Origin of the sequence: Affinundibacterium macrobrachii (assembly GCF_014652415.1) — a bacterium.
Classification (GTDB): Bacteria; Pseudomonadota; Gammaproteobacteria; order Burkholderiales; family Burkholderiaceae_D; genus Undibacterium; species Undibacterium macrobrachii.
Genome location: NZ_BMYT01000002.1, coordinates 57,672 through 115,342 on the forward strand (window position 1 = coordinate 57,672; position 57,671 = coordinate 115,342).

Consider the following 57,671-nt stretch of genomic DNA (forward strand, 5'->3'; position numbering starts at 1 on the left):
GTGGATCACCCAATTCCCGATAGCGACGATCAAACCACTTTCTTCCGCAATGGGAATAAATTTAGCTGGGCTCACTTCCCCCATGTCTTTGTCGTACCAGCGAATTAAAGCTTCAGCACCAAAGACTTGATTAGTCTCTAGGCAAAGCAAGGGTTGGTAGTGCAAGCGAAATTCTTGATGCTCTAAGGCCTGTCGCATTGCATGATCAATCTTCATACGCGACAGCAAACCGATATTCATTTGACGCTGATAGAAACGAAAATCCGACCGACCGCGCTCCTTCACGTAATACATCGCGCTATCAGCGTTCTTAATCAAATCTTCGATTTTGCTACCATCAGCAGGATACAGCGCGATACCAATACTACAGGTCACACTAAATTGAATGCCATCCAAACTAAATGGCGCGGCTAAATCAGCTAACACTCTACGGGCACAAATCTCCGCGCCACTTGCATTTGCTTGATGTAGTAGCAGGACAAATTCGTCACCACCCAAACGTGCTGCGGTATCAACCTGGCGCAGACAATTTTTTAAACGCTCGGTCACTTCAATCAAGACGCGATCACCAAAGGGATGACCTAAGGAATCATTGATCTGCTTGAAATTATCAAGGTCAAGAAACAGCAGCGCAAACTCACCATTAGATCGACTGGCATGCGTAATCGATTGATTGATGCGCTCTTCCAGCAAGAGTCGATTTGGCAAACCCGTTAAGGCATCTGAAAACGCTAACTCTTCTATCTTTTGTTTTGCGTTATAGCTTTCTGTACGATCCTTAAAAAAGCCTATCGTGTGCAACACTCTGCCGTGCTCATCATGTACACGCACCAAAGAAATCATGCATAAATAGGCATGTCCATCTTTACGTCGATTCCAAATCTCACCTTCCCAAAATCCATGCAGATCTAATTCGCGTTGCAAAGTTTTGATTAACTCTGCATTACTTTGATTCTGTAAAAACTGTTCGATACGCAAGCCCATCATATCGCTCTCAGCAAATTGCGTGAGACGTTCGAAACTTGGATTGATGGTGATAATTTTTTGATCTTGATCGGTAATAAAAATCGCGTCGGTGCTGGCTTCAAACACTTTTGAGGCCAGTTGAATCCGTGCTTGATCTGCCAATCGTTGCGAAATATCGCGGAAAGAATAAACGCGCCCTATCGGTCTACCACGTGCGTATTGCGGCAGCGTCACGCGCTCCAATACTTTGCCGGAATGCAGCACCAACACATCACTTGACTCCAACAAAGGCGAACGGCGAATGATCGCTAAGCGTTCATTGTAATGACTTGCATCAACGATGCATTGATCCATCCACGCGTAAACCGCGGCGTCAGCTCTTTGCGTCAATAACTCCTCGGGCAAATTCCATAACTTAGCAAATAAGTGGTTGTAACTGCGTATGCCGCCATCGAGGTCAGTCACCAAAATCCCATCGGCAGTTGACTCTAAGGTCGCACGTAACTCGGCAATCAGTTTTTCAAGTTCGGTTTCGACATGACGCTGATCGGTATGATCACGAATCGCCACCACATACAGTGCCGTTTCAATATCTAAATGCACCAAACTCACGCGTCGTACTACATGCACGATGCTGTCATCCGAACGTTTTAATAAAGTTTCGGAATAAATATTGTTTGATAAACCGGCCGCCACATCTTCCCAAAAAAACACATCTTCTGGCGACGAAGCTAACTCAACAACAGGCGCACCAATTAGGCTATTCGCTGGCGCGCCCAGTAATTTATGCGCCGACCGATTCGCTGCAATAATATGTAACTGCAAGGGATCAACTAGCAATACGCCTTCAATCATGCCTTCGATCAAGGCTTCCCATTGACGTTGCATCATGACAATGGTCCCTTCATATGATTCGCAAGCGAAAGCGGATCAGTTGCACGTTCAAAGAAATAGCACAAGCGTTTGCGTGGCGATAAATAATCGTAGGCGGCTTTCGGCAGTTGTATCGGCTTTAAACTACGGCGAATGCCTATGCTGGTTTCATGTTCCAGATTAATCACCAAGGCTTCTTCGGGTGGGATAGATGGATCGTGAATAATGACCTTAGGCTTAATTGGTCGTTCAGAATTGACCGAGACTACCAAGGCATAGCGTTCATCACTTAGCTGGACAACCGAACCAGGCGGATAAATGCCCATCATTTTGATAAAGGCCGTCAAGGTTTGCGTATCTGACTGGGTTTTACTCTTGGTAAATAATTGGGACAAGGCTTCATGCGGCGTAATCGCATGTGCTACGTTGATTGGATTACATAAATTATCAAAACGATTGACTAAAGAAATGATGCGGCTCAAGACCGTCATCTTTTCTCCTGAAATATGTCCTGGGTAGCCACTACCATCCGCATATTCGTGATGTTGTGCAATCAGTAGCATTGCGTGTGAGGACAATTGTAATTTGCGCGCAATATTCACTCCATGCGCCACATGGCTTTGATAAAGCTGACGTTCAGCCGCACTACTATGTTCATCTAACCAGCGCAAACGATCTGGCAATTCCATCTTGCCGACATCGTGTAATAAAGCACCGATGCCTAGCTCCAACATATCCTCTTTCGACAATTCCAAAACTTTGCCCAAGAGTAGCGAAATCAATGTCACATTCACGCTATGCAAGGCAGTTTTTTCTCCGGCTTTTTCCGATAACAAACGAATTGCCGATTCTTCCTCGTTGAGAATGCCTTCCAGCATACCTTGCACTAACTTGGTTGCCGATTCGCGCGCTAGTTGTGGTTGTGCGTGCACAATTTCGGTTAAGTGTTTGAATTCTTGCGTGGCATGTCCAAATTGTTTCTCGGCTTGCAGCAGACTCGCTTGTTGCTGATGCAATAATGCACGGCGCTGTTTAAGCGCTAACTCTTCGGCTGATTCCTGCGGCTGGCTTGCATCTTGCGAACTTGGTTTGGCTGAAGACACTTCTGCATTTGCTTTGTTTAGATGGCTCTTCTCCGGCGCGTAGCGAATTTTTTGCAATCCCAACTCGCGCAGTTTTTGTATTTGCTCTTGCGTGCGTACTTCAAAACTATTCACTGGAAACGGATGTTCCATCCATCCCATATCAAGATAGATGTACATGCCAATCTGCAAATCAGCTGGACTAACAAATTGAGGATGAGCTTCGGTCATTGCGCGCACACTGGGAGAGTGAGTTGTGAAATAAGAAAAGTTTCCTTAAATCAATTTTTTAAGTATAACTTAAAATAGTAAAAATACTCCATTGCACCAAATTAAGCTGTGAAATTTATGCAATTTCATAAATTAGCGTTGTATTCATATCGGTGAATTCCGTCTTTTTTTGCCTCATTTGGCAGTTGTCTGATTTCCAATCGCAACTCGCCCTAAAATGAAGTCTGTTCACTATTTTCAAGAATGAAGGTTATTCCCCATGTTACTTGCTGTACTCACCGACTTACATGCGAACCGCGAGGCAGTCGAAGCCTGCCTAGCCCATGCCAAAGAACGCGCTGCAGATCAATATGCTTTTCTCGGTGATTTAGTTGGATATGGCGCTGATCCAGGCTGGGTCATTGATACCATCATGGCGTATGTAAATCGCGGGGCGTATGTCTTGATGGGCAATCATGATCTTGGCGTATTACAAGACGACCGCAAGGATATGAATCCAACTGCTCGCTTTGTTGTCGAATGGACGCGTCAAAACCTAAATGAAGTACAAACCAATTTTATTCGTGAATTGCCGATGCAATTCGAGCTTGATCAATGCTTATTTGTACATGCCAATGCGTGGGCGCCGGAGCGCTGGGAATATGTCGATGGCGCGATGGAAGCTGCAAGGAGTATGCGCGCTACCAATGCACAAATCACCTTTTGCGGCCACGTTCATACTCCTAGCTTGTATCACATGAACCATGCAGGAAAAGTCGCTACGTTTACTCCGAGTCCTGATGTCAGTGTGCCTTTGAGCAAATTGCGTCGTTGGCTTGCGCAACCAGGCTCAGTCGGGCAACCGCGCGATGGCAATCCTGCTGCATGTTACGCACTATTTGATACACAACAATTAGAGCTAACTTTTTTTCGCGTACCTTACGATACAGAGACCGCATCGCAAAAAGTATTGGCAGCAGGCTTGCCTGCCAGTTTAGCCCATCGTTTAATACACGGAGCTTAGAACCATGTCCGCAGATATGCCGCCAAAAGACCTCAGCCAAATGACTGATAGCGCAGTGCTGGAGAATAAGCCACCAGTCGCAAAAAAACTCAGTCGCTTACAAGCGGGCATGATCGTCGATGATTACCAGCTTGAAGAGAAACTTCACACCGGTGGCATGGCGGCGCTATGGCGCATTACGGATTTGCGACAACGGCATATCAATCCCGATGGCAGCTTTCCGGCATTAATCATGAAAGTGCCGCTGATGTTTAGTATTGATGATCCAACTGCAATCGTCGCCTTTGAAGTAGAGCAAATGATTATGCCGAAACTCAAAGGTCGGCATGTCCCTAAGTATTTCGCTGCGGGTGATTTTGATACCCAACCCTTTATCGTGATGGAGCAGATCGGCGGCGTCTCCTTGCGTGCTCGCTTTGATGCTTCACCACTGCCGATTGATGAAGTGGTCAACGTCGGTATCAAAGTTGCGACCGCTTTACAAGATCTACATCGGCAACACGTGATTCATCTTGATCTAAAACCGTCAAATATTATGTTTCGCTCAGATGGTGAAGCGGTACTGATTGATTATGGTTTATCACGCCACGACAAATTACCTGATTTGCTTGGTGAAGAATTTCGTTTGCCTATGGGAACTGGCCCTTACATCGCACCGGAACAAGTGCTTGGTATACGCAACGAGCCACGTAGCGATCAATTTTCTTTGGGAGTCTTGCTGTATCACCTAGCCACTGGCGAACGCCCCTATGGCCACCCGACTTCGGTGTCGGGTTTGAAGAAGCGCTTATATCGTGATCCGATTCCTCCACGTAGTCACAATCCTGCGATCCCTGATTGGCTACAAGAGATTATTCTGCGTTGCTTAGAAGTTGATCCGAAAGCGCGCTTTGATACTGCCGCGCAGTTAGCTTTGATGCTGCAAAATCCAGAGCAATTACGCTTGACCGCACGCGCTGAAAAAAATAATCAAGACGGTTTCATGTCGGTTTTAAAACGGCGTTTTCAAGCGGCGGGGGTTGAACCATTTGCCCAATACAGCGTGTCGGATCAGTTATCACAAGCACCGATCATTATGGTCGCCTTGCATCTGAGTGAGAGCAACACAGAACTGGCGGATGATATTCGTATGATCACACGCCGCTTATTACAAACCGAACCAGGTGCCCGGCTCGCTTGTGTGACGATACGCAAAACTAGTCGCATCGGCCTTGACGATGGCATGGTGCAAGATGGACAAAATGTTCACGTTAAACAGTTAGTAGAACTTAAACATTGGGCACGTCCGTTGCAGGTGCGCAACGATAAAATTACCTTTCATGTATTGGAAGCACACGATCCTGCCGCTGCGATTATCGACTACGCGCATAATAATAATGTCGATCAGATTATTATTGGTTCGCGTGGTAGTTCGACTATCCGTCGTTATCTCGGTAGCGTGTCAGCACAGGTTGTCGCTGAAGCCGAATGTACGGTAACGGTGGTCAAGCAAAGGCGTGAATAGATTTTCCTTTTCTCTTGTTGGAAGATAATGCATGTCTTGTTTCGCGTACTTTAAGCCTAGCTTGTATCGATTTTCGAGGTGTCTGCGTCTTCGCTTTTGTTCTCACATTCTGAGCAGTTTTCTGATCTGTAGCTTGTTTGCGGCGAATATCAGTACGCAGGCGCATGCCTTGTATCCTGAAGCTACTGAAAACACCGACGCAGCAGCCTCCGACAAGGCCAAATCTCCTTCCCACAATTGGAATAATTTGGCGGACATGGTGTTCCGCCATTTCACCACCCAGCAAGGTTTGCCACAATCCAGTGCCACCGTCTTAGCGCAAGATGGTGAAGGTTTTATTTGGGTGGGTACACAAGGCGGTTTAGCGCGTTGGGATGGCTATCGCTTTCGTAATTATTTACCGATCCCGAATGATCCAACTAGCTTGCCCGACAATTACGTATTGTCGCTATTTAAAGACCAACAGAATCGTTTATGGATAGGCACCAATGGTGGTGGCGTCGCACGTTACGATGCTCAGACAGATAGCTTTGTCAGAATCCCTGTTGGCGTCAATGGTAGTAGTCATGTCACTGTCAATGCGATTGCCGGTGATCGTGATGGTGGCTTATGGTTCGCCAGCCGTGGTGGGCTTGATTATTTTCACCCCGACACTGGTGCGGTCCAACATTATCGGCATGATCCGAATAATCCGAATAGTTTGCCTAGCGATTTCACCCGCGCTGTGTTGGTCGATCAACAAGGGATTGTTTGGGTAGGCACCAGCAAAGGCTTGGTTAAATTTGATGTCACAAACCAACGCTTCACCCGCATACGCTTACCCGTCGATGACAGCAAAGTACAAAGGATCATCAGTTTAGGGTCGAGCAAAGACGGCAAACTTTGGATAGGTTCATTTGATTCTGGCGCATTCTATTTGGATACCAAGGACAATGCGGTCACACCAACAGTAAAAGCCGTGATGGTAAAAAAACTCGGCAGCAGCAATTTAGTCGGTGGCTCAGAAAATGTGCATACGATTCGCCAAGTCGCCGATGATGAAGTGTGGATTGGCACCTATGGCAAAGGCATACTCACCGTCAATCTGCACAGTTTAGAAACGAAATGGATACGACACGAACCAACGCGCCAAAGTAGTTTGGCAGACAACGCCGTCTGGTCGATCATACAAGATCAATCGGGTTTAATTTGGATAGGCAGCCAACGCGGCATGAGCATGCATGATCCATCCTCTAATGCCTTCATCAGTATTTATGGTGGAGAAAACCATCACCACGGGTTAGCAGGATTAGACTTTTTCTCGATCACTGGCTTTAATAATGGCGATATCTGGGTCGGCTCACAAAATAATGGCGTCGGCATTTTGAAAGCAGGTAGCGACGAGTTCGTTGCGATCGAAGCCGACGATAGCAAGCCACAAACCGCCTTGCCGCAAAGCGCGATCTTTATCACTTATGCGACCAAAGACGGACAAATTTTTATCGGCACCGATAAAGGTCTGTATCAAACCATCAACGGCAGCCGCACCGTTAAGCATTTAAAGCTAAGTCCGCGCAATCCCGTGATGCGTGTCGCTACGATGTTACAACTTGGCGATCAATTATTGATTGGTGGACCAGAAGGCTTATGGCAAAAAGACTTAACTCAGCAGAAACTTGACCAAGCCACACAACCAGCATGGGCGGCGCCAATCGCGACCAAATTTGTCACCGATATTCAACAAGCGCCTGATGGTCGGATTTGGATCGCCACCTTACAAGACGGTTTATATCGCTATGACCCGCGCGACAATGCCTTACTCAATTTAGCTCCTGAATACGGCAATAAACTGAGCCTCGCCCACAGAAATGTTTCCAGTATTTTGTTTGATTCGCGCGGATGGTTATGGGTAGCAATGCAAGGTGGCGGACTTGATTTATTACGCACGCCGACTGCCAATCCACCATTCACATTTGAACATTTCAGCAAACAACAGAAATTACCGAACGAACTAGTGAATAAAGTGCTGGAAGACAAGCAAGGCAACATCTGGGCAAGTACCGATGAAGGCTTTGCCAAAATTGATCCGAAGACGCTGCACGTTAAGCCCTTTGTTGAATCCGATGGCGTCGCCATCACCGGCTATTGGAGTAATTCTGGTGGTCGAGCCAAAGATGGTGAACTCATCTTTGGCGGCGTCGGTGGTTTAACCGTGGTACGTCCAGAGTTAGTCAAGGATTACATCTATCGTCCACCCGTTGTGGTCACCAATATTCAACTTGGCGGCAAAACGATCGCGGCAAATCAGGCGGGATTCCATAGTAGCAAAGGAAAAAAATTAATCGTGCAAGCCGAAGCAAATAGCTTCGTCGTTGAATTTGCCGCCCTCGATTTCTCCGCACCAGAGCGCAATCGCTACGCTTATCGCCTAGAAGGGTACGATAAAAGCTGGATAGAAACCGATTACACGCGCCGCCTTGCCGCTTATACCAATCTGCCGCCGGGCAATTATCGTCTGTTATTGCGCGGCTCTAATCGTCACGGTGAATGGAGCGAAGAACAATTAAGTTTATCGATCAAAGTCTTACCTGCGTGGTTTCAAACTTGGTGGGCATATAGCCTGTATTTGCTGTTACTTGCCTGCCTAATTTTTGGTGTCGTCCGCTGGCGTTTATGGCGTTTAAACAAAGCCAACAAAACATTAGAACAATTGGTACAAGAACGCACCCGCGAACTTGAACAGTCACGCAAAATGTTAGAGGAACAAAGCCTGACGGATCACTTAACCGGCTTGCGCAATCGACGCTATTTAAGTCTGTATATTGGTGAAGATATCGCACGCGTTCATCGTAGCTACCAAGCCTTACCGAATCAAGATGTGCATCGCGCTGCCTTGAATATCGACATCATTTTTATGATGGTCGATATCGACCACTTCAAATCAGTGAACGACGAGTTTGGTCATGCTGCTGGTGACCGCGTTCTGATTCAAACCACAGAAATCCTACGCGAAGCAGTGCGAGAAGCAGACACTATCATTCGTTGGGGCGGTGAAGAATTTTTGATCGTTGTTCGAAATACGAATTATCTTGAAGCAGAAGTATTAGCAGAACGCATCCGCACCCGCATCGCCGAACACACGTTTACGTTAGGTGACGGTAAAACACTGCACCGCACTTGCTCAATCGGGCTTACCACCTATCCGTTTATTCCAAGCGCAGTCGATCTATTCACTTGGGAACAGGTTGTGGATATTGCTGACCAATGTTTATATGCAGCCAAACATGGTGGCCGCAATGCGTGGATAGGATTGTTCTTGTTGAGCGATAACAAAACCATCACAAGTGAACATGCGTCTGGCTTCACTAGCTTGAATGTCGAACAACAAATCGCGCAAGGACAAATCGTCGTAAAAACCTCGCTGCCTGCAGATACCAAACTCGATTGGTCACACGGACGCGGCAAATAATTCGCCTCACGTCTTCCTCAAAAACTCAGATCGCACCAATTAGACGGTAAGCAGGTAAAATAAGCCGCTTGCTGAAACCAGTGGCACTTAGCAACCAACTTAGCAACCAAAAAAGAAATCCAACGAATGATGTTGTGGCGGATGAATTTCTAATGACGACTCGCGCTTTACGGTCGCCAATTAGTCAGTAACCCCACAGCAAATTTGCAGAAAAACCATTAGGAGAATCATGAAAAATATTTTATTACCAAGCGCAATTGCGCTCAGTTTGGCGCTCGCATTCCCAATTCACAGTGCCCATGCTGCCAACACCAAAAAAGCAAGTGCAGTAGCATCGCATGTAGCAAAAGTTGAAGAAGCGCCATTACGTGCACACTTGGCACTCTTGTCATCGGATAGTTTTGAAGGACGTGGTACCGGTCAACGCGGTGGCGATTTAACGGTGCAATACTTAGAGAGCCAATCAATGGCACTCGGTTTGAAGCCAGCAAATGGCAATAGCTATCGTCAGTTAGTCAAAATCGCTGGCGTAAAAGCGCTGCCAGAACAAAGCTCTGTGCAACTGGTCGCTGGTGACAAAGCCTTGGCGATTGAGTTTGGTAAAGACTGGGTATGGGCTCCAGGCGATGCCAAACCAGAACATCAATTTGATACCGAACTCGTATTTGTTGGCTATGGCATCTCTGCCCCAGAAGAAAAATGGGATGACTACAAAGGTCAAGACGTCAAAGGCAAAATTTTGGTGATGATGGTCAACGATCCACAGCCAACTGCTGAAGACAGTAAACGCTTCGGCGGCAAAGCGCTAACTTACTATGGCCGCTGGACTTACAAATATGAAGAAGCAGTACGTCGTGGCGCGGCTGGTGTTTTATTAATTCACACCGATGCATCGGCAAGCTATGGTTGGTCGGTCGTACAAAATGGCGGCACTGCAGAAAAGTTCCAGTTACAAGGTGCGGCTTTGGGTAGCAGCATTCAAGGCTGGATTAGCAACCAAACAGCGCAACAATTATTTGCGGGCGCAGGTCAAGATTTAGAAAAAATGCGCGCCGCAGCGGAACGTAGCGATTTCAAACCAGTGACTTTAGCGGCTAAATTGAAAGGCACGGCAAAAGCCGACATTCGCACCGTCGATCAATACAATGTTGCCGCTGTCGTACCTGGTACTGATCCAAAATTAAAAGATGAAGTCGTGATTTACAGCGCGCACTGGGATCATCTCGGCAAGCAAGGTACAAGCGGCGATACCATCTACAACGGCGCAGTCGACAATGCATCCGGCACTGCGGGATTATTGGCAATGGCGAAAGCCGCGATGCAATCACCAGCGAAACGCAGTCAAATGTTCTTATGGGTAGCTGCAGAAGAGCAAGGCTTATTGGGCAGTGCTTTATATGCAGCACAACCCTTATGGCCTTTAGATAAAACCGCTGCCAATTTGAATTTAGACAGCTTGAACTTTATCGGCGAAACCCGCGACATCAGCACACGCGGCAGTGAACGCACCGAACTTGGCGCGATTGCAGAGAAAGTGGCTAAATCGATGCAATTGAGTATTTCACCAAGCGAACCAGATTTGGCTGGTGGTTATTTCCGCAGTGACCATTTCAGCTTTGCGAAAGCTGGCGTGCCAGCGTTTTCGATCGGTGGCGGTAAAGACTACATCAAAGATCCAGAAGGCGCTAAAGAAAAAGCTAAGGCTTATAGCAAACGCTACCATCAAGCAGCGGATGAATATGATCCAAGCTGGGATTTATCGGGTATGGTGCAACAAGCACAATTCACTTTGAACCTAGGTCGCGCTGTTGGTGATGCCGCCAAGATGCCCGCATGGAAAGCCGGCGATCCATTAGGTAAAGCACGCGCCAAGTAATTGCTAGCCATCAAAAAGCATGAGGCTTCGCCGCCTCATGCTTTCTTTTTTTATCCATCAAGCAGCAACAAATTAGTCGGCAAGAATGTTAGCAATTAGGTCGACAAATTAGTCGGCAAAAAAAGCAGGAAGTCTCATGTCAAGCACCAGCTCACGTCCTAGCGAACGTGTACTCTTACAACGCGTTAGAAATCAATTAATCGATTACTTAGAAATCGCCGCCTCATTCCAAGCGCAGCACGATTTTCAAGCGCAAGCACCACAAACCCACGTCGCCACAGAAGTACTAGAACAATGGGCAGACTGGGTTAGCCCGAATTGGCAACAAGAACTAAAAGCACCCACGTTTTCAGAAGCAGAAAGAAACGCCATCACGCAGTTTCAATTAATCTGGCAAGACACCGACAACAAACTCGTGCGCCCACTACCCGCGCTCGACTACATACAACTAGCACCAGCATGGCAGCAGTTAAGAGCGGCGGCAGAAGAATGCTTGCGCGTGTTTATGTTGCGTGGGAAGTTGTCGGATGTTGAGGAAGTTATCGAGTAAGTCGGTGCTGTACAAAGTGAAGCCCAAAACGGCTCCATACGGAAATCGGATATTACAAATACAATTTAAGCCACGCTGACCATTCCGGTAAAAACATAATTTGACAAGCACAACATTTTTTGACAGACTAGTTATCTAACTAGTTTGACTTATGGTGAAAATCATGCATACGTGGGCCGTACAAGATGCTAAAGCCAGATTTAGCGAATTTCTAGATGCCTGTCTTGCTGAAGGACCGCAAATGGTCACTAAGCGCGGCGCAGAGGCAGCGGTATTGGTACCAGTACAAGAATGGCGTCGATTACAATCCGCTGCCCGACCTTCGCTGAAACAGCTTTTACTTTCAGAATCTGCACGTGGTGAGTTGAATATTCCAGCGCGTGGCAACGCCAAGCGGCGAACTGTTGATTTAATGCGCTAACAACTATGTACTTATTAGATACCAATGTCGTTTCTGAATTGCGTAAGCCGCGACCACATGGCGCTGTGGTGGCTTGGCTAGAATCGGTGGACGACGCAAACTTATTCTTGTCTGCGGTGACGATTGGTGAAATTCAAGCTGGCATCGAATTAACCAGAGAACAGTCGCCCGACAAGGCAACAGAAATTCAGGAGTGGCTAGAACTGTTAGCGACAGCGTACAACGTCTTACCGATGGATGCGATCACGTTTCGTGATTGGGCGCGACTTATGCACAGAAAATCCAATACGCTGTATGAAGACGCGATGATTGCTGCGACTGCAAGAGTGAACAACTTGATTGTAGTAACGAGAAATGTCGCTGATTTTAAAACGCTTGGCGTTCAAGTTTTTAATCCATTCTCGAAGACCACAAGATAAAAACTAGCCACTCAAACTTGGTGCAACTCAATAATTTCGTATTACGTGAAATCAGGAATTCAACGCGAGACTTGTAAAGCATCCATAAAGAGTAAGATTCTCTGCAAACCAATGATTACAAGATCGGATTAGCATCCAAATGCATCGAACAAGTCTCGCTCTATTTTTTCAAATGACAGCGATCAAGGCTGCGATGCTGAGTCATTGTCTTTCTTCTTTTTCTTATTCGACATCGCTAAGAATACACAAAAGAAGGTAACCATTAAACCGATTGCTGCGGCGCCTAAGGCGATAAAAGTTGCATTCGACAAGTTGACATCTCCGTAGTTGTAAAAGTCTTGGTTCTACCCAGTCTTGCTGCGAAAGCGTAACAAACAAAGACCGATGTTGATGAAGGTATTGTTGATGAATATTTTGGTTTTATGATCAAGCTAGAAAAAAGCTAATTCATAAGGAACAATTCTTCCACAACTCTGATTGAGGAAGCAAGCCGAGTGAACCCGAAAGAGACCTAAGCGTGGTTGATAAGACATCACAATGTGGTATCAACACACAATGCAAAGGTCGATGCATTAATGCGCAATGGCGGCACACACAGCTACACCATCGACAAATCAAAACAGCTTAACGTGATGCTGTTATCTCATCGTTGATCAGCTTTCGAACCACGAGGATGAATAAAGCCACGACACCAGCGCCAAAGCAAATCCAATGTAAGGTCGACAGAGAAACAATACGCAACAAAGGATTGATATCGCTAAAAGGCGCAAACGGTGTGATATCCATATGCATGATGCTGTCGAACACGATATGCGAATAGGTGCCGATGATCGCACCGAAGGCAACTTGTTTAAGCTGCAAACCCTGCCACTCAAAAAGATTGGGCAACCAAAAGCGTCGCGCAAACGCACGACATCCAAGAAAGAGTAAGAGCGTCGCCAACGCAACCAAAGTCGCCCCGATATAAGTGTGAAAAAATTGATGCAAGCGATCATGACGCGTAATCATGAAATACAAAGGCTCAACATCGACCATCACGTTAGCCGCACAAAAAGCAAGAAAACTCACCTGCTTAGGTGCCATCGCGTGAATCACGGCGCCGGGACCGAAATGGAATGGTGTAAATGGCATAGAGCTTGTTGATGGGTTTGGAATTAGAGACCTGCCTAATAGTCAGAATGTTCTACGAATCCGATTTGGCGTCAACTATGAAATCAGAAGTACCATCAAAAATAAGTACTTCAATTTTTCGAATGTGAATCTAAACCGATACGTTGTAATACAAGTTCAAATGCGGAATAAATCTTTCGCTAGGTAGAAATTGGCAAGCACGCAACAATTTTATGAAGCTCAAATTAGTGTTAAAAACTACCTAAGAGACAACAATTCCTCGAATATTCAGATTACAGAAATACGTCATGTAAAGGCATGCCCCAATTTTTCACAAATTTATTTGTACAGTCGCAATGACCGGAGGGAGCGCCTTGACCATAGCATTTGGCATCGTAGGTGGTAATTGACTAGACATCTGGAATCAAACTACAAATATCGGCAACCAACTCAACAATATCACCGAGGCCTGAAATGTCCGAAGTTGGCGCGGGGTTCGATATAGATAACGTGCCCAAGCCCCCACTTGCTTTTAGCGGATCTGATTTATGAGGGAAGCCAAGATACGCAATAAGCTTGTCATACTCACCGCGATCGAGCCAAACACCAAAGCATTTTGAGCAAATATCGATCTCAACGCCTTTAAACAGAAGCGATATCATTTGACTTTCATCTTTCGGGCAAGCTACTTTAGCCTGTTGTTGTGCAGATTTCTTGATGCCTTTGGATTTTTCCTTATGTATCTCGAGAGCGGCTTTGGCGCGGACTTCACGGAAGAAATCACCGGGTACGAAAGTACCAGAACACGTCCCACATTGGTGAACGACATAATTGCCAATGGGTATTGGATTTAACGTCGATTGGTCAAGCGCGCAATACATTTGTGAGGACTAAAGTAATTTAATTTTCGTTTTGAAAAGATAACCGAACACCTAAAAAAAGACAATTTGTTTCAACTCGTTCGAAACCCGCACAGCGCTTAACTGAGTTTAGTTATACCTAATAAAAATCAGACTTAAGAAAATCAACAAATAGTGCAATTTCTTTCTTCATTTGGCAAACTCAAAAAATCAAAGAACCATCAACTATCCACTCACCCCAAACCCAAGCGCACTTCAACCCGAACACCACCTTCTGCCAAGTTCTGCAAACGCACCTCACCGCCATGCAAACTAATCACCTCGCGCACAAACGGCAATCCTAGTCCAGTGCTCTTTGCGGCATCCGCTCTAGGTAAGGAATAAAAGCGATCAAAAATTTTATCGATAGCATAGTCGGGAATGCCGCTGCCTTGGTCGTCGATGAATAAAGTGAAGTGTGTGTCATCGACTTGTTGATGCAAACGAATTGCCGCGCCATTTGGGCTAAACGCGATCGCGTTGTCGATGAGATTGCCGATTGCTTGGCGTAGCAAGAGTGGATCGCCTTGTATAGTTTGTGTTTGTGCTTGTACATCGAATTGTATGCGCAAATTTTTGCGGGCGATGGCGTCACTAAAATCGATTAGCACTTGGTCGAGTAAATCGACGATGTTGATGTTGGTGATTTGGCTGAGCCGCTGTTGCTTCTCGACTTTAATCAATTCTAGAAGTTTGTCGATCAGTTGTTTCTGGCGCTGGTTTTGCTCGATGATATTGTTGAGAAATTTGCTGCGTTCGGCTTCTGGCGGATCTTCACTGAGTAATTCTGCCGAGCCTTGAATGGCGGCAATCGGACTTTTGAGTTCGTGCGCTAGTGTGTGCATTAGGGTTTCTACATATTGTTTTCCTTCTAGCTTATGCCGCATGCTTTCTAGCGCGCGGCCGAGTTCGCCGATCTCGTTATTGCCGAGTTTTGGCAAGCTGACTTTATCATCGCGTTCTACTGCTTGTGCGTAATTGCGTAACTTTTGCAATGAGCGATTCAGCCACCATGAAATTCCTATGCCTATCATCAACGAGGCGAGCAAAATCCAAAAACTGCGCTGCAAGATTTTTTGCTGGCTACGTTCGATGAAGGGGCCGATAGTGGAAGTGGCTTTGGCGACCGTCAACACCCCGATGATTTTTCTGGCTTGTCCGCTTTGGTTGTTATCAAGTATCGGTGCGGCGACATGCATGACCGAGCTGTTTTCATCATTCGGATCGGTGCGAGTGCTACGCGCGCCATATTGACCTCGCAGCGTCAGATACACGTCGTTCCAACGCGCATAACTTTTACCCACGTCTTTTTGCTCGGTATCAAAAATCACGATCCCTTTGGCATCGGTAATATAGATGCGGTAATCAAGACTGGCTTTGCGCACGCCACTGATCTCGACATCAACACTGCGATCCGCATAATTTTGCATACGCTGTAGCAACGCTAGATGTTGGATGTCGCCATTCTTGACATCTTCTGCCACCAGTTGTGCGAGTAATTGCGCGGTATCGACCAAAGTGTCTTCTAAAGTGGCACGCACACCGGGGCGCACTTCGGCGACGAATACATTCAATACAAACCAGGCTGCCAAGCCTAGAATCAGGAAGTAACTCAGTAAAATTCTTAGGCCGATTTTCATAGCAGTGATTAAGCTAGCGTAATGCTATATCCCATGCCGCGATGGGTTTGGATTGGGTCGTCTTGATCATTGATCAGTTTGAGCTTGGCGCGAATTGATTTGATATGCGTATCGACCGTTCTATCCATGGTGTTGGCGGCATGTGTCCAAACCAAATCCATCAATTGCGCACGCGAGAACAATACATTCGGTCTTTCGATCAAAGTTTTGAGCAAAAGATATTCGTAACGGGTTAAGGTTAAGCAGTTTCCATAATAAAAAATCCGCGCTTCATCTGCGCGTAATTCAAATCGTTCTGGCACTTGATCAATTGGCGCTTGACCAATTAGTGCTTCCACCGTTGCTGGCAATAACTGACGACGCAATACCGCACGTACTCTTGCGACTAGTTCGCGCGGTGAAAAGGGTTTCGTTACATAGTCATCGGCACCAATTTCTAAACCGACGATGCGATCAATTTCGTCGCCACGCGCGGTTAAAAAAATCACTGGCGTTTGGCAAAATTGGCGTAAGCGACGGCAAACTTCAAACCCGTTTAAATCTGGCAAACCGACATCCAATACAATCAAGGCGATTTTGCTCTGATCGGTTTGCAATAAATCCAAGGCAGCTTGCCCTAAGCTCAGGTGTAGCGGCGTGAAGCCATCTGTCGCCAGTGCGTAACATAGATTTTGCGCAATCGCGACTTCATCTTCGACAATCAAAATAGTTTGCGACATAATCTTAGTAAATTTATTCAGTAAAAATAGTAGGTATTATCTTGGCAAATGGTAGCAGATACGCAGGCAATCAAGGTAGGCTAATTCTGCGCTACATAGCTATAAAACCTGGCTATAAAACATGGCTATAAAAATTGCCGAAGATCCGCATTAATAAGGACCCAGTATGTCACAAGTTGTTCGCGTTGCCATTGGTGAAAATTTTCCTGAGATTCAATGGCCAGCCTGTTGCCCCGAATGTGGCACCACCAAATCGCTGATTCGCAATACCAGCCGCTTGGGCAAAGTGAAATCGATACGCCCCAATTTGCAAGGTGGCTTAACTATGAAAAGCGAGGTCATGTATTTGAATTATTGGATTTGTCCACAGCATGCCGCCGAGACCCGATGGGCAAATCGCCTACTAGAGAAAAGCCCTGTCATGCACTTGATTCGCTTCATTTTTTACGTGGGCGTGGTGTTTGCGATTGGGCTAATTTTTGGTCCGCGTCGTCTAGAAACTTTTCCAGACTTGGGGCCTTTATTAGCCTTACCGCTGATTGGCATACTGGGCGTTGCCAGTTTGATCTGGGCAAGAATCGCAACCAGTTTGTGGCCGATTCGATTTGATCCTGATCAAGACGTGATTGAAATCCAATTTCGACAAGCGCCTTACGCCACCCGCTTCCGCGTGATGAATCGAGAAGCGACCAGCACACAAAATACTGAAGAAACGCCATGGTACAAACGTGCGCTGTTGTGGAAAGTGATCGTCATCGTGCTGTTTATTATGTTCATGGCACGCTTGATGAAGTAACTTTTAACTTTTGACCTACTTCAGCATCGCCGCATAAGCGAGTTTTTTGAATTCAAACGAGTAAGGATGCCAAAACGCCATTTGGCGCTGCGTCATCAGTAAGCCAGCGATATTGTGACGTGGCGAAATCCACCAATGCGTACCTGCGATACCGCCCCACTCAAACTCACCTTCTGCATCTGCCGGATCATTTTCACCTGGACGCAAAGTCACTGCTCCGCCTAAACCAAAGCCTTTGCCCGGAACATCACCAACACCGGGGAAAGCGATGCCCCAACCTGCTGGCAGATGATTCTGCATCATCAATCGTATCGACTCTGGCCTTAGTACCGCATGACCACCAGGTAAAAAACTGCGCATCAGTGCCAACATATCGTGCATACTAGAGACCAAACCGCCACCGCCAGAAAAGCGTGGAATCGGTTTCAAAAAGGCTTCTGGATACGGTGATTTTTCTAAGCGTTTGAGATCGCGATTTAAGACGTTCATAGGATCGGTGCCGGCATAGTAAGCGGTTAAGCGTTCATGCTTATGCGGCGGCACCCAGAAACTAGTGTCGTTCATACCTAAGCGCGACAAAATATGTGCGTGCAAATACACATCAAAATTGTCGCCGCTAACGACTTCGACTAAGCGTGATAAAACGTCAGTGGCAATCGAATATTCCCAACGCTCGCCCGGATGAAAGCTGAGTGGCAATTCTTCGAGGATGTTGATGAGTTCGGATAAAGGTTCAAACGCGTTTAGAACCTTACGCTCGACGTAAGCTTTATAAATCGTACTACCGTGATCGAGCAAACCATAGCTGAGGCCAGAAGTATGGGTCAACAATTGGCGCACGGTGATCGCAGAGCGCGCGGCCTCGGTTTGACTGATATCGGTCGCACCGGGAATTAAGACTTGGCGTTGACCGAGTTGTGGCATGTAGATTTCTACTGGATCATCCAAGCCCAATTTGCCTTGTTCGATTAACTGCATAATCGCCATCGAAGTCAGCAATTTGGTATTGGAAAATACGCGGAATAAGTGATCGTGACGCAAAGGAATTTGGTTTTCGATATCGGCCCAACCCGCAGCATGGAAATGCACCAAATCTTGCCCCGACAAAATCGCTGATGACACGCCAGATAAAATCTTTCGATCAACATAGGTTTGCATTGCTGGCGCAATCGCGCTGAAATCGTAGTGGCTGGGGGTGATGATCATGGAAAAATTCGCTGAAAAATTTCGCGATAGGAGCGGAAAGCTGGTATTTTAGCTGCTCAAGGACACACTTCCAAATCAAGATGACAAACTGGAATCAAGCACAAGCCGATACACAAGCACCTGCATTTTTACGCGATTTATTTGCAGTCGCTCTTGCGGCAGTTGATCCACGCCATTGCTTGCCACCACATCTACCGCCGTTTCCAGCAAGTGGACGGTGTGTTGTGGTCGGTGCTGGCAAAGCAGCGGCATCAATGGCACAAGCTGTAGAACAGCATTGGTTTGCGTCGGATTTCGATGCAACTACAAATGACGTAGCACGTTTTAGTGGCATGGTGATTGTGCCGCATGGCTATCGTTTGCCATGCAAGTACATACAAGTTCGCGAAGCGGCGCATCCCGTGCCTGACGAGGCAGGCTACCAGGCAGCATGCGATTTACTCGATTCGGTAAGTAATCTCAGTGCAGACGACACGGTAATTTGCTTATTATCTGGCGGCGGTTCTTCGCTGATGAGCTTGCCAGCTGCAGGCATCAGTCTGGCGGAAAAACAAACCATTAATCGTGCACTACTGCGTAGCGGTGCGCGCATACACGAAATCAATTGCGTCCGTAAGCATTTATCAGCGATCAAAGGTGGGCGCTTAGCCTTGGCGTGTGCGCCTGCCAAGGTCTTGACCTACATCATCTCGGATGTGGCGGGCGACGATCCCAGCATTATCGCCAGCGGACCAAGCTTGGCTGATGCCAGTACCCGTTTTGATGCTCTAGAAATTTTGCAGCGCTATGCGATTCCAACTTCAGCAACTGTTCTCGCACATTTGCAACAAGTCTCATCAGAAACGCCAAAACCAAATCACGCGGGATTCGTTCAAACCCACGTTCAAATAATTGCGAACGCGCAAATGGCCTTGCAAGCAGCCGCGAATTTCGCGCAATCAAAAGCTATCTGCGTACAGATCTTATCGGATCGTTTAGAGGGTGAAGCGCGTGAGCTTGGGCACGCGCATGCCTTGATGTCGACTGCTAGTGCGACGACACTGGCGACAGATATTTTCCATCAACAGCAAAGACAAGCACATTTGCTGTTATCTGGTGGCGAGACAACAGTCACGGTGAAAGGTAATGGACGCGGAGGTCGCAATTCTGAATATCTATTAGGACTCTGCCAAAGTCTCCAAGGCCATGCAGGCATCTATGCACTAGCAGCAGATACCGATGGTCGTGATGGCAGCGAACACAACGCTGGCGCTTGGTGTACACCCGATAGCTTACAACGCGCAAACGCCTTGTCGATTTCTGCCGATGCCTGTTTAGCGAACAACGATGCATACAGCTTCTTCGCAGCCTTAGACAACGTATTAGAAACCGGACCGACCTACAATAATGTGAATGATTTTCGGGCGATTTTGATTGTGTGATGTAAAACCATCGCCTCGCTTTCTTCTCACTGATTTTTCTATTCAATGCAAATCGGATTGAAGCAACTGCAAAACTGATGTTTTGCTTTCTGCATTTTTTCTCATTTAATCGAATGAACTTAGTAGCGCCCGCGTTACCCCCACTCCTGCATGCGCTTGCAGACTCAATGGCGTTTTACCCGTTAACCACGATGCACGAAATGCCTCAGCTTCTGTCTTTTGCTCTGCACTTAGTTTTGCTTCCAATTGGGCGATATGCGCGAGTAATTCCTTGGTCGGCTCTGGCGCCATTGATTTGAGCAATACTGCCAGCGCATAACTTCTCACCAAATCTGGTGCAGGTGATGCGGGGTTTGAATAATAATTCGCCAGATAGGCGGTTGCAGCTACGTTGCCTTGGCGAGAAGCGCGTTCCCACCAAATGAGCGCATTTTGAATATCGCGCTTCTTGCCGTAGTAAATACCGACATCGTGCTGCGCCAAATCATAGCCAGCTTCCGCCGCACGAAGTTTAAACTTCAAAGCCTCAACTTCATTGACAGGAACCGTGCCGGGAAATTGGCCAGCGAGATAACAACCCACTTTATACGCTGCAAGTTGGTTTCCTAATTCTGCAGATTCAGAAAATAATTGGAATGCTCTTTTAGTGTCTTGCGGCGTGCCTATGCCATTGTTCAAAAACATACCGAGATGATATTTAATCTCCGCATTGCCATTCGATGCCAATTCAGACAGTCGTTTGAAAATCGCTTCATTCGATCGATCATCGGCACTGACCGGATTAAAAAGATGGATGACGACGAAACCAGCTGCGATGAAGAATTTGCTAAGCGATTTAGTGAAATACATGCATTTCCTAAAAAAAGTGAATATTTATATCAAGTTAAATCTTGCCCAAACATGATGCGATGACCGTCAACCGTCTTCAGCCCAAATTCACGCATGCCCCAGACTTCGTCGCGAATTGTTTTAATGAAGCTGACACCTCGCTCATGAAACTCTTGGTAGAGACTGCTCGCATCATTGACTTCGATGTAGGCAAAATAAGAGTGATCGCCAATCTGCGCGGCAGGCTTTTCGTCTATGCATTCCCCTAGCATCAAGACCACATTGTCTCGCTCAAGAAATGTCCAACCAGGATATTCGTTGAGCAAATGAAAGCCCAGCGACTTCATGTAGAAATCTTTGGACACAGCCAGATTTTGTACTGCTAAAACATATCGCGGGGCGAATAAATTTTTCATACTGCTCCTATGCAGGCTATATCGATTTCTTGGGTGACGCGACTGATTTAAGCAACGAGTCTCATGCGTCAAAGCAATTTACGCGCGATTCACAACACTTATTCCAAACACGATGCAAATCAAAATCCAACATTCTTGCCGTGATTGACCAAAATCATGGTATTTTTTGTTAAATACCTCTACAAGTTAAGCATTCTAAAGCGATTGGAGTTACTTGTGACTAAGTTAACACAGCCAAGATCAGAATTGTTTTTATCGGTATCGATTAACGAGGGCTTAAAACAAGTCGTCGAGATTTCGCACCAAATCAATTTGGTCGCGCTCAATGCTATTTTGGTTGCCAAGCGCGCAGGAACGCAATCGGCGGGATTCAAAGTAGTCGCCATGGAACTGCGCCTGTTCAGCCAAAAGATGGAAGAAAGCATGGCGCGCTTGAGCGACATGATTTTTCAGTTAGTGCATCGCATTGCTGCTTTGCGTAAATTAGAAAAAAATTTACGTTCTCTCGATATTACGCTACACAAATTAGCGAACGATAATCCGCAAATGCAAGCCGCGTTTGCCGACAAACAAGAAGCCTATCAAGGCTTAAAGTCGGCTACCAACGCTGAGTGGGAATGCTTGGAAAAAGAAATCCGACGTTCATTAAATCTATGTAGCGCTGGCGCGATGCTTTCGCACAATGCGCGTATCGAAGCAGCCTATGGCGGCAGTATGTTAGCCGACATGCAGCAGGTAGCAGGACGGATTGAAGAAATGATGCATCTCGCAATTACGCATTTAAAGCAGTTAACTTATTCCGCTAGAACTTAGATCAGCAAAGAAGTAGCGCGTCGTGACTACAGTTTAGAGAAAAGAAAACCTTATGAAAAAATACCAAACGATCTTTGAACAAGGCGATCATCAATGGGCTGTCATCACGCGCGATCCGGATAAACCAGACTATTTAATTGATACCAATGAATACTTGGTGATACAAGGTGAACGAGCCATCCTAACTGACCCGGGTGGTATGGAAATTTTTCCTGAAGTTTTTTCAGCGATTAATACCGAGTTCGATGCACGTAATATCATTGCCTTGTTCGCTTCGCATCAAGATCCTGATGTCATCTCTTCACTCGCTTTGTGGCTAGATTTTAATCCGAACTTACAGTGTTACCTAAGTTGGTTGTGGAGCTCCTTCATTCCACATTTTGGTGGAAATAAATCGACCTTTGTATCGCTTCCCGATGAGGGCGCGGAAATCAACTTAGGACATTTACGTTTACAAGCTGTGCCCGCCCATTATCTGCATTCGTCAGGTAATTTTAATTTGTACGATCCTGCTGCGAAAATCTTGTTTTCTGGCGATGTCGGTGCAGCCTTGCTACCGGCCGGCGAAGATCATTTGTTCGTGCAAGATTTTGATCGCCACATTCGTCATGCCGAAGGCTTTCATCGTCGTTGGATGGGCTCAACCGAAGCCAAATTAGATTGGTGTCAGCGGGTAGCCAACATGCCAATCGATATGCTTTGCCCACAACACGGCGCGATTTATCAGGGAGCAGATGTGATGCGTTTTATCAATTGGTTTGCCGATCTGCCGATTGGTTCTGGTATTCGCCGTGGATGACGAAGCTTATCTGTTAAGCATGTAAAGGCTGCTGAATTATTATTGCAAACGCCGTCGCTTCAAACGAAAGGCGTGATGCCCTTTTTTTTATTACTGATGGAAGCGAACATTATTCAATCCAACGCACTTCCATCAACAAACACTTTCAATTCGCCTGCTTGCAAAGCCGTCCATTGCTCATTGGTAGTCAAGGGTTCAGTTACGATCACCGCAACCCGGTCTTGTGGTGTAGTGACTTGCGCAAAATCGACGGACACATCTTCATCAGATAGCGCTGCGGTATTAAATGGATGTTGGCGTTCTATGTAGTGTAACTTACTGGAGCAATAGGCGAACAAAGCACTACCGTTAGAAAGCATCATATTGAAAGTGCCATGACTGGCGATTTCTCGGCAAATCTCGCTCAGAAACGCACGTAAAGCGGGTAGTTCTGGCGCTTGCGCAGCAAAGCGTTGACGCAAACTTTGCATCAAATAACAAAATGCGCGTTCACTATCTGTACTACCAATCGGCAAGTAACTGCCATTCAGTTGCGGATGAAATTCTTTCAAATCGCCATTGTGTGCAAACACCCATTGATAACCCCAAGCCTCACGAACAAAGGGATGGCAATTTTCTAAAGCGATCACACCTTGGGTTGCCTTACGAATGTGGGCGATGACATTGGTCGATTTGATCGGATAACGCTTAATCAGTTCTGCAATCGGCGAATCAATTGCTGCTTGATGATCGACAAAATGTCGTACCCCTTTGCCTTCGAAAAAAGCAATACCCCAACCATCTTTATGTTCATCAGTACGTCCACCGCGCGTGGCAAAACCCGTGAAACTAAACACGATATCAGTCGGCGTATTGCAATTCATTCCTAATAATTGGCACATGGCTTGCGAGTTCAAATAAATTCAACAGAGCATCTACCTTAACATTGAAAATCAATCCGATAAAAGATTGAGTGGCGATTTGCTTATGCCGTGTTTGCATAGCTATTCTGCTATTCCAATCACTTAGAAAATGCCCACAAAAAAGCCAGTATGACGCGAGTTCATACTGGCTTTTTTATAGAAAAGCGCACCAATTCTATGGCGCGCTTAGGTTAATTTTTCAATTAACGTGCTGCTGGTCTTGCTGGTTCTGGTGGCATAGGCTTACGTGGGATCAACTCGTCACGGTTTGCTGTATGCGCAACAAAGTTTGCCATGACCATCGCTGCTTGCATCATGTCGCCTTTTTGGATCTTGTCAAACAAATCCATATTGCTGTGATGGGTGCGAGTGAAATAGTCCATTGGCTCTTGGATAAATTGGAAGCCAGGAACACCAACTGCATCAAAACTCACATGATCGGTGCTGCCTGTTTTACGCAGTGTCGCGGTCTTCGCGCCGAGGTCATGGAACGGTGCTAACCATGCATCAAAGATCGCTTTTGCAGCCGCATTATTTTCTGCATAGATACCACGGATTTTGCCGCCACCATTATCGAGATTGTAGTAAGCAGAAATCTTGCCGTGCAATGGTTTCAACATCAATGGGCCAGTAGGACGACGCATAAAGCTAGGCAAGTCTTTTTCTTTTGGATCGGTTGATTCAGGACGTGCAGCAACATTTTTGTTGATGAAATCACGTGAACCTAACAAACCTTGCTCTTCACCACCCCATAAAGCGATACGGATCGTGCGACGTGGTTTGAAGTTAATCGCTTTTAATAAACGTACCGCTTCCATCGCAACAGCAACACCGGCTGCATTATCAGTTGCACCAGTACCTGCATGCCATGAATCTAAGTGACCACCAAGCATGACGATTTCATCTTTTTTATCGGTACCTGGAATGTCAGCAAATACATTGATGGAATTGGCTGGGTCTTCATCACCAAAATTCACTGCCACTTCGACTTCAACTTCGACGTCTTTTTTCTTTTCGATCAAACGGAATACACGGTTGTATTGTTCGGTCGACATCACCAATGCGGATGGGCCAGTTGGCTCGCCTTGTTTGTAAGAACCGCCACCTGCAACGAAAATCGTCCCATCATCACCACGAGATACGTTGACAGTAGCAATCACGCCTTCTTCCGTTAAGTAAGGATTAATTTTTTTAGCAAAGGCCATGCGTTTTGCCAGTTCCGCCATATCTGTAGGTGGACGCGCTGGAGCACCGCCTAAATCCATGTGTTCTAGATCATGCAACTCTTGATCGGTATAACGCTTGGCATCTGGTGTCGTATGCAATTTGGTCGGGGTCATCGCATCGCGCAAAACGATCGTGCCTTTCAACTTGCCTTTCCATTTCGCTAAGTCGTCATCGTTTTCTAATTTGGCATACACCACTTTACCGCGCTTAACGCCATCGGTGCCCGGTGTCCATGCCTTTGGAATCGCCACCAGTTCTAAGTTGGATGGTGCAACCATGCGCATTGCGGCTTTTTCTAATACCCAGCTACGACCAAATGGCGCAATGCTTACCACTTGTGCATTTTGCAGACCCCACTCGGTCAACTGCGCCTTCGACCAATCACCAGCTTTTTTCAGACTTGGTGAGCCTGTTAAGCGCGGACCAATTTCATCCGTCAACACGCTTAGGGTTTCCATAATCTTGGAGCGATTGGTTCCTTCGTCACGGATTTTATTCACTAAAGCCAAATCGACTTTTTCGTCGGCTGCCAAGGCCGGTAAAGTGCTACTCACTAACAGCGAGCACACCAATAGACTGATTAAACGCATCTTATTATTCCTTATCGTGATTAATTTTATTGATTAGGATGAAACAGCTTTTCCCTCATCCAGGCAGGTTCGATAAGCAAAGTGTAAAAATGGTTCCCTTGAATAGCGAAATTCATAAAAAAAGCCTTCCGCTCCTAGATCAGAAGCGGAAGGCTGAAGTGAGGTGAAATCGTAGTGATAAATAGTTATTGAACAGCTAAAGCGTAGTTTAGTATTTGAGATGCAATCCCAAACGTACAGCACGTGGCGAACCTGGTGTAATGTTGTTATTGCTATGCGCTGCTGCGTAGTAAGTTTTGTCTGTGAGGTTTTCTACATTCAACTGCAATTGCACATGCTTATCCCAAGCGTAGTACAAAGCAGCATCGACGCGTGTGAAACCTGGCAACATCACCAAATTGTCGGTAGATGGATAAATCGCACCGCGATAAACCACACCAGCCGCGACACCCAATTGGCTGTTCAAATCATAACGATTCCAAATCGAAGCGCTGTGTGTCGGCACTTGCGCTAATTTTGCACCGGCTTTGGCAGTCGCAGATTGGGTGCGTGTAATAGTCGCGTCTTGATAAGCATAACCACCCATAATGCTCCAAGCAGAACTTAATTTACCACTGACAGCCAACTCCACGCCTTGGCTACGTTGACCATCAACCAAGATAGTTTTTGTCGAATCACTTGGGTCCGTAATCGCTACATTGCTGCGATCTAATTGATATACCGCAGCGCTCAAAGTTAGGTCTTTTGCGACATCCCATTTAGCGCCGACTTCGAGGTTCTTAAACTTCTCTGGATCGAAGGCTTGGTTAGTCACAGTGAGCGATGATAATTGTTCACCTGCGCGCGGGGCAAAAGCGAGGCTATAACTCGCGTACAAGGACATCTCCGTGATGGGCTTATAAACTAGACCAACACGTGGGGAAATCGGTGTGTCGGTGTTTTGTAATTTTTGCGCAGTGCGCTTATTGGTGAAATCGATGTCGAAGTTATCGTAACGCAATCCTAAAATAGCTTGCCATTGCGGTGAGAACTCGATTTGATCTTGCACATAGACGGCCATGTTTTTAGCGACGCTATGATTATTTGCATCAGTTGCCGATTGACGGAAAGTCACGCCTTCCGCATAAGGCTTGGTAATTGCCACGCTGATGCTGGTCGCATTAGCGCCAACCGCTGGGAAGTAGCCAGTTTGACGCAAGTTATCTGTGGTCTGTTGACCGATTTCAATACCAGTCAAAATTTTATGCTTCACACCGGCTGCGACGACATCAAAAGTCACATCCGTTTGGTTGAAGAAGTTCTTACGTTGTGTGTCTTGGTTATACGCACTAATTGCCACACTGGTTGCCGTGCTATTCACCGCACCTGGGAAAACATTTTGATAGAACTTATCGTAATCGGCGTAACGTGTGCGATTACGCAGGCTAACACCATTACCAAAATCATGATCAATGTTTGCACTCAAGGCATCCACTTTTGATGTAGTTGGACTCAGCGCAGCATTACCAAAGAACACGCTATTACCGACTACTAAGGGCTTGCCTTGGAAAGAAGGAATACCACGATCGGCAACACGTTCATCATTGAAATGTTCATAACCAAGCACCACACTGGTATTTTGTCCGGCACGGATGGCGAATGTTGGGTTAATACCGGCACGTTTAATGTTCACGCCATCGCGGAAACTGTCTGAGTTTTCAACCATGCCAGTGACACGGAATGCGAGGTCTTGATTAATTGCTTGACCCACATCGGCGGTAGCACGACGGTTGTTCCAAGAACCCAAAGTAATCGAGGCTTCACGTATCGGTGTCCATTGCGCTTGTTTGCTGACGCGATTGATGATGCCGCCTGATCCGCCGCGGCCAAATATCATCGCGTTCGAGCCTTTCAATGCTTCTACGCTTTCAATATTGTAAAAATCACGGTAGTACTGCACATCATCACGGATGCCATCGATAAAGAAATCGCTGGTTGAGGCATTGCCACGAAATACCGCAGTGTCACGATTCCCTTCGCCTTGCGCAGTCACTACACCAGGCACGTAACGGATCGCATCAGCCATGCTTTGCATCGCCTGATCTTTCATCAATTCTTTGGTGATAACGGTAATTGCTTGTGGCGTATCGCGCAACAGCGTATCGGTCTTAGTCGCAGTGCTGCTAATTTTAATCACATATTTTTGTTCTGCCACGCCAACCACCTGCACTTCTGGCAATTTGGTTTCTTGCTGCGCGTTGTTAGTGGAGCTGGTAGAAGAATTGGTAGTCGCGTTCTGGGCGAATACGGGGAAACTGATCAAAGCCAATAAAGCTGGCAAAGTCGCGAGGGCGAAACGAGGGGTAGTGCGTTGCATAACATTCTCACAAAATAATGAAATCAATTTGATGCAGACTGCCAGCCTTTTGCTGGAAAAACAGTCAAGTTCAATAGATCGACATTATAAATGCGAATTATTATCATTACCAATCAAATAGCGCAGTATCCCTTGCTAGATATCAAGAAAATGCCGGTTCAGATCCAATATAAGATAAAAGAAAATTAAGAATTTGGCCTTTTCGCAAGGCACTCATGCATAAAGCACTTTATTGATTCACACTATTTCTGCACATCTAGTTCCAATATCTAGCTTCAAAAACTAGCTCTAACCAATAGCTTACTGTGCACACAATCGTAAAATTGAATCACTAAGATGGGTGCCGACGGCACCCATGCATTTATTTAGCCCGCACACTCATCAATTGCATACCGGTCCAAATTTGATCTGGTGCCAAGACGATGGGTTTCACAATTGATGCTGCCTCGACGCAAATCATTCGCTGATAAGCATCCGCTTCTAAATCACCAATTTGTGCAGTCTTTTCTACCCATGGATTCCACACCACGGCGTCCGTAAATCCTGATTGCCGTATTTGTACCAACTGATGAGGCTGTTCGATCTCAACATCCGCAACCAAATCGGTATAAATGCGGTCGGTCTCAGCAGCGATAGTGAGCACTTCCTCGACTTGGGTGCAGCCATCGACATTTGTGACCGTATCTCGGTACGACAATCCTTGCAGACCATGGATGCGGGTTGTGTTGATATTGTCGACTTGAAAATAGGTATGTAAGGCACTTTGAAATTGCAAAGTCGTCTCGCCCAGATTCTCAACCGAGAAATCTAACTGTAAGCTTTGCTCGGCAACGGTCACGATCAGCTCGGCACGAAAGGCATGTGGCCAGATCGCTAAACTAGCCGCGCTATGTTTTAGTTCGAAAACTGCCTGTGCCGCCCCTTGCTCGATCTGCCCAGTACGAATCAATTGCCAATTGGCAGTGCGCGCAAAGCCATGTTTAGGCAGCGAGCCCAGATTAGAAAATTGCGGGAACACAATCGGCACACCACCACGAATCGCCACGCCTTCACCAAATTCGGACTTGTTACTCAAAAATAACTGTTCCTGACCATTGGCAGGAATCCACGAGCACACATGCGCACCATGCGTGACTATTTCTGCGCTGGCGCCATCTCTGGCTTGAAGTCGAATCTTTTCCATGAAGTACAAACTTTCTGCTAAAACAGCGGTGATGATTAACCTACCTAATCGAGTCGCAACAAACTACAGCGAACTCTAGTGAATCAAGGTGAGGGCGTATTTTATCGTTTTTGGCGTGCTCACTTATCGCTTATTTTCAACTTACCAGTCGCAAATCTGGACTTCATTTCGCCCGTATTTGACCATTGGAGCCATGAATTTTGCATTCTGTCGTTAACTGCCAGCAGCAGCTTCATGCTTCCAGTAAACTTCAAACATCGAAATTCCATTGAATTTTCAACTTAGTTTCTACATCAATCGGGGGCGGATATGTTTAAGAAAATCGGTATCGCGGCAGCAGTCGCATCAACCATGTTAATCAGCTTGAGTGCTTGCGAAATCAGTATTAATGACGACAGCGTCAAAGGCAGCGGTAATATCATCAACGAAAAACGCGATGCCTCTAGCTTTGACAGTATCAGCAATCACTCTCCGTTCGATATCGAATTAGTCGTCGATGGTAAAAATAGCGTTGAAGTGGAAGGCGACGACAACTTTGTCAAAGAAGTCGAAACCGTGGTTGAAGGTAATACCTTGGTCATTCGCAATAAGAAAAAAGGACGCTTCCATTTTGCTTGGAAAAATTCGCCAACCACAGTTAAAGTTAGCACGACTGCTCTAGTCAAAGTGCTCAACACTGGCAGTGGTGACATGCGTTTAAGTCAAATCAAAAATGAAAAACTAGAAATCATTAGCGAAGGACCTGGCGATATACAAGTATCAGGTTCCAGCAATGAATTGAACTTCCATGCTAGCGGCAGTGGCGATATCAGCTTACGTCAACTCAATACGAAGAAAGTGACTTTAGAAATGAGTGGCCCTGGAGACACCGAGTTTGGTGAAGTCTCACAAAGCTTGCATGCCAAGTTAAGTGGCAGCGGTGATTTAAATGTCGCCAAGCTACAAAGCGAACAAACCACGATCTCTATTTCTGGTCCAAGCAATGTGAATCTACGTGGCGTGACGAAAAATCTCGATATCGATATGTCCGGCTCGGGGGATTTATCGATCGATGAAGTGCAAGCCGAAAAAGCCAACATTGAAATGTCTGGCCCTGGCGAATTGAGCCTGTCCGGCGAAGCTAAATCCTTAAAATTAAGAGCAAGTGGCTCTGGCAACGTTGATGCTTTACGTTTGAAAGTTGGCGATGCTGATATCCGTAACTCCGGCCCCGCCGATTTGCAATTTAAAAGTATGAGCGGTAACGTGATTATCGATGCGTCTGGTTCAGGCAATATTGAAGCAGACTTATCTTCTGCCAACCAAGTTGAAATTAGCTCGGATGGCCCAGGCAACATCACCTTGCACGGTACAGCAAAAAAATTAATTGCGAATCTAAACGGCTCCGGTGACTTGCATGCAAGTGAATTATTGCTTGAACATGCTTCTGTCAAAGTGAATGGTCCAGGCGAAGCGGCAGTGAATGTTAAAGCTGCTGGTACGCTTTCAGCACAACCAAGTACGATTAAAAACGGCTCACGTCTAGTGACGATTGATAGAAATGGCGTTGTGCGACAAGATTAAAACTGGCGATCTCAAAAGAAAAAGCCATGCGTCCTAAAAACGCATGGCTTTTTCTTTTATTCATGGCTAATAAAACAAAGCAGGAGGTGAAGGCCGCTCGTCAACAAATCTGCTTTTCGCCAATGGGCTCTTGCGGCAATCCTTACTTCAAACTAATCAAGCTATTTCAGAATTCGATAAGCGTGTTTCAACACCAATCGACTACTTGCAATCAAAGGATTTAATCCCATCAGCAAGGGCAACAAAACATGCTGCGGGAGTAACCAAATCTGGCCTTTTGGTGCGCTAGCTTTACTGATTGCAAGAATCACTGGCGTCACCCACTGTGCCTCAGGCGTCACATCTAACAATACGTCACCATCTGCATTAGTATGAAAATAAATTTCACCACCGTGAGACAAGCTCAAACAAATGCCTTGCCCTTGACTTATCGGTGAAGCATTTTGCCCCAACAGCTTTTGTAACTCTTGGTTGTTGAGTTCCATCCATCCTTCTAATTCTGCTGGAGATTCCAACATCACCCATGGATGTTCGATTGGCGTTTGAATTTCTTCTGTGGACTTCATTAACGTATCTGCTTCACCTGTAGACCTTGCTGCTGCAACAGCGCAAGTAAGTTATTTTCTCCGGCTAAATGACCAGATCCCATCACGATAAATAGCTTCTTACCAGCCAACATCAAGTCTTGAATCTTTTTTGCCATCGCTGGATTTCTGTCATCCATCAATTTCTGCGTGATTTTTTTTGAGCCAATATCACGATTACTCGCGTCGAGATTAATTTGGGCAAGCTTATCGGCATCTCCGGCTAACCACGCCTCACTCATACGATTAAATTCTCTACTGATATCGCCGTTCTTAAACGAGTTCAGCGTATTAATTAAGATTGCATCGCCTTCTTCATCAGTTAAGCTAGCCAAAACATCCGCTTGGTAATGCACACTATCAAGCTCTATTAAATTTTTCTTATCTTTTTTTGCTGCCGTAATGAAATGACGGTCTAGTACGTGCGCGGGATCATAACCAAGCTGCATTCCTGCACTCACGGTTAGCCCCATCGCCACTAGCACTGGCTTATAAAACTGAAACTGTTGCAAAGATTCTGCCGCCATTTCCCCCAATGTCATCCAAGTACTCGGCGTTAAATGGTTTTGCAATTTATCACCAACGCCATAACTCAATTTGCCAATCACCGAACGATTTGATGACTCATCCGAGGTATCGGTCTCAACCACCACCGTATTTGCCTGTGCATAAGCTTTACGGACTGGGGCGGAGAGAGGATAGAAATTTGCCTTAGCAATATGAATCGTGCCATATAGATAGGCAACTACCGGTTTGCTGGCATTTTTGGATGAGGCAGTCGTTTGTTGCGGATCTTGTGGCAAGCGAATCTCATACAGCAAACCCGTGACCTTTTGCGATGCAGGCGAGGGCGGTCTGGCTTTTTTGACCGCTTCCTTGTTTTGCAGAGGTTCAGCGCTAGCAATGTAAGCTACACCAAATTGCGCTACAGCAATCAAGCTAAGCATCAGCTTCGCTGGCATCAAACGAAAATTCTGATATGACATGATGTATCCAAATAGAAATAGATTGGATGGCAAGCAAGGGCATGCCATTGGGAGCGCTAGCGAATATACACTAATTCATCTTTCGATAAAGCAAGAACACCGGACCAATCTGATTAACGGTGGTTTTTCCGCTGCCTGTGGAATTTCTCTATTCGAGTAATGAAAATATGTGCTGAAAATGAATGCTGAAAGTTCAAAGCTCAATTTGGCTTGATTCGCAATTCAGTAAGGGAATATCGAAATGCGCTTAGGCGGTTCATTTTTGGCATACTATTTCACTACGGAAATTTATCGGTTCTCAGGGAACTAAAATTCAGCGAATCAATCGAAGACGCGCGTCAAATAAAGCGTCGCAGTCCTCGGTAGCCGCCCTACCACAATTCAGGACTATGTTGCTATGCAATGAAGAAATTTTGTCTGAAACATGCGCATAACGTGTTTTTTAGCGGATTTACTCTTTACTGTTTAGCTATAAATCGCTTATGTTACGCAAGTTTCACAAAACAGATCCCTTTTGCCATTTTTTCACTTTGAAAGCCGTGGCACGCGGGAATAAGAAATTCAATTATCGTATTTGCCTTAAGGAAACACTATGCTTTTTGATCGCGTAAAGTCGCTGGACCAGATTCTGGAATCCGCAGAAAAGAAAGGTCTAAAACGCCAGCTAGGCTGGTTTGACCTGATGATGCTTGGCGTTGGTGCCATCATCGGTACAGGTATTTTTGTTTTGACATCTGTTGCTGCGAATAAAGCAGGCCCGGGCATGATGTATAGCTTCGTTATCGCAGGTTTTGTTTGCGCATTGACTGCTTTAATTTATGCAGAAATCGCTGCGATGGTGCCTGTTTCAGGATCGGCATATACCTATTCTTACGCGGTCTTGGGCGAATTGGTTGCTTGGATTGTCGGCTGGTCTTTGATCCTCGAATACGCGATTGCTGCTGGTGCGGTTGCGGTTGGTTGGTCTGGCTACGCAAACGGTTTCTTGCATTCTATCGGTGCAGGTCTGCCATTGGCATTAACTGCGGGCCCTGGTGATACGATCACTTTGCCTGACGGCACAACTGGCCACGGCGCATTCAACTTGATCGCTTTCTTGATTTCCTTGTTAGTGACTTGGTTGTTAGTAATTGGTACTTCAAAAAGCGCAAAAGTAACTTCTATTTTGGTTGTCATCAAAATCGCAGCCTTGGCGACTTTCGTTGTATTGGCATTGCCAGCAGTACAAGCAGCGAACTTCGAACCAATGTTACCAAATGGCTGGGGCACACCATTATCAGGCGTTGGTGTATTGGGCGCATCTGCTTCTATCTTCTTTGCTTATGTTGGTTTCGACGCGGTTTCTACAGCAGCGGAAGAAACAAAAAATCCTAACGTCAATTTACCAATTGGTTTGATTGGCTCACTCGGTATTTGTACTGTGTTCTATTTGTTGGTTGCTTATGCAGCAGTTGGTGCAGTTGGTGCGCAACCAAATGGTGCTTTATCTCAATCAAAAGAACCATTGGCTTTCATCTTGCGCGAATTAGGCTACCCATTGATTGGTGATATGGTTGGTATCGCAGCGATCTTGGCATTGCCTTCCGTTATCTTGATGATGATCTTTGGTCAAACACGTATTTTGTTCACCATGGCACGCGATGGTTTGATGCCAAAAGCATTTACAGCGGTTCATGAGCGTTACCATACACCACACATCGTGACGATCGTAACAGGTGTTTTTGTATCCTTGTTCGCAGCGATGTTCCCAGTCAGTATGTTGGCGGATATTTCTAACTCTGGTACTTTGTTCGCGTTCTTCATCGTTGCTTTGGGTGTGATGATTTTGCGTGTAACACAACCAAACCGTCCACGTCCATTTAAGACACCATTTATCTGGGTAGTTGGTCCATTGGCGTTAGCAGGTTGCGCATTGTTATTCGTGAGTTTGGGTTGGAATCCAACGATCAAGTACTTCACTATCTGGGCAGTAATTGGTCTGGTGGTTTACTTCGCCTTTGCACGTAGAAATAGTGTGATGGGCCAAGCAGAACAGAAGTAACTCCTAGAGTAGGCTGCAATACAGCATGAAAAAAGCGACGCAAATGCGTCGCTTTTTTTTCGTCGTTTTACGTCGTTTTACGTAGTTTCGTTCAGTTAATGCAAAGTGTCGCTATCAAAAAAATCGTTTCGAATCGTTTTAATTTCGCGGTAGCTAAGCTTATAACCATCCCTCGTCGCGTGCTAGTCGGTATGCTTCAACCCGATTTTTCGCCTGCAATTTACTAATCGATTCGGACAAATAATTACGCACCGTCCCTTCCGACAAATGCATCAACTTTGCAATTTCTGCACTGCTCGAACCAGTACCTGCTAAACGTAATACTTGGCGTTCGCGCTCAGTGAGCGGGTCTTGTTGGCCGCCCCAACTCTCCAACGCTAACTCCGGCGCAATCGCGCGACCACCTGCGTGCACGGTGCGTATCGCCTTTGCCAAATCTTCTGCTGGTGCATCCTTGAGCATATAACCGCGCACGCCACTCGCCATCGCACGACGTAAATAGCCAGCACGCGCGAAGGTGGTTAATACAATCACTTTCGAAGCCAATTTTAATTCAGCGATCTCGGCAGCAAGTTCTAAGCCTGTCATCAAGGGCATTTCTATATCGGTAATCACCACATCAGGCTGCAATCGCTGACACATTTCCAGTGCTTCTTTTCCGTTTTTCGCTTGCCCTAAAACATCGATATCCCCTTCAAGCTTCAACAAAGCGACCAAAGCGCCAGATACCAATACCTGATCTTCTGCCAAAATAATTTTAATCATACCTATTCATTTCCTGATTTTAGTGGAAGCACAATATCGATTGCGACCCCTTGTTGACAGCTAGTTTGTAATTGACCGCCGAGCGCTCTAACACGTTCGCTCATACCATTTAGTCCATTTCCTTTTTCAAGCTTAGGGATATCGGTAAGCCCCTCGAAACCATTATCAGAAAGATGGAAATACACATGCTCATCGTCACTATGAAGCCGCAAATAACAAACCGTTGCTTGTGAGTGTCGGATGATATTGGTGATCGCCTCACGTAAGGCTAAAGCAATCACATTCTCGACTGCAGCGGGTAAAACTTTGATCTCTGATCCGACATCAAACTCAGCTTCAAGCTCAGTAATGAATCTCACTTGAGCAGAATCTAAGGTATTGCGCGCACCGCGCAATTCATGCGCTAAACCCGTATCACGATAACCGAGCACGGCAGCGCGCACTTCAGCTAAAGCCTCACGCGCGGTTTGTTCGATCTCGACGATTTCTTTTTGACAGGCATTCTGATCACGCCCAAATAACTTACGCGCGAGTTCTGCTTTCAAAGTAATCACCGACAAAGTATGTCCAAGCAAATCATGCAAATCACGTGCAATCCGCTCACGCTCTGCCAGTCGCGCCAGATGTTCGATCTCTTCTTGCTTGCGAAATAATTTAGCGTTGGCGCGTTCAAGTCGCTCGCCAATAATCGCACCAATCGTACTAGGAATACTAAAGATCAAAGCTGGCACCCAAAACGGGGCGCTAAATTGAAACACATAACTGCAAATTGCAACAAACGTCCAAACGATCGCTAATGCCAAATAGGCTTGCCGTGGATCGCGTTGAAATCGTGAACACATCGCGGCGGCGAAGATAACGAAGGTCGAACCACCAGGATTAAACTTTGCCCATAACAATCCAAAACTACAGGTAATCACAATGCAGACAGCGGCACGCCAATCGTGCACCCAAAAACTGTACAAATAGATCGGCAAGAAAGCCAAAATACTCAATGCAATCAAACTCAGTTCAAGCACACTGGGCGTTACATAAACATATTTCCAAGCAAAAAATACAAACGACGATAACCAGAAATAGGGCGCTTTGCCATAACGAGCAGGTATCCACTCTCTGTGCCATAAGGCATTTAACTGCATAGAAAGTGACATGATTCTCCTTTGATTTTGTTCTTCGATGCCATTCGTAATGGCTACACATCGCCTGTTTAGAAACACACCGCACCTCAGCATAATGCAGCAATTTTAAGATTTTTCTTAGAGCATTTTGCCATTACATTTACCTGACATTTGTCATGCCAGCAGATGCAAGACAAATCATTTTTTTGCCCGTGGATGGGTGGCGTCATACACCTGCGCGAGATGTTGAAAGTCTAATGCGGTATATACCTGTGTTGCAGCAATCGAGCTATGACCTAGCATCTCTTGAACCGCGCGCAGATCACCAGAAGATTGCAATACATGCGAGGCAAAAGAATGGCGCAACACATGCGGATGCACGTCAGCAGGAATACCGATTGCTTGCGCATGGGCTTTTAAGCGTAATTGCACTGATCGCACTGAAATACGATTGCCGCGTTCATTCAAAAACAGTGCTGCGGCTTCTAGCTTCACTAATGTGGGACGAATCGCCAACCAATCTCGCAGCGCGCCCAACGCAGCTCGACCAACAGGAACGATGCGTTGCTTATTTCCTTTTCCCGTCACATGCACTTCCGCTTGCGCTAAATCGACCCAGCCTAAACTGGTATAGCGTGCATCACTAAAGTCGCGCACATCGAGGCTCACTAACTCAGACACACGCAAACCGCTTGAGTACAATAGCTCAAACATCGCTCGATTCGCTAAAGGTGTCGCTTCGTCACTACCATGATGGGAAACCAATTGAACCGCATCGTCTGCGCCCAAGGCTTTCGGCAAAGACTTGGCTTTTTTAGGCGCTTTAATGCCCTCGACAGGATTCGCTGGCAGCGCAGTTTGTTCTGCCAACCAACGATAAAAACCACGCCAACTAGATAATTTACGTGCGATGCTACGCGGATTGAGTTGCTGTGCGTGGAGTTGTGAAGTGAGTCGACGAATATCAAAATACGTCAAACTATCCAAGCTTTTTTGTCCAGCAAATTGCTGTAGCTCGGCTAAATCTAAAGAATACGCCTGAATTGAGTGTTCAGACAATTGACGTTGGTGACGCAGAACATCAAGATAAGTGGCTATCCAGTCGCCCTGCGTTGTTGTCGTCATCGTCAACCTATGTAAATGCTAGGCGTCTATCATGCATAACAATGCTGCACTCGAAGTATCAGCAATTTTTGACAAGAAATCGGTTGCCATGTCTTTGGTAAAACGCGCAGGATCAGGCGAACCAAGTACCAATAAGCCAAAACAAGCGTCATCCAAACTCAAGCGCAAAGGCAACATCGCAATTGAAGCCACCGCTTGATCAGATTCTATCCATGCAGCCGCTTCAAAATCATTATTCGCACCGCAAAATGGAGTACGCAAACCTTTCGCGAAAAGCTGGACATCTTCTGTCGTTGGTGCAGCAAACCAAGTGTGTGTGAAATCTGGCGCAACATTCCATAAACGCAAAGTAGCGTGTGGCAAATCAAAAATCTCTTGCAGACTGCGCGTCAAAATATAAGGTAAGTCGACGTCATTTCGTGCTAACAATAATTCGCGCGTCCATTGCTGAAAACGATCCGTAATCACATCATTGTCTTGTGCGACTCGCATCAGGTCAGACAAACGCAATTCCATGACTTTTAATTTTTCACGCACGATTTCCATTTGCCGCTCTTGCAAAGAAATCGTGCGTCCCATCACCGGACTAGTCAATTTAATCTGCGCCAGCAGTTCAGCATGTTCTTCAAAAAAATGGGGATGCTGACTTAGGTATTCAGCGATATCGTTGCTATTCATTGTGTGCTTACTCTATTCTTAATTCAGTTCTTAATTCAATTTTTAAATTTGATTTTGCAATTCGTCATTTGATTTTTATCGAAACTCAACTATTAGCACTGTCAGGAATTTCAATCTCGCCCTCAAAAACTGCCACCGCGGGTCCGCTCAAATAGACGGCTTGTCCTTCGCCAGCCCATGCAATTTGCAAATCACCGCCACGCATCGCCACCTCAACCGGGCTTTGTAACACGCCACGCCGTATTCCTGCGACAACCGCGGCACAAGCTCCTGTGCCGCAGGCCAAAGTTTCACCCGTACCACGTTCATAGACACGCAATTTCACATGATGTGTATCGCACACTTGCATGAAGCCCGCATTAACTCTTTTGGTGAATAATGGGTGGCGTTCTATCACTGGGCCTTCAAATGCCACCGGATGAAGTGCGACATCGTCGACGATTTGTACCGCATGTGGATTACCCATAGAAACACAAGAAACCTCCACCACATGATCGGCTAAAGGCAGCATATACAAGGTATCGTTTGCTTGCTGGCGATTCGCTAAACCCTCTGCGTCAAAATCAGAATCCATTGGTGCAAAACTCGGCACGCCCATATTCACGGTGATTCTGCCATCCGCAGCGATTTCTGGTTCGATGACGCCAGACTTGGTGAGTACGCGAATTTTTGACTTGTTCGTCAAACCTTTGTCCACCACAAAACGGACAAAAGCACGTGAGCCATTGCCACATTGTTCGACTTCACCGCCATCGGCATTAAAGATGCGATAACGAAAATCAAGATCGGCACTGGGTGCCGCTTCGACCACAAGAATTTGATCTGCGCCGATACCAAAACGACGATCGGCAAGCGCGCGCCATTGTTCAGTTGAAAATTGAATCGATTGATTGATGGCGTCAATCACAATAAAGTCATTGCCGGCACCATGCATTTTTGTAAATTGGAGTTTCATCCTGTGATTATAACGTGTGTTCTCACTTAGACTGACTTATACACACCACATCCGACCACGATATCGTCGCTAATTCGTTCGATGTAAGAAGTTTTAATCTCGACGCGCTTCAATAGCGGATTTTCGATAGCGTAATCAACCCAGCCGCCTTTTTCAGGTAGATCAAAGGCATCTGCCACCAATTTTCGCCCATCCAAACCGGGCACATTAAACAAATTCACCTCTAATTTTGCGGCATTGCCAGCAAAAGCCCGATATTGTCCACGACGATCAAAAGCGAACACGTACATATCGCGATCAGCAAACATCTTGTGCGGATCGCGCGTAATGTAATCCAACAAATCCATGCCTTGTGTTTTGAATAGACTCATCGCCTTTTTGACTAAACTATGTGCTTCATCAGCAGTACCTTGACGTAGCTTGAACGCTGCAACAACGGTGGTTAGCTTTTCTGCACGCAAGCCAAGTTCGGCAGAGGCTGATTTTGCGTTATCCACCATCGCGCTATTGCTCTTGGTAATTTCATCGAGCTCATGAACCGCTTGTGAAATATGAATCAAACTTTGGCTTTGTTCTATCGATGCGGTTGAAATGGCTTTGATATCAGTTGCCAAACTACGAATACCGGCCACGATTTCCGATAAAGTCGTGTTGACTTCGTGAATTTGCTTCACGCCTGTCTCCACCCTTTGCACCGAATCATCAATCAAATTACGAATTTGCCGAGCAGAATCTGCGGTGCGCTGGGCTAATCCCCGCACCTCATTCGCAACCACCGCGAAACCACGCCCTTGCTCGCCAGCGTGCGCTGCTTCAACCGCGGCATTCAAAGCTAGGATGTCGGTTTGAAATGCAATTTTATCGATCATACTCACGATCTCATGCACTTTGATCGAACTCGCATGGATGCCCTGCATAGTATCGACCGCTGCACGCATGGTTTCATTACTCGATTCAGCAATCAAACGCACATTCGATGCTAAGTTATCGACCGATTGCGCATTGGCGGCATTATTCTTGACGGTTTCGCTGAGCGTTCCCATATTGCTCGCGGTATCGACAAGGCTATTAGCTTGTTGCTCAGTTCGAATCGCCATACGACCGATGTCTTCAGACAATTCTTTGCCTAGCTCTAGCACCATACTGGCATTGGTACGAACGTTGGCGACCAGTGCGGACAAATTGAAATTCGCCTTATCAATCGCAAGCGCGGTCTTCGATAATTCGTCACTACCTTCTAGTTTCGTCGTTGTGGTTAAGTCGCCCGACGCGACCACCTCTGCCGCATGCTCTAAGTCCTTCACCGCATGGATCAAATTCAAATAGAAACCAAACGACAAGTAAATCGTCGCGAAACTCATGCCCAACAAAACAACAAGCAACAAGTAAACAAACCAGCGCAAAGACTTAGCACGCTCGTGTAATAAATCGGATAAACGCTTTTGTAGCTCGACTTGTAAAACATCATTTTTCGTCACTGCCACTTGCGCTTGCGTGCGTATCTCGTTGGCTAGATTGGCCGCTATTTGCTCACCACTTATTTTTTGCAAAGATGCCAAAAGTTGTTGATTCGCTTGTTGCACCTCATTGAAAGAAGATGGAGCTGCATCGGCACTTTGCGACCATGTAAGGTGCATAGACTGACTAACCGCAGACGCGATTTGCAATTGCTCTCTTAGCAAAGATAATTGCGCTATTGATATGGAAGACTTACTTAAGTCCGGCACACCATCCTGCGTGCTGTCCTGTATCGTTTGACTTGCTGACATCGCTATTTTAGATAGCAGCACATTCAACGCGGTTAGTTTGTTCAAGGCTAAATCTGCCAATGAATAGGCCGTAGCATCCGCATCTTGCAACAAGCCACTTTTCTGTACTGCACTGTTAGAAAAAACCAACAGATTTGTTTCTAATTGGTCTAGATTTTGCCTTGCTTGCGAATCGAGGGGGTATTTTTGATTCGAGAATTCACTGGCCAAGCTCGACAGCAAACTGCTTAATTCTTGCGCTTCTGTGCGTAAGCGTCCGTGATCTTGCTGCGTTGATTGCTTCGATACCGTGGATAGCGTAGAGATATTCGCCAGCGCAACACGCAATTTTTCTTGATGTGAAGGATCTTGATTAGCGTTTCCAGCAGCACGGATTTGCTGCACGAAGCTGAGCGCTCGCCCACTTTGTTGCATTAGTTCAAGACCAGCTTGCCGCGTATCAACACTTTCCAGACCTTGCATCTGCGCAAGTAATACCGCGACGCCAAAACACAAGCTAATCAATAAAACACTTCCCAGCATTCCCAACAATTTGAAGCGCAAACTAAATTTGCTCATCAAATATAAACATGGGCGCATCAAAACGGACAGTAGAGATCGACGAGCAGATGGCATATTGGTTTCTTCCTCTCGCTAAGAAATGAAACTTCGTTCTACATTCTCGCAGATTTGTATAATTTTTCTAGTTAAATTAGCGCCAATGCGTACTAAAGAGCTTAGGAATATTACTTAGCTTAACATATCAACCAGTACACTTAGGTAAATTGTCTGCCATACTGTATCGGTCTTTTTGCTAGTGACTGTGCATGGGGAGCCAAAGTGACGCATGTTACTGTGCGAGCCTCAAAATAAATGTGCTTAATTGATCAACTTAATACCAAAGGTAATAAGCAAAGTATCAAACAAGGTATTAAGCAAATTAGTAAGCATATTTTGACAGTTCAAGCATCCAAAAAACTCTGCGCATCATCGTGTCAGCACGCTAGCTAACTCAGAAATTTCGCACAGATTTTTACAGATGTGTTTTCCTGCTTTGAGCGTATGATGTAGCCACAAGCTAGCAAGTTCCGCTCATGGCAAAGGCAAACCCAAGCCACACTAAAAAAGATTCCGGAGGCAGCATGAATTCACCAAATAAGAACGAGCAATCCGCAGTAGCGGATGCCGCAATCAACACCAATATCTCTCTCGACGACAAGTACACTTTAGAGCGTGGCCGTGCTTTTATGACCGGTACGCAAGCCTTGATTCGTTTGACCATGTTGCAACGCCAAGCCGATGAAAAAGCCGGTTTGAATACGGCTGGTTTCCTCACTGGCTATCGCGGTTCACCGCTCGGTGCGGTCGATATGACCGCTGCCAAAGCTAAAAAACATTTGGATAAGTACCACGTTAAATTCCACCCAGGCGTGAACGAAGATTTAGCTGCGACCTCGGTATGGGGTACGCAGCAAGTGAACTTGTTCCCCGGCGCCAAATACGATGGCGTGTTCGGCGTATGGTATGGCAAAGGTCCAGGCGTGGATCGTTGCGGTGACGTGTTTAAACATGCGAACTTGGCAGGCACTTCGCCACACGGTGGTGTATTGGTGATTGCGGGTGATGATCATGCAGCGAAATCCTCCACCGCCGCGCATCAAAGTGAACATATTTTGAAAGCATGCGGTATTCCAGTTTTATACCCATCATCAGTACAAGAATATCTCGACTACGGCCTGCACGGTATCGCGATGTCGCGTTACACCGGTTTGTGGGTCGCGATGAAATGCGTGACTGATATCGTTGAATCTGGTTGCGTGGTGGATATTGATCCTGATCGCGTCAAGCCAGTGATTCCAACCGATTTCGTGATGCCAGCCGACGGTGTACACATCCGCACACCTGATCCAATCTTGGCGCAAGAAACGCGCATGAATAATTACAAATGGTATGCGGCTTTAGCTTATGCGCGTGCCAACAAACTCAATCAAATTATCTGGGATAGCCCGAACGCGAAGATCGGTATTATCACCGCTGGTAAGTCTTACCTCGACACGCGTCAAGCCTTGGCTGATTTGGGCATTGATGAACAAGTCGCGAAAGACATCGGTATTCGTTTATACAAAATCGGTCTGACTTGGCCTTTAGAATCCGACGGTGTACGCGAATTTGCGACCGGTCTGGAAGAAATTTTGGTGGTTGAAGAAAAGCGTCAGATTCTCGAATACGCGCTGAAAGAAGAGTTGTACCACTGGGAAGAAGCAGCGCGCCCACGCGTGGTTGGTAAGTTTGATGACACCGGCGAATGGACCAATATTCAGGGCAGCGGTCACGGTGAATGGTTATTGCCAGCGACCTATGAACTGAGCCCTGCACAGATCGCGCATGCGATTGCTTCGCGTGTTAGTCGCTATTACGCTGGTCATCCTGTTGAGCAACAAATCAAAGAACGCGTCGCGTATTTAGAGGCGAAAGAAGCGGCCTTGAATTCTGTTTCTAAGCCAGATGCGAATAAAGATCGTATTCCGCATTTCTGTTCTGGCTGCCCACATAATACCTCGACCAAAGTACCAGAAGGTAGCCGCGCTTTAGCCGGTATCGGTTGTCACTACATGGTGACTTGGATGGACCGTGAATCGACGACATTCACCCACATGGGCGGCGAAGGCGTGACTTGGGTTGGTGCTGCGCCGTTCACCACCGAGAAGCATGTATTCTCGAACTTGGGTGATGGTACTTATTACCACTCAGGCTTGCTGGCGATCCGTGCAGCGGTATCCGGCAACGTGAATATCACTTATAAGATTTTGTTTAACGACGCAGTGGCGATGACCGGTGGTCAAGAATTTGATGGTCCACTCGATCCGGGCATGATTTCTCGTCAGATCGCAGCAGAAGGTGTGTCACCAATCATCGTCGTCACTGATGAGCCAGAAAAATATCCAGCAAATTATCCATGGGCAGCTGGCGTCACCGTGCGTCATCGTAGCGAACTCGATGCCGTGCAACGCGAATTACGCGAATGCAAAGGCGTGTCCGCGATGATTTACGATCAAACCTGTGCTTCAGAAAAACGTCGTCGCCGCAAAAAAATCGGCAAAGACGGTAAGCCAGGTTTCCCTGACCCAGCTAAACGCGCAGTGATCAATGAAGCCGTCTGTGAAGGTTGTGGCGATTGCGGCGTGCAATCAAATTGCTTATCTGTAGAACCGTTAGAAACCGAATTCGGTCGCAAACGTCAGATCAATCAATCTTCCTGCAACAAGGATTATTCTTGCGTGAATGGTTTCTGCCCAAGTTTTGTCACCGTCGAAGGCGGCAAATTGAAAAAGCCAGCGAAGACTAAGGTCGAAGCGGGTGGCGCATTTGACGTCAGCAGCTTGCCAGCACCAGTCTTGCCAAGCACAGCAACGCCGTATGGCGTGATCGTCACCGGCGTGGGTGGTACAGGCGTGATTACGATTGGCCAAATCATGGCGATGGCGGCGCATTTGCAAGGTAAATCTTGCTCTGTGTTGGACATGACAGGTTTGGCGCAAAAAGGCGGCGCGGTGATGTCGCACGTTCGTTTAGCGGACAAAGCCGAAGACATCCAGTCAACGCGTGTTGGTACCGGCATGGCTGATTTGGTCATCGGTTGCGATTTGATCGTGACCGCTGGTAAAGATGCTGTTTCTCGCATGGGCGAAGGCCGTACTCAAGGCGCGATCAACGCCAGCAGCAGCCCGACAGCAACCTTTATTAAGAATCCTAACTGGCAATTCCCAGCGGGTTCAGCGGAAGCCGAAATCCGTAAAGCTTGCGGTCAAGACCGTGTTGATATGGTCGATGCAACCACAATTGCGACTGCACTCATGGGCGACAGCATTGCAGCCAATATGTTCATGCTCGGTTACTCATGGCAAAAAAGCTGGGTGCCGTTGAGCGAAGCGGCTTTGATGCGTGCGATTGAATTGAATGGCGTGGCGATTGATTTCAACAAGCAAGCGTTCAACTGGGGTCGTATTGCAGCGAACGATTTAGCAGCAGTACAGCGCTTAACCACGCCAGCGCAAGTGATTGAACTAAAACGCGCACCAACATTGGACGACACCATCGCAAAACGCGTCGCGTTCTTGACGGATTACCAAAACACCGCATACGCGCAAATTTATAGCGATTTTGTGAATCAAGTCAAAGCCGCCGAAAGCAAAATAGTCGATGGCAAAGGCTTGCGTCTGACAGAAGCGGTAGCGAAGTATTTGTTCAAATTGATGGCTTACAAAGACGAATACGAAGTCGCGCGTTTGTACACCGATGGCAAATTCAAGCAAAAGATTACCGATATGTTTGAAGGCGACTACGCGATTAATTTCCACTTGGCTCCACCGTTATTCGCTAAACGCAATGAAAAAGGTGAATTGATCAAGCAACAATTTGGTCCATGGATGATGAAAGCGTTTGGTCTGTTGGCGAGTTTCAAGTCCTTACGTGGAACAGCATTGGATTTCTTTGGATACACCGAAGAACGTCGTATGGAACGTGCTTTACCAATCGAATACAAGCAATTGATCAATAAATTGTTACCGCAATTAAATGCTGACAATTTATCGAAAGCAGTAGCGATTGCAAGTATCCCTGAAGATATTCGTGGTTACGGACATGTGAAAGAACGTCATTTCAAATTAGCCAAAGAAAAAGAAGCGAAGCTGTTGGCAGAATTTGGGCGTACTTCAAATGCCGATACGCAAACGAAATCAGCAGCCTGAGCTAGAACAATGGAGTGACTGACGACATGTTAAAATTCTTCTTGAATCGCAGCTTTGTCTAATTCACTTTGCAGCAGAACGCAGCAGAAAAATGACCGGCTAGTCCGGTCATTTTTTTATCATGGTCGATCTCATTTACGATCTCATTTACGAAAGCAGCTCTTATGCAAGAACGCCATCTGATCGCATATGCATCCATCAATCTTTTTATCGCAATTGCGGCTGGCGCATTCGGCGCACATGGTTTGAAAGCGATACTCAGTGCCGACATGTTGAGCATTTGGCAGACCGCTGTGCAATATCAAATGTTGCACGGCTTAGCCTTATTGGCCTTGGCAAATCTATCCTCACGCTGGCAAGCCAAACCAATACGCCTAAGCGCAATTTGTATGCTGGTGGGCATTTTTCTGTTCAGTGGCAGTTTATATTTATTAGCTTTCACGGGAGTTCGGATACTCGGCGCAATTACCCCAATCGGTGGCGTCGCTTTCCTGGCGGGATGGGCAATTTTGCTGTGGGCAGCGTTCAAGCATCCATCAAAATAGGCAAGCTCACCACCTTACAAAATAATCAAACCCTATCGCAAGAAGATGGTGTGGCCTGCATAAGCGGTGTAAACTGCTTTGCTACAACAAGGATTTACTATGAAATTTGAACACTTGGTAGAAATCAACGATTTAAGCAATCCGACCATGGCGATCATTACGCGTGAACAATTATGGCGCGGATTGGTGCTGCGGGCAGAAGCGCCAAAACTATTTGTTGATTACATCGATGAATGCACCATCACCGAACGCAACGAGGTAAGCATGACGCGCAGCCTACGTTACGGCGATCTGCTGATTACCGATCAAGTTAGCTTTGTGCACCATGCGCACGTACATTATGACGTTCCCGCGCAAAAAGACATCGCAAGGTCGAGCTTACGCATGAGTATCGAAGAACCAAATCCATCTGCTTTATTCGTACGTTTTGAATACGATAATGGCCAAACTAGCCAAGCCAATTCAGAAGACGAAATGTACGAAGCCTATCGACGCGCAGCGTATAAAGAAGCTGACATCGATACCATACGAATCATCCGCGAACTAGCAGATGCAGGACGCCTAGATTCTTTACCATCTTAATTTTTCACCGATACAAAGAGCCCATTATGACCACTTCTGCACCAGCGCCATTTTTAGCAAAAAAACTAAAACGAAAGCAATTCGCCAGCACCGGTGATGCCCACATTCAAGGCGATTTACAAATTACCAATCAGGTCATCATCGGCGGTGATTTATTAGTTGATGGCAATCTCGAAGCAGAAGAAGTTTTTTGTCTAGGCAAATTAACCGTCACTGGCGATATCAAAGTTCAATCGCTATATGTCGGTCAAGCCTTGGATTGCGCTGGCGATATCGAAGTTGAATTTCTCCTGAAAACGGGCTGTAATGCCGAATGGATGGCGCGTTTACTTGAACTAGACCAAGCCAAACCTGCTAAAGATGGCAGCGCCTACATGGACAAATTAGTTCATCCAGCAATCTTAAAGCGCGACGCACATCACGAAACCTTTGGCGGCTATGGCGACATTCAAGTACTCGGCTATTTGTCTTGTGATGTGTTGGATTGCCACGGTAATTTGCAGTTAGACGATGTGTTAGACGTCGCTGAAGTGCAATATGTTGGCGGTCATTTAAGTGCAATTGCGATTGCGGTCGATGGCGATGTCAACGTCAAAGGTGAAGTCTTCAGCGAAACCGATATCGCGATCAATGGCGGCTTATTCGCAGGCGAAGTCATCTGCCAAGGAAATCTAAACGTAGGTTCGGTGCATAGCCACGGCGACATTAGCGCTTGGGGCACGATACGCGCGGTCGGGCAAATTACTAGCCTCAATGGCGAGATCCATAGCGGTCGTTGGATCGCCACCAAAGGCACAGTCTATGCAGCAAAATACATCAAAGCGGGCGAAGCACTGGTTGCCGAAAAGGGCATTACCTGCGGTGCCGACTACGGTATCCTCGCAGCCACCACTGTCAAACGCTCTTTATGGGAAAGCCGCGGTTTTGTCTCCGCCCCAACGAAGCCAAAGTTAATTTTGTCAGGTAAATTTATCGAAGACAAAAAGCTCAAGCACATCGATGCTTTAGAAAAAAAACGTGATTGGGAATTGGACTGGGAAGTACCACGTCGCTTGCAGCGCGATATGGTGGGTTAATTTACGATCCTAATTGCTTGATGCAGCGCGGCCTGTGACACAACGTTGCATTAAGCAGTCAATTAGATTCCATCACCTTAATAATTCAACCCGTAAATCAACCCGTAAATCAGTCTGTTATTCAATCCAGAATTCAATTTCTGTCTGACGCCAGACGCGCATACAAATCTAAATCTAAGTAAGCATCTTCGCGACGAGCAATTTGACGGCGTCGACCTTCATGCACAAAGCCTAATTTCTGCAATAACTTTGCGCTTGCGATATTAGCGGGTTCCACTTCAGCATGTACGCGATGCAACTGCAAATCATCAAAAGCAAAATGCAGAATACTCAACAAACATTCGTGCATCACGCCAAATCCCCAATACTCGGGCAATAACCAATAGCCAATCTCAGCATTATTATTCACACTGTCGATCTCATAGATACCGCAAGCACCGAATAATTTTTCAGGACGATGAGCATCGCAAATCGCCCACCAGCAACCCGTTTGTGTTTTTTCTAAATACGCATACCAATCAATTTGTTCCTGCGTCGCTAATTCACTGGTATAGGAAATCCCATAGTAGGCAATCACACGCGAATTCGATAAGCCCGCGAAAATCTGCGCCCGATCAGATGCCTGAATCTGCCGTAACAAGAAACGGGCGGTGTGCCTAATAGGAAAAGCGTTAGCGAATGACTGCGTCAACATGATGGATCGAGGTAAGTCGCTTTGATATTGAATTTGAGATGACCACAGTCTAACGGATTACGCCCGCGATGCGTCATCAAGTTGTCAACTTATCGGTTTAATATTGCTGCCAACAAGAAATCAGAATGTCACTCGACAATCTGTCGATATTTAGAGGGGGAGACTAGCAATGTATCCAAACAAACAAAAACTCATTATTTTCGACGCAGATGGCACCATCATCGATGCATTCAGCGCGATAGAACGCACTTTTGCGCGACACGAAATGGCGATTGGTGACCTTGAGAGTTTTCAAAAGCGACACAAATTTTTTAAATATCTTGGCGGTTTAAAAGAGTTTCCGGCGAATATCAAAAAACAGCTGGGTAGAAAAAGCCGGCAACAAGTATTAGGCACCTTAACCGAAGTCTATCGAGAAGAAGCGCAACTGTATGCGGGCTTCGCCGAATTAATCCAACAACTGATTGCCGATAAAGACATTCGTGTCGGACTAGTGACGCGCAATGTGAGTCATGAACCACAAATCACCATGGAAAAATTATTTGCGCGTCATGATATTGATATTCGTGAACTTGATTTTTTCGCTCACGTTCCAATTCGGCATAGCAAAGCCGATGCATTCAAGGCAGCACGCAAACAATTCGAGATCAATCCTGCACGCGCTTACGCCTGTGGCGACGAGCACAAAGATTATCACTCAGCGCTCGCAGCTGGGATTTATCCATTTGTGGTCTCTTACGGTTTTGAAGATTTCAAACGTTTAACAAAAAAATTTGAAGTCCCAGAAGAAATCATCTCACGAACACCGCAAGAACTATGTACGCGGATTCGCCATGCGCTAGACCTAGCTGATTAGTTATCCGATATCTTCGTACTGACAGCACCCATCAGCTAGACAGCGAATCATCATTCTTATTGCCTAAAACTTTCCTTGATCAACATCAAGAATAAAACGAATCAATCCAGCGAAATAGGCTTCGCTATCGTCATACATCGCCATATGACTGCCATTTGGGCAAATCAATGAACGTCCACGTTTTACTTTGCTTGCCATGGCCGCCATATATTGTGGATCCATCGTATCGTGTTGCGCGCCTATCATTAAGGTGGGGACATGGATTTGCGATAAGTCTGTGCTACGATCCCAATTTAATAATTTTCCGCTCGCGCCCAGTTCACTAGGTCCTTGCATCGATACATAAATCTTTGCATTGACGTGTTTGAATGAGCGATTCACCGGATCAGGCCACTGCGCTTGTGGCATACGCAAAACATGTTTTTCGTAGTGATGGGGGATTAATAATTCCATATAACGTGGGTCTTCATACTTACCTGCAGCTTCTAATGCTTGTGTCTCTTTCAGTACTGTTTGATCCATCGCGGGCATCAATACTTTCTTGGCATACTCGTTATAAGCCGGAATGCTATCGACCATGTTCGAGACGATCAAACCTTTTAAATGCTGTTGATATTTAAGCGCATATTCCATCGCTAAAATGCCGCCCCAAGAATGACCGAGCAAATAAAAATTTGAATTATCTAACTTCAATGCTTGTCGCACTTGCTCAACTTCTTCTACATAAGGTGGCAAGTCAACCAAACTTTGATCACTAGGCTGATCGCTAAAGTGCGAGCCAAGTTGATCGTAATAATAATACTCAATATTCGCATTCGGGAAATAACTATCAAATACTTCGAAGTATTCATGCGTCATCCCTGGACCGCCATGTAACAGCAAAACTTTCATGGTCGGATGGTTGCCAACACGCTTAGTCCAAACTTTAAAATCACCTTTGGGCGTGTTCACCGTAATCAGTTTTACACCACCAGATAAGCGATCATCACGCTGGCTATAATCCAAATAGTTGGATTTCTTGATTGGCTCAGCACTGACTGCCGCTTGCGGTGGTGGCTCAGTCTTTTGGCATGCGGTAGCAGCAAGAGCAACGACAACTGTGCCTATGTAAGTCGCATATCTTCGAACCCAGTTTCCAAGTAGAACACAGCTCATATTACTTTCCCTCCTCAAGTACAGTTTCAATTCGACGATCTGGTACTAACCACATACAAGCAACCGCCACATAAATTGCTTGCGACAATAGCGGGATTTGAAATGCCACTACGATCGCTATTGCATATAGAAGTATAGATAGCTTTCCTTTACGATCTTTGCCGATTGCTCTTCGCAACAACGAACTATCACCAGCAGAACAAATCAAACTATATTGCAAAAACCAATAAGCCAATGATGCCATAAACAAAATAACACCATACAGAGCCGTCGGTCCAGCCGCAAAGTGATTCTCACCCATCCAGCCTGTCGCAAATGGAATCAGCGAGAGCCAAAATAACAAGTGGAGATTGGCCCACAAGTTTCCAGCACTAATTTTGTGCGTTGCATGTAGCATGTGGTGGTGATTGTTCCAATAGATACCAATATAAACGAAACTGAGGATATAACTCAAAAATACCGGTAGCAAAGGAAGTAAAGCTTCAACGCTGTCGCCGTGCGGGACTTTCAATTCAAGCACCATAATCGTAATGATGATCGCGATTACACCATCACTAAATGCTTCGAAACGACCTTTCCCCATATTTCCCCCTTTTTCAATTCATTTGTCTATGATGATTCGATCCTTGCTCTGTCATCTTCATGAGTACAATACTTGAGCCATCTCACTTTTTTGTTTGCATGATGGGATTTAAAACGATGACACAAACTCATATTCAATCCACCGATCGCACTACACCAGTATTTCCAAGCCTTGGCTTAGCACTCAGTTTTTGGTTGAAGCTAGGCTTCATCAGCTTTGGCGGGCCAGCTGGACAGATTGCGATTATGCATCAAGAATTGGTTGAAAAACGTCGTTGGATTTCAGAACAACGCTTTTTGCATGCACTCAATTACTGCATGCTTTTGCCAGGTCCAGAAGCGCAACAATTAGCGATTTATATTGGTTGGCTGCTCCACGGCATACGTGGAGGAATAGTCGCTGGCGTCCTATTTGTACTGCCTTCGTTATTGATGTTAATTGGTTTGTCGTGGTTGTATATTGCTTATGGCCAGACTAGTTTGGTAGCGGGATTATTCTACGGAATCAAACCAGCGGTGACCGCAATCGTATTGCAAGCAGCGTACAGAATTGGTGGACGCACTTTAACAAATACCAGCTTGTGGGCAATTGCGATCGCCGCTTTTACCGCGCTCTTTATTTTCCATTTACCATTTCCATTGATTATCTTCTGCGCAGCATTACTCGGCTATTTCGGAGGGCGTTTTTTACCTCAACATTTTCAGATGCGAGCAGGGCATGCGCCTAAGTCGCCCGCTGCAACATATGGCGCAGCAGTCATCGACGACAATACACCTACACCCGAGCACGCGCGCTTTCGTTGGTCTAGTTTAGGTCGAGTTCTGCTGGTTGGCATCTTGCTTTGGAGCCTGCCTATGCTGAGCTTAATTTACTTGTTTGGCTGGCAGCATAGTTTGACGCAAATGGCCTGGTTTTTTACCAAAGCAGCATTGATGACTTTTGGTGGCGCCTATGCGGTTCTTCCGTATGTGATGCAAGCCGCGGTAGTTGATTATGGCTGGTTAAGCGCTGGGCAGATGATAGATGGTTTGGCTTTGGGCGAAACCACACCTGGGCCACTGATTATGGTGCTAATTTTTGTCGGTTTTGTCGCGGCTTATATGCAAGCACTGTTTGGCCCAGAACAACTTTTCCTTGCTGGCACCGTGGCCGCCATTGTCGTCACTTGGTTCACATTTCTACCTTCATTTATTTTTATACTGGCTGGCGGGCCGTTTATTGAAAGCACCCATCAACAGTTCAATTTGACCGCGCCATTAAGTGCAATCACCGCCGCAGTGGTTGGCGTGATCGTCAACCTGACGCTGTTTTTTGCTTATCACGTGCTATGGCCACAAGGATTCAACGCCGAATTTGACGCGTGGGCTGCTGGTATTGCCTTGTTCTCAGCGCTCGCTTTGATAGGTTTTAAATGGAATGTCATCTGGGTAATCGTGTTAGCGGCAAGCACAGGATTATTGATTCAACTCAGTCTCACATAGCAAAAAAGCGCAACAGATAAACTGCTGCGCTTTTCTACTGATACCGACGAGTTTACGAATACCGCAAAACTGAATTAGCTACCAACACGGCCGCCATCATTTTTCGTGATCACGATCGTTGCAGAACGTGGGCGTTTACCTGCACCGTAGCCAGCATTGCTAGGCCATTGGCTGGTGTATTTGCTTGGATCTGCGATATTTGCTGCTGAGGTCGTTTCACCTGGATGCTGAATATTCACGAACAAAGCTTTGCCGTCTGGTGTTTCTGCAATACCCGTAATTTCACAAGCAGCAGGACCAACCAAGAAACGCTTCAAGGTATCGGCTGTTGGCTTTTTACCGACATAAGTCGTTACCGCCAAATTCGAACCATCTGCTTTGGTGTAGTTCAGGGTTACTTTTTCACCGTCACCAACTTGACCTGGCAAACCTGCCAGCATCATACAATTCGTGGCATCGGTATAAGCGCCGTCATCTGTTTGTATCCAGCAAATGCCAGTTGCAGGGCTGAACGCCAAGCCATCAGGGCTAGACATGTCTTGATCATTTGTCAAACTGGATAAGTTGATCTTACCCGCGTCTGCACTTGCTTCGGCGGCGAACAAATAAACGTCCCAAGTAAATGTCAACGCGGTAGAACCATCAGCACCTTCTTTCATACGCAAGATGTGACCATTCGGGTTACCACTTTGCGCCGTGGTGCCTTTCATGTCGGTATAAGCACGTGGGTTCGCTGAATCTGGCGCTAACTGCGAAGAACCTGTTGGATTCACGTTGCGGTTACTATTATTCGTCAATGAATAGTAGATCTCGCCGTTCGCTGGATTTACTGAACACCATTCAGGTCTATCCATCTTGGTCGCGCCAACTGCATCACCAGCTAAACGTGTGTTGACACAGATATCCGCTTGATCTGCAAATTTGTAGCCAGTGTAAGCAGCAATCAATGGATTGTTGATCGATAATTCGATCCACTTGCCACTACCATCAGCGTTGAATTGCGCCACATACAATTTACCGCTGTCGAGGTATTTATCACCCATCGCCAAAGCGTTACTAGAATTGGCATCAGCCGCATCCCAGTTGGTGGATGAGACAAATTTATAGATGTATTCATTGCGAGAATCATCACCCATGTACACTGCCAAAGGTTTACCAGCAACTGGTTTGCCGAAGGCAGCACTTTCATGCGCGAAGCGACCTAAAGCCGTACGTTTTTTCGCCAATTTGGTCTTGTCATAGGCATCCATTTCAACGATGTAGCCCATGCCATTCATTTCGTTACGGTAGTCATCGCTACCATTATTTGAAGTGCCGATTTGGCTGATGTTCCAACGCGCATATTTGTCATCAGTACCGCCAGTTTCCCAACCATGACGTGAACCTGCACCTTGTGCGCGACCATAGCGTTTTAAGGAAGTGACACTCTTATCATTACCGCGCGCCGCATCATCAGTAGAACTACGTGTAAAGTAACCAGCCCAGTTTTCTTCACCAGTGACAAAACTATTCCACGGTGTTTTACCAGTTCCGCAATTATTCAATGTGCCACGGGTTTTTGTGCCTGTTGTTGAATATTTGGTGATTGCTAGTGCATTCCCGCGTACTGGACCAGATAAGTCCATCTCGGTTAAGCAGGTAAAACGACGATTGAATGCAGAATCTTTTACATATTCCCATTTACCATTAGCTTTACGTACTTCAACAAAAGATACACCATGGATCGCAGTTTCTTTATCTACCTCAGCAGCTGGACGTGGCAAAGTGGAAGTGCCGCCATTTGCGTGCAAGAAGAAAGAAGCATACTTCTCATCAGTTGTTGCTTCATGATTTACACCAAGCAAACCACGATCAACCGAGGTGAGTGAGGCTTTACCATCTGCAGACAAACCAAACCATTCCATACCATCATGGTGATCACCTGCACGGTTTTCAAAATCGGTATCAGTACCGTCATTCTTGTATGCTGGTGTAGTCGCAGTTAATGGATCACCTAAGGCATAAATCGCGGTTGCTGTGTAGCCAACAGGAACAATCACGCTATCTAACAAGCTCTTCGCAACTGGCGCAAAACCGAGTAATTTTTCGGTTGGCGTAGTCGGTGTGGTAGGCGTAGTTGGTGTCACTGTATCGTTAGAACCACCACATGCGCTCAAAGCACTAGAACCAAGAAATGCGCTAGCGATAGAAGCAGCGCCACCGCGTAACAAACTACGACGGCTTAAACGTGCATCCAATACTGCACTGAAATGTTGATTTGGTGTGTCGTTGTATCCAATATCATCTGGATCAATCGCATTTAATTTTTCATTTGTCTTGCTCATGGCTTTTTCCTGTGAGTATAAGGATATGTTTCAGTAAGAATTAATTCGGTAAAAATTAAAACGGGGGAGTACAGAAGCGATGCATCTTAGTTAGTCTGTGTGACTACTGCATGACGACTTCATGACAATCCGATGACAAAGCCGAACTGAAGTAAATCAATAAAAAAAGAGCCTGCGAGGAAAACCACGCAGGCTCAAACCGGTACTACTCACAATGACTGACGCAAGAAAGTGGTGCTAACTTGAATCAGTCTTACCAACCACAAGGGTATCTACAGTGCGGCCACCTTCGCTTTCTTGCCACTAATGGCATAAAAGGCTTTCATCACTAAACGATAGATCAAGCGCACAAAGGTCAAGGTCAACAATGCTTCAAACATCGTGACACAGATCGCCAAGGCTTGATGATAGCGATCAGCACGACGACGCATTTTTGCCATCATCCGATCACGTGCAATTTCAATACTGTCGTAAAAACTTGGTACTACTAACAAGGTCAAGATCGTTGAAGTAATGGTGCCACCAATAATCGCAATCGCTAATGGACGATAGAATTCACCGCCTTCGCCCAAACCTAATGCGACCGGGATCATGCCGGCGATCAACGCGAAGGTAGTCATCAAAATCGGACGCAAACGCACACGACCAGCGTGCATCAAGGCATCTTCACGGTTCATGCCTTCTTTCTCTTGTTTTCGTGCAGCATCAAGCAAAAGAATGGCGTTTTTAGCGACCAAGCCCATCAACATAATGATGCCGATAAAGCTCATCAAATTAATCGTGCTACCTGTCAGCATCAAGGCAATCACCACACCAATCAAGGATAATGGCAAGGACAACATCACCGCTAAAGGTGCAGTGAAAGAGCTAAACTGCATCACCAAGATCAAATACATCAAGCCGATACCAGAGATCAATGCGATCAACATTTCAGTAAACAATTCATCTTGATCCTGACCAGCACCTGCCAACGACAAGCCATAGCCAGGTGGGTAATTAAACGATTTCGCTAATGCCATCGCGTCTTTGGTCACTTCACCACTAGCACGACCTTGCGCATTCGCAGACACGGTAATCGTACGCTTACCATTACTATGCTCGATAGCAGAAGGACCTTTGCCCATACTAACTGTAGCAATTTGATCGAGCGGTACCATTTCATTTGTACCTGCAACTGCAATCGGCAAACGTTCAATATTTTCTTTGCTGACACGATCGGCTGGATGCAAACGCACCGCCACATCACGTGTTTCGCCAGTTGGATCAACCCAATCACCGACCTCAATACCAGCAAACGCGACTCGCAATGCTTGTGCTGCATCATTGATAGAAATACCCATAGAATTTGCTAAGCCACGGTTCATTTCTATCTTTAACTCTTTCTTCGGATCTTGCTGAGACAAACCAACATCCACCGCACCTGGCACTTTGCGCAACTCATCCATATAGGCACTAGTAATTTCTAGTAACTTGCGTGAATCTGGACCAGTGAATTCAATCTGAATTGGTTTGCGGGCGCCATTGTTTAAGTCATCTAACACCACATATTCAGCACCAACTAATTGTTTGACCTTCTCACGCAACTCGACCGCAATTTCCTTCGCACTGCGCTTACGTGAATTCTTTTTGCCGATATCAACATAAATACGACCACCAGACGCATTGATATTGCTATTGGTTTCTTTCACCTCTGGAATCGTGCGTGCTAATGCGGCCGCTCTTTCCATCTTTAAGCGTGAATACTCAATCGACGAAGATGCTGGTGTACGTACCTCGATCATCAAGTTGCCAGAATCAGCGGTAGGCAAGAAACTGGTGCCACCAAACTGCGCTTGCAATACCAAGGCACCAACAAAACTTGCCAAGGCAATTGCGCCCATCCAACGACGATGATGTAAAGCCCATGCAATCACATTGCCATAACGATCTGCTTGGCTATCAAACCAATCATTAAACTGCGCCAACTTTTTGCTCAAACCTTTCTTAGGCGCGGTGTGATGATCTGCTGGATCACCCCAATAAGCCGACAACATAGGATCGAGCGTAAATGAAATACCCAAGCTGACCAATACAGAGCAGGTCACGGTCAAAGCAAATGGACGGAACCATTCGCCAGAAATCCCTGGCATAAACGCAACCGGAATAAACACTGCGATAATCGAAAAGGTTGTTGCGGCAACTGCCAAACCAATTTCTGCAGTACCTTCTAATGCAGCGGTACGACGATCCGAACCATTTTGCATATGACGCACAATGTTTTCTCGCACCACAATCGCATCGTCGATCAGCACACCAATCGCCAACGACAAGCCGAGCAAAGTCATAAAATTGAGCGTGAATCCACACAGCCAAACAGCGATAAACGCAGCGATCACTGAGGTTGGCAAACTCAAAGCAGTAATCAAAGTCGAACGCCAAGAATTCAAGAACGCATAGACTACGAAAATCGTCAGCACCGCACCGAACACCAGTGACTCAATCACATTATTCAAACTACTTTGTGCGTCTTTACCGCCATCGCGCGTTACTTCTAACTTCGTGTCCGGATTGTCTTTCGCTAAATCCTTATTGATTTCTTCAACCGCTTTCACGACACTTTTGGCAACGCTCACCGTACTTGCTTCACGCGAACGGGTGACTTGGATACCGACATTAGGCTTACCGCTACGAATACTCAAACTATTGATATCCGCGAATCCATCTTCAATCGTTGCTACTTGCCCCAAACGAACGATTTGATCACCACGACGCTTCACAACGATGTTTTGGAATTCGGACGGGCTTTC

At 46.1% G+C, this 57,671-nt stretch carries 46 protein-coding genes (2 of these 46 cut by a window edge); 19 read left to right on the top strand and 27 right to left on the bottom strand.

Annotated features, from left to right (window positions below; genetic code table 11):
• Nucleotides 1–1,857, bottom strand: partial view of a sensor domain-containing protein gene (locus IE103_RS06120; protein WP_189345175.1) — the 5' portion only. 579 nt of this gene lie to the left of the window's left edge; 1,857 of the gene's 2,436 nt are visible here — the first part of the coding sequence; the start codon lies at nt 1,855–1,857; its stop codon lies beyond the left edge, outside the window.
• Complete coding sequence (locus tag IE103_RS06125) at nt 1,854–3,152, bottom strand: HD-GYP domain-containing protein (protein ID WP_189345176.1); 1,299 nt, start codon at nt 3,150–3,152, stop codon at nt 1,854–1,856. Before IE103_RS06125 ends, IE103_RS06120 begins: the two co-directional genes overlap by 4 nt.
• A 259-nt stretch (nt 3,153–3,411) precedes the next feature.
• Here IE103_RS06125 and IE103_RS06130 point away from each other — a divergent pair, with 259 nt between their 5' ends.
• From IE103_RS06130 to IE103_RS06160, 7 genes are all read left to right on the top strand, one after another.
• Nucleotides 3,412–4,155, top strand: coding sequence for a metallophosphoesterase family protein (locus tag IE103_RS06130; protein WP_189345177.1), 744 nt, complete (start codon nt 3,412–3,414; stop codon nt 4,153–4,155).
• A 4-nt stretch (nt 4,156–4,159) separates the two neighbouring features.
• Nucleotides 4,160–5,659, top strand: coding sequence for a bifunctional serine/threonine-protein kinase/universal stress protein (locus tag IE103_RS06135; RefSeq protein WP_229827131.1), 1,500 nt, complete (start codon nt 4,160–4,162; stop codon nt 5,657–5,659).
• Nucleotides 5,660–5,792: 133 nt separating this feature from the next.
• Complete coding sequence (locus IE103_RS06140; RefSeq protein ID WP_189345178.1) at nt 5,793–9,107, top strand: ligand-binding sensor domain-containing protein; 3,315 nt, start codon at nt 5,793–5,795, stop codon at nt 9,105–9,107.
• A gap of 229 nt (nt 9,108–9,336) precedes the next feature.
• Nucleotides 9,337–10,983: a M28 family peptidase gene (locus IE103_RS06145; protein ID WP_189345179.1), complete on the top strand. Its 1,647-nt coding sequence runs from the start codon at nt 9,337–9,339 to the stop codon at nt 10,981–10,983.
• A gap of 136 nt (nt 10,984–11,119) precedes the next feature.
• Nucleotides 11,120–11,533 carry a hypothetical protein gene (locus IE103_RS06150; RefSeq protein ID WP_189345180.1) on the top strand — a complete coding sequence of 138 codons (414 nt, stop codon included), beginning with the start codon at nt 11,120–11,122 and terminating at the stop codon, nt 11,531–11,533.
• A gap of 163 nt (nt 11,534–11,696) precedes the next feature.
• The gene (locus tag IE103_RS06155; protein ID WP_189345181.1) at nt 11,697–11,954 is read left to right on the top strand and encodes a type II toxin-antitoxin system Phd/YefM family antitoxin; all 258 of its coding nucleotides are present in this window, start codon (nt 11,697–11,699) and stop codon (nt 11,952–11,954) included.
• A 5-nt stretch (nt 11,955–11,959) separates the two neighbouring features.
• A complete protein-coding gene (locus tag IE103_RS06160; protein ID WP_189345182.1) occupies nt 11,960–12,373 on the top strand; it encodes a type II toxin-antitoxin system VapC family toxin in 414 nt (137 codons plus the stop codon).
• 182 nt (nt 12,374–12,555) lie between these two features.
• On the opposite strand, the gene IE103_RS18530 is transcribed toward IE103_RS06160, so the two are convergent.
• The 5 genes from IE103_RS18530 to creB all read right to left on the bottom strand — a co-directional run bounded on the left by IE103_RS18530 (nt 12,556) and on the right by creB (nt 16,741).
• Complete coding sequence (locus tag IE103_RS18530; RefSeq protein WP_268248950.1) at nt 12,556–12,684, bottom strand: hypothetical protein; 129 nt, start codon at nt 12,682–12,684, stop codon at nt 12,556–12,558.
• A 313-nt stretch (nt 12,685–12,997) separates the two neighbouring features.
• Nucleotides 12,998–13,504 carry a DUF4184 family protein gene (locus tag IE103_RS06165; protein WP_189345183.1) on the bottom strand — a complete coding sequence of 169 codons (507 nt, stop codon included), beginning with the start codon at nt 13,502–13,504 and terminating at the stop codon, nt 12,998–13,000.
• A gap of 389 nt (nt 13,505–13,893) precedes the next feature.
• Nucleotides 13,894–14,364, bottom strand: coding sequence for a TFIIB-type zinc ribbon-containing protein (locus tag IE103_RS06170; RefSeq protein ID WP_189345184.1), 471 nt, complete (start codon nt 14,362–14,364; stop codon nt 13,894–13,896).
• A 212-nt stretch (nt 14,365–14,576) separates the two neighbouring features.
• Nucleotides 14,577–16,022 carry a two-component system sensor histidine kinase CreC gene (gene creC / locus IE103_RS06175; RefSeq protein ID WP_189345185.1) on the bottom strand — a complete coding sequence of 482 codons (1,446 nt, stop codon included), beginning with the start codon at nt 16,020–16,022 and terminating at the stop codon, nt 14,577–14,579.
• An 8-nt stretch (nt 16,023–16,030) separates the two neighbouring features.
• A complete protein-coding gene (gene creB, locus IE103_RS06180; protein ID WP_308426974.1) occupies nt 16,031–16,741 on the bottom strand; it encodes a two-component system response regulator CreB in 711 nt (236 codons plus the stop codon).
• A 166-nt stretch (nt 16,742–16,907) separates the two neighbouring features.
• Between creB and IE103_RS06185 the strand changes: the two genes are divergently transcribed.
• The gene (locus tag IE103_RS06185) at nt 16,908–17,537 is read left to right on the top strand and encodes a hypothetical protein (RefSeq protein WP_189345186.1); all 630 of its coding nucleotides are present in this window, start codon (nt 16,908–16,910) and stop codon (nt 17,535–17,537) included.
• A 15-nt stretch (nt 17,538–17,552) separates the two neighbouring features.
• On the opposite strand, the gene IE103_RS06190 is transcribed toward IE103_RS06185, so the two are convergent.
• Nucleotides 17,553–18,743 carry a serine hydrolase domain-containing protein gene (locus IE103_RS06190; RefSeq protein WP_229827132.1) on the bottom strand — a complete coding sequence of 397 codons (1,191 nt, stop codon included), beginning with the start codon at nt 18,741–18,743 and terminating at the stop codon, nt 17,553–17,555.
• An 80-nt stretch (nt 18,744–18,823) separates the two neighbouring features.
• On the opposite strand from IE103_RS06190, the gene IE103_RS06195 reads away from it, so the two are divergent.
• Nucleotides 18,824–20,164 carry a glycerate kinase type-2 family protein gene (locus IE103_RS06195; protein WP_189345187.1) on the top strand — a complete coding sequence of 447 codons (1,341 nt, stop codon included), beginning with the start codon at nt 18,824–18,826 and terminating at the stop codon, nt 20,162–20,164.
• Between the two features lie 105 nt (nt 20,165–20,269).
• Here the strand turns inward: IE103_RS06195 and IE103_RS06200 are convergent, their stop codons facing one another.
• Both IE103_RS06200 and IE103_RS06205 read right to left on the bottom strand, forming a co-directional pair.
• Nucleotides 20,270–21,013 carry a tetratricopeptide repeat protein gene (locus IE103_RS06200; RefSeq protein ID WP_189345188.1) on the bottom strand — a complete coding sequence of 248 codons (744 nt, stop codon included), beginning with the start codon at nt 21,011–21,013 and terminating at the stop codon, nt 20,270–20,272.
• A 29-nt stretch (nt 21,014–21,042) separates the two neighbouring features.
• On the bottom strand, nt 21,043–21,408 hold the full coding sequence (locus IE103_RS06205) for a VOC family protein (RefSeq protein ID WP_189345189.1): 366 nt from the start codon (nt 21,406–21,408) through the stop codon (nt 21,043–21,045).
• Nucleotides 21,409–21,624: 216 nt separating this feature from the next.
• Between IE103_RS06205 and IE103_RS06210 the strand changes: the two genes are divergently transcribed.
• Together IE103_RS06210 and IE103_RS06215 are read left to right on the top strand one after the other, a co-directional pair.
• Nucleotides 21,625–22,221, top strand: coding sequence for a methyl-accepting chemotaxis protein (locus IE103_RS06210; protein WP_189345190.1), 597 nt, complete (start codon nt 21,625–21,627; stop codon nt 22,219–22,221).
• A 52-nt stretch (nt 22,222–22,273) separates the two neighbouring features.
• Nucleotides 22,274–23,020 carry an oxygen-binding di-iron domain-containing protein gene (locus IE103_RS06215; RefSeq protein WP_189345191.1) on the top strand — a complete coding sequence of 249 codons (747 nt, stop codon included), beginning with the start codon at nt 22,274–22,276 and terminating at the stop codon, nt 23,018–23,020.
• 113 nt (nt 23,021–23,133) lie between these two features.
• On the opposite strand, the gene IE103_RS06220 is transcribed toward IE103_RS06215, so the two are convergent.
• The 4 genes from IE103_RS06220 to IE103_RS06235 form a co-directional block, all read right to left on the bottom strand.
• Nucleotides 23,134–23,901, bottom strand: coding sequence for a class II glutamine amidotransferase (locus tag IE103_RS06220; protein ID WP_189345192.1), 768 nt, complete (start codon nt 23,899–23,901; stop codon nt 23,134–23,136).
• 224 nt (nt 23,902–24,125) lie between these two features.
• Nucleotides 24,126–25,739, bottom strand: a complete 1,614-nt coding sequence (locus IE103_RS06225) for a M20/M25/M40 family metallo-hydrolase (protein WP_189345193.1) — start codon at nt 25,737–25,739, stop codon at nt 24,126–24,128.
• A 208-nt stretch (nt 25,740–25,947) separates the two neighbouring features.
• Entirely contained in the window at nt 25,948–28,095 is a 2,148-nt protein-coding gene (locus tag IE103_RS06230; RefSeq protein WP_189345194.1) for a TonB-dependent receptor, read from the bottom strand.
• A gap of 361 nt (nt 28,096–28,456) precedes the next feature.
• Nucleotides 28,457–29,278 (bottom strand): D-hexose-6-phosphate mutarotase, encoded by an 822-nt coding sequence (locus IE103_RS06235; protein ID WP_189345195.1) that lies wholly within the window; start codon nt 29,276–29,278, stop codon nt 28,457–28,459.
• A gap of 309 nt (nt 29,279–29,587) precedes the next feature.
• Here IE103_RS06235 and IE103_RS06240 point away from each other — a divergent pair, with 309 nt between their 5' ends.
• The gene (locus tag IE103_RS06240) at nt 29,588–30,841 is read left to right on the top strand and encodes a head GIN domain-containing protein (protein ID WP_189345196.1); all 1,254 of its coding nucleotides are present in this window, start codon (nt 29,588–29,590) and stop codon (nt 30,839–30,841) included.
• 161 nt (nt 30,842–31,002) lie between these two features.
• On the opposite strand, the gene IE103_RS06245 is transcribed toward IE103_RS06240, so the two are convergent.
• Nucleotides 31,003–31,407 (bottom strand): hypothetical protein, encoded by a 405-nt coding sequence (locus IE103_RS06245; protein WP_189345197.1) that lies wholly within the window; start codon nt 31,405–31,407, stop codon nt 31,003–31,005.
• A complete protein-coding gene (locus tag IE103_RS06250) occupies nt 31,407–32,411 on the bottom strand; it encodes a TraB/GumN family protein (RefSeq protein ID WP_189345198.1) in 1,005 nt (334 codons plus the stop codon). The genes IE103_RS06245 and IE103_RS06250 overlap by 1 nt, the downstream gene beginning before the upstream one ends.
• Nucleotides 32,412–33,003: 592 nt before the next feature.
• On the opposite strand from IE103_RS06250, the gene IE103_RS06255 reads away from it, so the two are divergent.
• The gene (locus IE103_RS06255; protein ID WP_189345199.1) at nt 33,004–34,452 is read left to right on the top strand and encodes an amino acid permease; all 1,449 of its coding nucleotides are present in this window, start codon (nt 33,004–33,006) and stop codon (nt 34,450–34,452) included.
• A gap of 159 nt (nt 34,453–34,611) precedes the next feature.
• Here the strand turns inward: IE103_RS06255 and IE103_RS06260 are convergent, their stop codons facing one another.
• The 6 genes from IE103_RS06260 to IE103_RS06285 all read right to left on the bottom strand — a co-directional run bounded on the left by IE103_RS06260 (nt 34,612) and on the right by IE103_RS06285 (nt 41,477).
• Nucleotides 34,612–35,217: a response regulator transcription factor gene (locus tag IE103_RS06260; RefSeq protein WP_189345200.1), complete on the bottom strand. Its 606-nt coding sequence runs from the start codon at nt 35,215–35,217 to the stop codon at nt 34,612–34,614.
• Between the two features lie 2 nt (nt 35,218–35,219).
• The gene (locus IE103_RS06265; RefSeq protein WP_189345201.1) at nt 35,220–36,368 is read right to left on the bottom strand and encodes a sensor histidine kinase; all 1,149 of its coding nucleotides are present in this window, start codon (nt 36,366–36,368) and stop codon (nt 35,220–35,222) included.
• Between the two features lie 165 nt (nt 36,369–36,533).
• Nucleotides 36,534–37,460: a tyrosine recombinase XerC gene (gene xerC, locus IE103_RS06270; RefSeq protein WP_189345202.1), complete on the bottom strand. Its 927-nt coding sequence runs from the start codon at nt 37,458–37,460 to the stop codon at nt 36,534–36,536.
• 18 nt (nt 37,461–37,478) lie between these two features.
• Nucleotides 37,479–38,138 (bottom strand): DUF484 family protein, encoded by a 660-nt coding sequence (locus IE103_RS06275; RefSeq protein WP_189345203.1) that lies wholly within the window; start codon nt 38,136–38,138, stop codon nt 37,479–37,481.
• Between the two features lie 85 nt (nt 38,139–38,223).
• Nucleotides 38,224–39,093 (bottom strand): diaminopimelate epimerase, encoded by an 870-nt coding sequence (gene dapF / locus IE103_RS06280; RefSeq protein WP_189345204.1) that lies wholly within the window; start codon nt 39,091–39,093, stop codon nt 38,224–38,226.
• Between the two features lie 26 nt (nt 39,094–39,119).
• Nucleotides 39,120–41,477 carry a methyl-accepting chemotaxis protein gene (locus tag IE103_RS06285; protein WP_189345205.1) on the bottom strand — a complete coding sequence of 786 codons (2,358 nt, stop codon included), beginning with the start codon at nt 41,475–41,477 and terminating at the stop codon, nt 39,120–39,122.
• A 506-nt stretch (nt 41,478–41,983) separates the two neighbouring features.
• On the opposite strand from IE103_RS06285, the gene IE103_RS06290 reads away from it, so the two are divergent.
• From IE103_RS06290 to IE103_RS06305, 4 genes are all read left to right on the top strand, one after another.
• Nucleotides 41,984–45,589: an indolepyruvate ferredoxin oxidoreductase family protein gene (locus IE103_RS06290; protein ID WP_189345206.1), complete on the top strand. Its 3,606-nt coding sequence runs from the start codon at nt 41,984–41,986 to the stop codon at nt 45,587–45,589.
• A gap of 164 nt (nt 45,590–45,753) precedes the next feature.
• Nucleotides 45,754–46,134, top strand: coding sequence for a DUF423 domain-containing protein (locus tag IE103_RS06295; protein WP_189345207.1), 381 nt, complete (start codon nt 45,754–45,756; stop codon nt 46,132–46,134).
• 99 nt (nt 46,135–46,233) lie between these two features.
• A complete protein-coding gene (locus IE103_RS06300) occupies nt 46,234–46,716 on the top strand; it encodes an SRPBCC family protein (RefSeq protein WP_189345208.1) in 483 nt (160 codons plus the stop codon).
• A 26-nt stretch (nt 46,717–46,742) separates the two neighbouring features.
• Nucleotides 46,743–47,792 (top strand): polymer-forming cytoskeletal protein, encoded by a 1,050-nt coding sequence (locus tag IE103_RS06305; protein ID WP_189345209.1) that lies wholly within the window; start codon nt 46,743–46,745, stop codon nt 47,790–47,792.
• A gap of 133 nt (nt 47,793–47,925) precedes the next feature.
• Here IE103_RS06305 and IE103_RS06310 read toward each other — a convergent pair whose 3' ends face one another.
• A complete protein-coding gene (locus IE103_RS06310; protein ID WP_189345210.1) occupies nt 47,926–48,486 on the bottom strand; it encodes a GNAT family N-acetyltransferase in 561 nt (186 codons plus the stop codon).
• Between the two features lie 169 nt (nt 48,487–48,655).
• On the opposite strand from IE103_RS06310, the gene IE103_RS06315 reads away from it, so the two are divergent.
• Entirely contained in the window at nt 48,656–49,342 is a 687-nt protein-coding gene (locus IE103_RS06315) for an HAD family hydrolase (protein ID WP_189345211.1), read from the top strand.
• 63 nt (nt 49,343–49,405) lie between these two features.
• Here IE103_RS06315 and IE103_RS06320 read toward each other — a convergent pair whose 3' ends face one another.
• Together IE103_RS06320 and IE103_RS06325 are read right to left on the bottom strand one after the other, a co-directional pair.
• On the bottom strand, nt 49,406–50,497 hold the full coding sequence (locus tag IE103_RS06320; RefSeq protein WP_189345212.1) for a proline iminopeptidase-family hydrolase: 1,092 nt from the start codon (nt 50,495–50,497) through the stop codon (nt 49,406–49,408).
• A gap of 1 nt (nt 50,498) precedes the next feature.
• Nucleotides 50,499–51,080: a TMEM175 family protein gene (locus IE103_RS06325; RefSeq protein ID WP_189345213.1), complete on the bottom strand. Its 582-nt coding sequence runs from the start codon at nt 51,078–51,080 to the stop codon at nt 50,499–50,501.
• Between the two features lie 116 nt (nt 51,081–51,196).
• Between IE103_RS06325 and chrA the strand changes: the two genes are divergently transcribed.
• The gene (gene chrA / locus IE103_RS06330; protein WP_189345214.1) at nt 51,197–52,561 is read left to right on the top strand and encodes a chromate efflux transporter; all 1,365 of its coding nucleotides are present in this window, start codon (nt 51,197–51,199) and stop codon (nt 52,559–52,561) included.
• 74 nt (nt 52,562–52,635) lie between these two features.
• On the opposite strand, the gene IE103_RS06335 is transcribed toward chrA, so the two are convergent.
• Nucleotides 52,636–54,885 carry a PhoX family protein gene (locus IE103_RS06335; protein WP_189345215.1) on the bottom strand — a complete coding sequence of 750 codons (2,250 nt, stop codon included), beginning with the start codon at nt 54,883–54,885 and terminating at the stop codon, nt 52,636–52,638.
• A 272-nt stretch (nt 54,886–55,157) separates the two neighbouring features.
• Nucleotides 55,158–57,671, bottom strand: partial view of an efflux RND transporter permease subunit gene (locus IE103_RS06340; protein WP_189345216.1) — the 3' portion only. Its footprint extends 702 nt past the window's final position; the window shows 2,514 of its 3,216 coding nt (coding positions 703–3,216); its start codon lies beyond the right edge, outside the window; the stop codon is at nt 55,158–55,160.

Excerpts from the sequence above, each read along its gene's own strand:
- IE103_RS06125 (WP_189345176.1), bottom strand. The coding sequence starts at position 3,152 with ATGACCGAAGCTCATCCTCAATTTGTTAGTCCAGCTGATTTGCAGATT.
- IE103_RS06130 (WP_189345177.1), top strand. The coding sequence starts at position 3,412 with ATGTTACTTGCTGTACTCACCGACTTACATGCGAACCGCGAGGCAGTC.
- IE103_RS06135 (WP_229827131.1), top strand. The coding sequence starts at position 4,160 with ATGTCCGCAGATATGCCGCCAAAAGACCTCAGCCAAATGACTGATAGC.
- IE103_RS06145 (WP_189345179.1), top strand. The coding sequence starts at position 9,337 with ATGAAAAATATTTTATTACCAAGCGCAATTGCGCTCAGTTTGGCGCTC.
- IE103_RS06150 (WP_189345180.1), top strand. The coding sequence starts at position 11,120 with ATGTCAAGCACCAGCTCACGTCCTAGCGAACGTGTACTCTTACAACGC.
- IE103_RS06155 (WP_189345181.1), top strand. The coding sequence starts at position 11,697 with ATGCATACGTGGGCCGTACAAGATGCTAAAGCCAGATTTAGCGAATTT.
- IE103_RS06160 (WP_189345182.1), top strand. The coding sequence starts at position 11,960 with ATGTACTTATTAGATACCAATGTCGTTTCTGAATTGCGTAAGCCGCGA.
- IE103_RS06165 (WP_189345183.1), bottom strand. The coding sequence starts at position 13,504 with ATGCCATTTACACCATTCCATTTCGGTCCCGGCGCCGTGATTCACGCG.
- IE103_RS06170 (WP_189345184.1), bottom strand. The coding sequence starts at position 14,364 with ATGTATTGCGCGCTTGACCAATCGACGTTAAATCCAATACCCATTGGC.
- creC (WP_189345185.1), bottom strand. The coding sequence starts at position 16,022 with ATGAAAATCGGCCTAAGAATTTTACTGAGTTACTTCCTGATTCTAGGC.
- creB (WP_308426974.1), bottom strand. The coding sequence starts at position 16,741 with ATGTCGCAAACTATTTTGATTGTCGAAGATGAAGTCGCGATTGCGCAA.
- IE103_RS06185 (WP_189345186.1), top strand. The coding sequence starts at position 16,908 with ATGTCACAAGTTGTTCGCGTTGCCATTGGTGAAAATTTTCCTGAGATT.
- IE103_RS06190 (WP_229827132.1), bottom strand. The coding sequence starts at position 18,743 with ATGATCATCACCCCCAGCCACTACGATTTCAGCGCGATTGCGCCAGCA.
- IE103_RS06195 (WP_189345187.1), top strand. The coding sequence starts at position 18,824 with ATGACAAACTGGAATCAAGCACAAGCCGATACACAAGCACCTGCATTT.
- IE103_RS06200 (WP_189345188.1), bottom strand. The coding sequence starts at position 21,013 with ATGTATTTCACTAAATCGCTTAGCAAATTCTTCATCGCAGCTGGTTTC.
- IE103_RS06205 (WP_189345189.1), bottom strand. The coding sequence starts at position 21,408 with ATGAAAAATTTATTCGCCCCGCGATATGTTTTAGCAGTACAAAATCTG.
- IE103_RS06215 (WP_189345191.1), top strand. The coding sequence starts at position 22,274 with ATGAAAAAATACCAAACGATCTTTGAACAAGGCGATCATCAATGGGCT.
- IE103_RS06220 (WP_189345192.1), bottom strand. The coding sequence starts at position 23,901 with ATGTGCCAATTATTAGGAATGAATTGCAATACGCCGACTGATATCGTG.
- IE103_RS06225 (WP_189345193.1), bottom strand. The coding sequence starts at position 25,739 with ATGCGTTTAATCAGTCTATTGGTGTGCTCGCTGTTAGTGAGTAGCACT.
- IE103_RS06230 (WP_189345194.1), bottom strand. The coding sequence starts at position 28,095 with ATGCAACGCACTACCCCTCGTTTCGCCCTCGCGACTTTGCCAGCTTTA.
- IE103_RS06235 (WP_189345195.1), bottom strand. The coding sequence starts at position 29,278 with ATGGAAAAGATTCGACTTCAAGCCAGAGATGGCGCCAGCGCAGAAATA.
- IE103_RS06240 (WP_189345196.1), top strand. The coding sequence starts at position 29,588 with ATGTTTAAGAAAATCGGTATCGCGGCAGCAGTCGCATCAACCATGTTA.
- IE103_RS06245 (WP_189345197.1), bottom strand. The coding sequence starts at position 31,407 with ATGAAGTCCACAGAAGAAATTCAAACGCCAATCGAACATCCATGGGTG.
- IE103_RS06250 (WP_189345198.1), bottom strand. The coding sequence starts at position 32,411 with ATGTCATATCAGAATTTTCGTTTGATGCCAGCGAAGCTGATGCTTAGC.
- IE103_RS06255 (WP_189345199.1), top strand. The coding sequence starts at position 33,004 with ATGCTTTTTGATCGCGTAAAGTCGCTGGACCAGATTCTGGAATCCGCA.
- IE103_RS06260 (WP_189345200.1), bottom strand. The coding sequence starts at position 35,217 with ATGATTAAAATTATTTTGGCAGAAGATCAGGTATTGGTATCTGGCGCT.
- IE103_RS06265 (WP_189345201.1), bottom strand. The coding sequence starts at position 36,368 with ATGTCACTTTCTATGCAGTTAAATGCCTTATGGCACAGAGAGTGGATA.
- xerC (WP_189345202.1), bottom strand. The coding sequence starts at position 37,460 with ATGACGACAACAACGCAGGGCGACTGGATAGCCACTTATCTTGATGTT.
- IE103_RS06275 (WP_189345203.1), bottom strand. The coding sequence starts at position 38,138 with ATGAATAGCAACGATATCGCTGAATACCTAAGTCAGCATCCCCATTTT.
- dapF (WP_189345204.1), bottom strand. The coding sequence starts at position 39,093 with ATGAAACTCCAATTTACAAAAATGCATGGTGCCGGCAATGACTTTATT.
- IE103_RS06285 (WP_189345205.1), bottom strand. The coding sequence starts at position 41,477 with ATGCCATCTGCTCGTCGATCTCTACTGTCCGTTTTGATGCGCCCATGT.
- IE103_RS06290 (WP_189345206.1), top strand. The coding sequence starts at position 41,984 with ATGAATTCACCAAATAAGAACGAGCAATCCGCAGTAGCGGATGCCGCA.
- IE103_RS06295 (WP_189345207.1), top strand. The coding sequence starts at position 45,754 with ATGCAAGAACGCCATCTGATCGCATATGCATCCATCAATCTTTTTATC.
- IE103_RS06300 (WP_189345208.1), top strand. The coding sequence starts at position 46,234 with ATGAAATTTGAACACTTGGTAGAAATCAACGATTTAAGCAATCCGACC.
- IE103_RS06305 (WP_189345209.1), top strand. The coding sequence starts at position 46,743 with ATGACCACTTCTGCACCAGCGCCATTTTTAGCAAAAAAACTAAAACGA.
- IE103_RS06310 (WP_189345210.1), bottom strand. The coding sequence starts at position 48,486 with ATGTTGACGCAGTCATTCGCTAACGCTTTTCCTATTAGGCACACCGCC.
- IE103_RS06315 (WP_189345211.1), top strand. The coding sequence starts at position 48,656 with ATGTATCCAAACAAACAAAAACTCATTATTTTCGACGCAGATGGCACC.
- IE103_RS06320 (WP_189345212.1), bottom strand. The coding sequence starts at position 50,497 with ATGAGCTGTGTTCTACTTGGAAACTGGGTTCGAAGATATGCGACTTAC.
- IE103_RS06325 (WP_189345213.1), bottom strand. The coding sequence starts at position 51,080 with ATGGGGAAAGGTCGTTTCGAAGCATTTAGTGATGGTGTAATCGCGATC.
- chrA (WP_189345214.1), top strand. The coding sequence starts at position 51,197 with ATGACACAAACTCATATTCAATCCACCGATCGCACTACACCAGTATTT.
- IE103_RS06335 (WP_189345215.1), bottom strand. The coding sequence starts at position 54,885 with ATGAGCAAGACAAATGAAAAATTAAATGCGATTGATCCAGATGATATT.